Origin of the sequence: Streptomyces actinomycinicus (genome assembly GCF_016741775.1) — a bacterium.
Lineage (GTDB): Bacteria > Actinomycetota > Actinomycetes > Streptomycetales > Streptomycetaceae > Streptomyces > Streptomyces actinomycinicus.
In genome coordinates, this window is the sequence record NZ_JAERRK010000029.1 from 1 (window position 1) to 57,671 (window position 57,671).

General features: G+C 72.2%; 47 protein-coding genes (1 of these 47 running past the window's edge). 24 read left to right on the forward strand and 23 right to left on the reverse strand.

The features are described 5' to 3' along the window. Positions 1-159 precede the first annotated feature (159 nt). Positions 160-1,530: an NAD(P)/FAD-dependent oxidoreductase gene (locus tag JK359_RS35250; protein ID WP_201843714.1), complete on the reverse strand. Its 1,371-nt coding sequence runs from the start codon at positions 1,528-1,530 to the stop codon at positions 160-162. 205 nt (positions 1,531-1,735) lie between these two features. Continuing rightward, positions 1,736-2,632, reverse strand: coding sequence for a TIGR01777 family oxidoreductase (locus JK359_RS35255; RefSeq protein WP_201843715.1), 897 nt, complete (start codon positions 2,630-2,632; stop codon positions 1,736-1,738). A 74-nt stretch (positions 2,633-2,706) separates the two neighbouring features. Here JK359_RS35255 and JK359_RS35260 point away from each other — a divergent pair, with 74 nt between their 5' ends. Next, positions 2,707-3,195, forward strand: a complete 489-nt coding sequence (locus JK359_RS35260) for a GNAT family N-acetyltransferase (protein ID WP_201843716.1) — start codon at positions 2,707-2,709, stop codon at positions 3,193-3,195. Positions 3,196-3,267: 72 nt separating this feature from the next. Here the strand turns inward: JK359_RS35260 and JK359_RS35265 are convergent, their stop codons facing one another. Continuing rightward, positions 3,268-4,452: a MarP family serine protease gene (locus tag JK359_RS35265; protein ID WP_201843717.1), complete on the reverse strand. Its 1,185-nt coding sequence runs from the start codon at positions 4,450-4,452 to the stop codon at positions 3,268-3,270. Positions 4,453-4,647: 195 nt separating this feature from the next. Here JK359_RS35265 and JK359_RS35270 point away from each other — a divergent pair, with 195 nt between their 5' ends. Beyond that, on the forward strand, positions 4,648-5,550 hold the full coding sequence (locus JK359_RS35270; protein WP_201843718.1) for a peptidoglycan recognition protein family protein: 903 nt from the start codon (positions 4,648-4,650) through the stop codon (positions 5,548-5,550). A gap of 65 nt (positions 5,551-5,615) precedes the next feature. Here JK359_RS35270 and JK359_RS35275 read toward each other — a convergent pair whose 3' ends face one another. The 4 genes from JK359_RS35275 to JK359_RS35290 all read right to left on the reverse strand — a co-directional run bounded on the left by JK359_RS35275 (position 5,616) and on the right by JK359_RS35290 (position 10,854). Continuing rightward, positions 5,616-6,134, reverse strand: coding sequence for a DUF4240 domain-containing protein (locus JK359_RS35275; RefSeq protein WP_201843785.1), 519 nt, complete (start codon positions 6,132-6,134; stop codon positions 5,616-5,618). A gap of 56 nt (positions 6,135-6,190) precedes the next feature. Continuing rightward, positions 6,191-7,177, reverse strand: coding sequence for a helix-turn-helix transcriptional regulator (locus JK359_RS35280; RefSeq protein WP_201843719.1), 987 nt, complete (start codon positions 7,175-7,177; stop codon positions 6,191-6,193). 77 nt (positions 7,178-7,254) lie between these two features. Beyond that, positions 7,255-9,957 (reverse strand): pyruvate dehydrogenase (acetyl-transferring), homodimeric type, encoded by a 2,703-nt coding sequence (gene aceE, locus JK359_RS35285; protein ID WP_201843720.1) that lies wholly within the window; start codon positions 9,955-9,957, stop codon positions 7,255-7,257. Between the two features lie 273 nt (positions 9,958-10,230). Next, the gene (locus JK359_RS35290; RefSeq protein ID WP_201843721.1) at positions 10,231-10,854 is read right to left on the reverse strand and encodes a GntR family transcriptional regulator; all 624 of its coding nucleotides are present in this window, start codon (positions 10,852-10,854) and stop codon (positions 10,231-10,233) included. Between the two features lie 316 nt (positions 10,855-11,170). Between JK359_RS35290 and JK359_RS35295 the strand changes: the two genes are divergently transcribed. From JK359_RS35295 to JK359_RS35315, 5 genes are all read left to right on the forward strand, one after another. After that, complete coding sequence (locus tag JK359_RS35295) at positions 11,171-11,560, forward strand: WXG100 family type VII secretion target (protein ID WP_201843786.1); 390 nt, start codon at positions 11,171-11,173, stop codon at positions 11,558-11,560. A gap of 75 nt (positions 11,561-11,635) precedes the next feature. Beyond that, positions 11,636-13,624 (forward strand): WXG100 family type VII secretion target, encoded by a 1,989-nt coding sequence (locus JK359_RS35300; protein WP_201843722.1) that lies wholly within the window; start codon positions 11,636-11,638, stop codon positions 13,622-13,624. Between the two features lie 11 nt (positions 13,625-13,635). Further along, a complete protein-coding gene (locus tag JK359_RS35305) occupies positions 13,636-14,211 on the forward strand; it encodes a hypothetical protein (RefSeq protein WP_201843723.1) in 576 nt (191 codons plus the stop codon). Positions 14,212-14,254: 43 nt separating this feature from the next. Next, positions 14,255-14,554, forward strand: coding sequence for an RNase A-like domain-containing protein (locus JK359_RS35310; RefSeq protein WP_201843724.1), 300 nt, complete (start codon positions 14,255-14,257; stop codon positions 14,552-14,554). 16 nt (positions 14,555-14,570) lie between these two features. Continuing rightward, a complete protein-coding gene (locus JK359_RS35315; protein WP_201843725.1) occupies positions 14,571-15,221 on the forward strand; it encodes a contact-dependent growth inhibition system immunity protein in 651 nt (216 codons plus the stop codon). Positions 15,222-15,406: 185 nt separating this feature from the next. On the opposite strand, the gene sucB is transcribed toward JK359_RS35315, so the two are convergent. The 3 genes from sucB to JK359_RS35330 form a co-directional block, all read right to left on the reverse strand. Further along, positions 15,407-17,236 carry a 2-oxoglutarate dehydrogenase, E2 component, dihydrolipoamide succinyltransferase gene (gene sucB / locus JK359_RS35320; protein ID WP_201843726.1) on the reverse strand — a complete coding sequence of 610 codons (1,830 nt, stop codon included), beginning with the start codon at positions 17,234-17,236 and terminating at the stop codon, positions 15,407-15,409. A 61-nt stretch (positions 17,237-17,297) separates the two neighbouring features. Next, a complete protein-coding gene (lpdA, locus tag JK359_RS35325) occupies positions 17,298-18,686 on the reverse strand; it encodes a dihydrolipoyl dehydrogenase (protein ID WP_201843727.1) in 1,389 nt (462 codons plus the stop codon). Positions 18,687-19,053: 367 nt separating this feature from the next. Then, positions 19,054-20,598 carry a leucyl aminopeptidase gene (locus JK359_RS35330; RefSeq protein WP_201843728.1) on the reverse strand — a complete coding sequence of 515 codons (1,545 nt, stop codon included), beginning with the start codon at positions 20,596-20,598 and terminating at the stop codon, positions 19,054-19,056. 343 nt (positions 20,599-20,941) lie between these two features. On the opposite strand from JK359_RS35330, the gene JK359_RS35335 reads away from it, so the two are divergent. From JK359_RS35335 to JK359_RS35345, 3 genes are all read left to right on the forward strand, one after another. Continuing rightward, a complete protein-coding gene (locus tag JK359_RS35335; protein WP_201843729.1) occupies positions 20,942-22,981 on the forward strand; it encodes a hypothetical protein in 2,040 nt (679 codons plus the stop codon). A gap of 183 nt (positions 22,982-23,164) precedes the next feature. Next, entirely contained in the window at positions 23,165-24,685 is a 1,521-nt protein-coding gene (gene pelF, locus JK359_RS35340; RefSeq protein ID WP_201843730.1) for a GT4 family glycosyltransferase PelF, read from the forward strand. After that, positions 24,682-26,283: a hypothetical protein gene (locus JK359_RS35345; protein WP_201843731.1), complete on the forward strand. Its 1,602-nt coding sequence runs from the start codon at positions 24,682-24,684 to the stop codon at positions 26,281-26,283. Before pelF ends, JK359_RS35345 begins: the two co-directional genes overlap by 4 nt. Before the next feature lie 148 nt (positions 26,284-26,431). On the opposite strand, the gene JK359_RS35350 is transcribed toward JK359_RS35345, so the two are convergent. After that, positions 26,432-27,217 (reverse strand): adenosylcobinamide-GDP ribazoletransferase, encoded by a 786-nt coding sequence (locus JK359_RS35350; RefSeq protein WP_201843732.1) that lies wholly within the window; start codon positions 27,215-27,217, stop codon positions 26,432-26,434. Between the two features lie 73 nt (positions 27,218-27,290). On the opposite strand from JK359_RS35350, the gene JK359_RS35355 reads away from it, so the two are divergent. Continuing rightward, positions 27,291-28,055: a hypothetical protein gene (locus JK359_RS35355; RefSeq protein ID WP_201843733.1), complete on the forward strand. Its 765-nt coding sequence runs from the start codon at positions 27,291-27,293 to the stop codon at positions 28,053-28,055. Here JK359_RS35355 and JK359_RS35360 read toward each other — a convergent pair. The 3 genes from JK359_RS35360 to cobT all read right to left on the reverse strand — a co-directional run bounded on the left by JK359_RS35360 (position 27,995) and on the right by cobT (position 32,047). Continuing rightward, positions 27,995-28,729, reverse strand: coding sequence for a hypothetical protein (locus tag JK359_RS35360; protein ID WP_201843734.1), 735 nt, complete (start codon positions 28,727-28,729; stop codon positions 27,995-27,997). The two genes, JK359_RS35355 and JK359_RS35360, sit on opposite strands and share 61 nt — an antisense overlap. Positions 28,730-28,754: 25 nt before the next feature. Further along, positions 28,755-30,560, reverse strand: coding sequence for a phosphatidylglycerol lysyltransferase domain-containing protein (locus JK359_RS35365; protein WP_236678947.1), 1,806 nt, complete (start codon positions 30,558-30,560; stop codon positions 28,755-28,757). 350 nt (positions 30,561-30,910) lie between these two features. Beyond that, entirely contained in the window at positions 30,911-32,047 is a 1,137-nt protein-coding gene (gene cobT, locus JK359_RS35370) for a nicotinate-nucleotide--dimethylbenzimidazole phosphoribosyltransferase (protein ID WP_236678948.1), read from the reverse strand. Positions 32,048-32,180: 133 nt separating this feature from the next. On the opposite strand from cobT, the gene JK359_RS35375 reads away from it, so the two are divergent. Next, on the forward strand, positions 32,181-33,161 hold the full coding sequence (locus JK359_RS35375; RefSeq protein ID WP_201843735.1) for a class I SAM-dependent methyltransferase: 981 nt from the start codon (positions 32,181-32,183) through the stop codon (positions 33,159-33,161). A 341-nt stretch (positions 33,162-33,502) separates the two neighbouring features. Here JK359_RS35375 and JK359_RS35380 read toward each other — a convergent pair whose 3' ends face one another. After that, positions 33,503-34,705, reverse strand: coding sequence for a bifunctional adenosylcobinamide kinase/adenosylcobinamide-phosphate guanylyltransferase (locus tag JK359_RS35380; RefSeq protein WP_201843736.1), 1,203 nt, complete (start codon positions 34,703-34,705; stop codon positions 33,503-33,505). Positions 34,706-34,873: 168 nt separating this feature from the next. Here JK359_RS35380 and JK359_RS35385 point away from each other — a divergent pair, with 168 nt between their 5' ends. After that, positions 34,874-35,083: a hypothetical protein gene (locus JK359_RS35385; RefSeq protein ID WP_201843737.1), complete on the forward strand. Its 210-nt coding sequence runs from the start codon at positions 34,874-34,876 to the stop codon at positions 35,081-35,083. A gap of 38 nt (positions 35,084-35,121) precedes the next feature. Here JK359_RS35385 and JK359_RS35390 read toward each other — a convergent pair whose 3' ends face one another. The 3 genes from JK359_RS35390 to JK359_RS35400 all read right to left on the reverse strand — a co-directional run bounded on the left by JK359_RS35390 (position 35,122) and on the right by JK359_RS35400 (position 37,673). Further along, complete coding sequence (locus tag JK359_RS35390; protein ID WP_201843738.1) at positions 35,122-36,195, reverse strand: S1C family serine protease; 1,074 nt, start codon at positions 36,193-36,195, stop codon at positions 35,122-35,124. Positions 36,196-36,252: 57 nt separating this feature from the next. Next, positions 36,253-36,966: a class I SAM-dependent methyltransferase gene (locus JK359_RS35395; RefSeq protein ID WP_236678949.1), complete on the reverse strand. Its 714-nt coding sequence runs from the start codon at positions 36,964-36,966 to the stop codon at positions 36,253-36,255. 107 nt (positions 36,967-37,073) lie between these two features. Further along, positions 37,074-37,673, reverse strand: coding sequence for a DUF3043 domain-containing protein (locus tag JK359_RS35400; protein WP_201843739.1), 600 nt, complete (start codon positions 37,671-37,673; stop codon positions 37,074-37,076). Between the two features lie 306 nt (positions 37,674-37,979). Between JK359_RS35400 and JK359_RS35405 the strand changes: the two genes are divergently transcribed. Both JK359_RS35405 and pspAA read left to right on the forward strand, forming a co-directional pair. Beyond that, positions 37,980-38,759: a PspA/IM30 family protein gene (locus JK359_RS35405; RefSeq protein WP_078611732.1), complete on the forward strand. Its 780-nt coding sequence runs from the start codon at positions 37,980-37,982 to the stop codon at positions 38,757-38,759. Positions 38,760-38,793: 34 nt separating this feature from the next. Next, positions 38,794-39,072 (forward strand): PspA-associated protein PspAA, encoded by a 279-nt coding sequence (gene pspAA / locus JK359_RS35410; protein WP_201843740.1) that lies wholly within the window; start codon positions 38,794-38,796, stop codon positions 39,070-39,072. Between the two features lie 61 nt (positions 39,073-39,133). On the opposite strand, the gene JK359_RS35415 is transcribed toward pspAA, so the two are convergent. After that, positions 39,134-40,504, reverse strand: coding sequence for a hypothetical protein (locus JK359_RS35415; RefSeq protein WP_236678950.1), 1,371 nt, complete (start codon positions 40,502-40,504; stop codon positions 39,134-39,136). Between the two features lie 494 nt (positions 40,505-40,998). On the opposite strand from JK359_RS35415, the gene JK359_RS35420 reads away from it, so the two are divergent. From JK359_RS35420 to JK359_RS35430, 3 genes are all read left to right on the forward strand, one after another. Continuing rightward, positions 40,999-42,243 carry a sensor histidine kinase gene (locus JK359_RS35420; RefSeq protein WP_201843741.1) on the forward strand — a complete coding sequence of 415 codons (1,245 nt, stop codon included), beginning with the start codon at positions 40,999-41,001 and terminating at the stop codon, positions 42,241-42,243. After that, positions 42,240-42,920 carry a response regulator gene (locus tag JK359_RS35425; protein ID WP_201843742.1) on the forward strand — a complete coding sequence of 227 codons (681 nt, stop codon included), beginning with the start codon at positions 42,240-42,242 and terminating at the stop codon, positions 42,918-42,920. Before JK359_RS35420 ends, JK359_RS35425 begins: the two co-directional genes overlap by 4 nt. A gap of 188 nt (positions 42,921-43,108) precedes the next feature. Further along, positions 43,109-46,210, forward strand: coding sequence for an efflux RND transporter permease subunit (locus tag JK359_RS35430; RefSeq protein WP_201843743.1), 3,102 nt, complete (start codon positions 43,109-43,111; stop codon positions 46,208-46,210). A gap of 251 nt (positions 46,211-46,461) precedes the next feature. Here JK359_RS35430 and nadA read toward each other — a convergent pair whose 3' ends face one another. Then, positions 46,462-47,646, reverse strand: a complete 1,185-nt coding sequence (nadA, locus tag JK359_RS35435; RefSeq protein ID WP_201843744.1) for a quinolinate synthase NadA — start codon at positions 47,644-47,646, stop codon at positions 46,462-46,464. Between the two features lie 263 nt (positions 47,647-47,909). On the opposite strand from nadA, the gene erpA reads away from it, so the two are divergent. Further along, entirely contained in the window at positions 47,910-48,266 is a 357-nt protein-coding gene (gene erpA, locus JK359_RS35440) for an iron-sulfur cluster insertion protein ErpA (protein ID WP_201843745.1), read from the forward strand. A gap of 142 nt (positions 48,267-48,408) precedes the next feature. On the opposite strand, the gene JK359_RS35445 is transcribed toward erpA, so the two are convergent. Together JK359_RS35445 and JK359_RS35450 are read right to left on the reverse strand one after the other, a co-directional pair. Next, positions 48,409-50,232 carry a hypothetical protein gene (locus tag JK359_RS35445; RefSeq protein WP_307788425.1) on the reverse strand — a complete coding sequence of 608 codons (1,824 nt, stop codon included), beginning with the start codon at positions 50,230-50,232 and terminating at the stop codon, positions 48,409-48,411. Positions 50,233-50,321: 89 nt separating this feature from the next. Next, positions 50,322-50,531 carry a hypothetical protein gene (locus JK359_RS35450; protein ID WP_201843746.1) on the reverse strand — a complete coding sequence of 70 codons (210 nt, stop codon included), beginning with the start codon at positions 50,529-50,531 and terminating at the stop codon, positions 50,322-50,324. 132 nt (positions 50,532-50,663) lie between these two features. Between JK359_RS35450 and JK359_RS35455 the strand changes: the two genes are divergently transcribed. Next, complete coding sequence (locus JK359_RS35455) at positions 50,664-51,638, forward strand: carbohydrate kinase family protein (protein WP_201843747.1); 975 nt, start codon at positions 50,664-50,666, stop codon at positions 51,636-51,638. 151 nt (positions 51,639-51,789) lie between these two features. Here the strand turns inward: JK359_RS35455 and JK359_RS35460 are convergent, their stop codons facing one another. Then, positions 51,790-53,166, reverse strand: coding sequence for a cysteine desulfurase/sulfurtransferase TusA family protein (locus JK359_RS35460; protein ID WP_201843748.1), 1,377 nt, complete (start codon positions 53,164-53,166; stop codon positions 51,790-51,792). Between the two features lie 308 nt (positions 53,167-53,474). Here JK359_RS35460 and ctaC point away from each other — a divergent pair, with 308 nt between their 5' ends. The 4 genes from ctaC to JK359_RS35480 form a co-directional block, all read left to right on the forward strand. After that, positions 53,475-54,437: an aa3-type cytochrome oxidase subunit II gene (gene ctaC, locus JK359_RS35465; RefSeq protein ID WP_201843749.1), complete on the forward strand. Its 963-nt coding sequence runs from the start codon at positions 53,475-53,477 to the stop codon at positions 54,435-54,437. Next, positions 54,434-56,167 carry an aa3-type cytochrome oxidase subunit I gene (gene ctaD / locus JK359_RS35470; RefSeq protein WP_201843750.1) on the forward strand — a complete coding sequence of 578 codons (1,734 nt, stop codon included), beginning with the start codon at positions 54,434-54,436 and terminating at the stop codon, positions 56,165-56,167. The genes ctaC and ctaD overlap by 4 nt, the downstream gene beginning before the upstream one ends. Beyond that, positions 56,164-56,562 (forward strand): cytochrome c oxidase subunit 4, encoded by a 399-nt coding sequence (locus JK359_RS35475; RefSeq protein ID WP_201843751.1) that lies wholly within the window; start codon positions 56,164-56,166, stop codon positions 56,560-56,562. The genes ctaD and JK359_RS35475 overlap by 4 nt, the downstream gene beginning before the upstream one ends. A gap of 157 nt (positions 56,563-56,719) precedes the next feature. Next, positions 56,720-57,671, forward strand: partial view of a L,D-transpeptidase gene (locus tag JK359_RS35480; protein WP_201843752.1) — the 5' portion only. Its footprint extends 311 nt past the window's final position; 952 of the gene's 1,263 nt are visible here — the first part of the coding sequence; it begins with the start codon at positions 56,720-56,722; its stop codon lies off the right edge, out of view.

The window sequence follows — 57,671 nt, forward strand, 5'->3', positions numbered from 1 at the left end:
GGCCGGAGGCCGGAGTTCCCGCCGCGGCGGTGCTCAGCCGTGACGGCGGTGCTCGGCGGTGCCGTACCGGCGGGTGCGGCACCGGGGGCCGGGGTGTCCGGGGTGAGTTCGGGACCGCCGGATCACGCCGTCGTGGTTGTTCGTCGAGTGGGGGTCGGGTTATGCCGCCCTCGGGAGGGTTGCCGGGGGTTCGGCGCGGTGCATCGAGCCCGCGCCCAGGTCGGTGAGGATCGCTGCCGCCGCGCGGTGGGCGGAGTGCAGGGCGCCCTGGACCGTGCTGGTGTCCCGGTGGTCGCCGCAGACGTACAGGCCCGCCAGCAGCCGTACCGGCCGGCGCAGATCGTGCGGCGGCCGCATCGCCGGCACCGCCTCCGGCGTGTGGTGCACGGCCAGCGTCTCCCAGCGGCGCGTCGACGTGCCGTAGAGCCGTGAGAGGTGGATGCGGACGGCCGTGTCCAGGCCCTCCGGCGGCGGCCCCAGCACCGTGGACGAGATCAGCACCCGCCCGGCCGGCGCCCGGCTCGGGTCCACGTTGCTCAGCACCGCCGTGTGCGCCACCGGCCCGCCCCGGTCGGCGTCCAGCAGCAGCGACGCGCCCGTCGAGAGGGCCGCCCCCGGTTCGTCCGTGGTGTGGTGGACGACCGTCAGCGGATGGAAGTCCGGCACCCGCAGTCCCGGCAGCAGCTCCGCCGCGGCCCGCGCGTCCGTCGCCAGCAGCACCGCCCGGCACCGGATCTCCCCGTGCTCGGCGGTGGCCACCGCGGTCGTGGACACCGAGGTGACCCGTACCCCGGTGCGCACGGTTCCCGTCGGCAGCGTCCGGGCCAGCAGCTCCGGCAGCACCTCCGCACCGCCCTCCGGCACGCACAGCCGCCCGCCGGCGAAGGCGCGCAGCGCCAGGTCGGCGCAGCGGCTGGACGTGGTCAGCTCCGGGTCGCACAGCAGCGCGGCGAGCAGCGGGCGCAGAAAGCCGTCGATGGTGCGCGCCGGCACCCCGCGCAGCGCGAGCGCCTGGGCGGCCGGCATCTCCGGCCGGGCCAGGATGCGTTCGACGGGGGTCGCGGCGATCCGGCCGAGCGCGGCGCCGAGGCGGGCCTGGTCGACCGCGCCGCCCACGGGCGCCCCGGTCCGGCCGGGCGTGGCCGCCGTACCCCGGGAAGTGCCGGCGAAGGCACGCACCGCATGGAGCGCGCCCCGTGCGCCCCGCGCGCTCCCTCCGCCCGCCGGTGCGCCCGCGCGCTGGGTGCGCCCGTCACGGTGCAGCAGCACGCCGGGCGCGAACCGGCGCACGGCCAGGGCGTCCAGGCCCGGCGTCAGCCGGAGTTCGGGATACGACGTGGACAGCAACTGTCCGATGCGGTCGAGCCGGAAGCCGTCGACCTTCTCGGTCGACATGCGGCCGCCGACGCACGGGGCGGCCTCCAGGACCGCGGTGGTGACTCCTGCGCTGGTCAGCCGATGAGCCGCCGAGAGGCCGGAGATTCCGGCTCCGACGATGACGACGTCCACCTGGTACACGGGCTCAAGCACGAGGCCCCTCCTGTGGTTGCGCGGCCGGTGGAGACGTCATGCCCCCAACTGGCTCCAGGGATACCCGAGTTCGCGTCGAGGTTAGGGCCGTGATCGGTCAATAGGAGTCGCGCATCGACAGGGCACGGTCGCATAGAGGTCGCATACGGTCACTTTCGTTCGCCGGCGTTGTCAGCCGACTCACGCCGCCCTCGCTCCGCCCTGCTCACTCCGCCGCGCGGATCGCCTCGTCGATGCCCGGAAACGCGAACCGGAACCCCGAGTCCAGCAGCCGCTTGGGCACCACCCGCTGGCTGCCCAGCACATCCCCGGCCATCTCCCCGAGCACCGTGCGCAGCACCGGAGCGGGCACCGGGAACACCGTCGGCCGGTTCAGCACCCGCCCCATCGCCGCCGTGATCTCACGGTTCGTCAGCGGCTCCGGCGCCGTCAGATTGAACGGTCCGGACAGGGTGTCATCCTCGATGAGATGCCGGATCGCGGCCACCTCGTCGTGCAGCGCGATGTACGACCAGTACTGCCGCCCGTCGCCCAGCCGCCCCCCGAGGCCCGCCCGGAACAGCGGGAACAGCCGCCCCCAGGCCCCGCCGCCCCGGGCCACCACGAGCCCCGTGCGCAGGAACACCGTCCGCACCCCGGCCTCCACCGCGGGAGCCGCCGCCTCCTCCCACTCCACGCACAGCGCGGGCAGGAAACCGTCACCGGGGGGCGCGTCCTCGTCCACCACCCGGTCGCCGGTCTCGCCGTAGAAACCGATCGCGCTGCCGCTCACGAACACCCGCGGCGGCTCGGGCAGCGCGGCCACCGCCTCGGCGAGCGCGGCCGTGCCCAGCACCCGGCTGTCCCGGATCAGCCGCTTGTACTCCGGGGTCCAGCGCCGGTCGCCCACCCCGGCCCCGGCCAGGTCGACCACCACGTCACAGCCCGTCAGCCCGGCCGCGTCGACGTACTGCCGCTCGGGGTCCCAGCAGACCTCGTCCGCCCCCCGGGCCGCACGCCGCACCAGCCGCACCACCTCGTGTCCGTCCGCGGCCAGCGACCGCACCAGAGCGCTGCCGATGAGGCCGGACGCGCCGGCCACCGCGATGCGTGAACGTTCCATGCCTCCAGCATGACCGTTCAGCCGGTCGTAAACCCGGTGGGATGCCGTCCGGCGCCCGCCGTAGGGTGACCGGCATGCCGGAACCGCACATACGCCCAGCCCGCGCCGAAGACGCCGGAGAACTCGCCGTCCTCGACCGGGCCATCTGGTCCACCCTGCACGCGGTGACCCCCCGGCCGCAGCCGCCGTACCAGCCGTTCTTCGACGAACGGCACCCGCCGCAGGAGTACCTCGTCGCCGAGGGCGAGGGGCGCGTGCTCGGCTACGTCCGGCTCGCCCGATCGACGCCGCTCGCCTCCAACGCGCACGTCCTCGCCGTCCAGGGTTTCGCCGTCGCCGAGGAGGCGCGCGGGCGGGGCGTCGGGCGCGCGCTGATCCGGGCCGCCGTCACCGAGGCACGCGGCCGCGGTGCGCGGCGCCTCACCCTGCGCGTGCTCGGGCACAACACCCCCGCCCGCAGGCTGTACGAGTCCGAGGGCTTCGCCGTCGAGGGCGTGCTGCCGGGCGAGTTCCACCTCGACGGCCGGTACGTCGACGACGTCTGCATGGGCCGCAGCCTGTAGGGACGGCACGGCGCCGCCCCGCCGTCCTCCGGCCCCGCGCGTCGGCCGGCCTCGCCTCGCCGCACCCGGGCCCTAGGCGTCGACCAGCTGGCCCGTGTCCACCGGCTGCGTCGCCGTGGCACCGCGCCGGGCGTCCCCCGCCACCTCGGCCGCCGTCAGCACGTACCCCGTCTCGGCGTCCGAGGTGGAGCGGGCGAAGACCATCCCGAACACCCGGCCGTCCGTGGTCAGCAGCGGTCCGCCCGAGTTGCCCGGCCGGACCGTGGAGCGGACCGAGTAGATCTCCCGGGTGACCGTGCGGTCGTTGTAGATGTTCTGGCCGGTCGCCCGCACCCGGCTCCCGACCGTTGCCGCCTGCAGGTTCAGGGACCCGTCCTGGGGGTAGCCGGCCACCACCGCAGACTCCCCCCGCGCGGCACCGGAGTCGAACCGCAGCGCCGGCGCGGCCAGCCGCGGCACGTACAGCACCGCCACGTCCCGGTCGGGGTCGAAGAGCACCACCCGGGCCTCGTACGACCGCCCGACCCCGCCGACCCGCACGCTCGGGTGGTCGATGCCCGCCACCACGTGCGCGTTGGTCATCACGTGCCGCGACGTGTAGACGAACCCGCTGCCCTCCCGGCCCTCGCCACCCGAGGCGCCCTCGATCTTCACCGTGCTCGTCCGCGCGGCATCGGTCGCCTCGGGCGTCACGCTGTCGCCCGAGGGCCGGGCCACCCGGGCCGTCGACTCGTTCTCGAAGGGGTTGAAGACCTGCGGGAAACCCGCCTCGGTCAGCGCCGACGTCGCCCGCGAGAACCACGCGGGCGTGGTCTCGGGCATCGCCTCCTGCACCGCGCCCAGCAGCGCCGAGTTCCGTATCTCCGTCGTCAGCGTCTGCGAGGGTGACGCGCCCAGGACGCTCGCCGCCACCCAGGCCACGATCAGCACCGCGACCGAGTTCGCCGCCGCGCCGCCCATCCCGTCCGCCACCCGCAGCGGCCCCCGGTCCAGCTCCCCGCGCAGCCGCAGCGCCAGCCGGCCCGCCAGCTCGTGGCCCACCGCCGCCGGGATCAGCACCGTCAGCACAGCGAGCACCGTCGCCGCCGCCGTACCCCGCTCGACCTGGCCCGTCACCCACGGCAGCAGCCACACGCCGACCACGGCGCCGCCCACGAACCCGGCCAGGGAGACGCATCCGGCCACCAGCCCGCGGCGGTAACCGGACACCGCGTAGACCACGATCACCAGAACAAGCACCAGGTCGAGCAGGTCCACGGAGCCGCCTTTCTCTCGGACCCCTCAGTACGGACGGGACGGGCCCGCTGATCACCACGCGCACGTGGGCGCCACCGGGCCGCGGAACCGGCCACTGGGTCTGTACCCCCAGAAACGTCCCGGACCAGGACGATGGTTCCACCACCTGGCACAGCTCACATCGCGGGCACGGAACCGCACCCCGACAGTGGGACCATGCGTGTCGCCCGAAGGACCCCGCGAGGCCGGGAACGGCGTGCCCGGCGGACGCCTCGCGCCCTCCTCGTGGTGCTCGGCTGCCTGCCCGGGACGCTGGCCGTCCTCGCGCTGGCCCTGTGCACCCGTGGCATCGAGGACGCGGTCGCGCGCCGGTCCGACCGCGTCGGCGCGGCCCGGCCCGTGGCCGCCCACCGCGCCGCCCGGCCGCCCGTGGTGCCGCGCTCCGCCTGGCTGGACCGCGCCACCGCGCGCACCCAGCCACCGCCGCGCTACGACGACGAGGTGGTCGCCGTCTTCCTCCACCACACCGACTCGCCCAACGGCTACCGGTGCGCCGACGCGCCCCGCATCATCCGCCACCTGTACGCCGGCCAGACCGGAGACCGCAGCTGGGACGACATCGGATACAACTTCCTCGTCGACCGCTGCGGCACCATCTACGAGGGCCGCGCCGGCGGCATCGACCGGGCCGTCACCGGCGCCCACACCAAGGGCTTCAACCACCGCACCGCCGGCATAGCCGCCCTCGGCACCTTCACCTCCGGTGTCCCCGTCCCCCGGGCCATGACCGATGCGATCGCCGCCCTGGCCGCCTGGAAACTCGGCCTCGCCGACGTCGACCCGCGCGGTCGCGCCCGGCTCGTCTCCACCAGTGGCCTCAGCCGCTACAAGGCGGGCGCCACCGCCACGCTGCCCGTCCTCGCCGGCCACAACGAAGGCTTCTCGACCACCTGCCCCGGCGCCGCCCTCACCGCCCGCCTCCCCGAGATCCGCGAGCGGGCCGCCCTGCTGCAGGGCCGCGAGCCGGCTCCAGAGCCGCGGAAACGGGCCGAGGCCCCCCGTAAGCCGACGACGGCGGTGCACGGGACGCCGGCCGCGGTCCACCGGAAGACCGCATAGGCCGATAGGCGTACGGCCGCACCCGTACGGGCCCTGCGTCCCGCCCCGGCCCCGGTGACCCGGCGTCACGCCTTGAACCGCTCCCACAGACGGGGGTACCGCTGCGCCAGCTCCCGCTCGTTCTCCAGGTCCAGCGGCGTGCCCTCCGGCTCCGCCGGCGCGGGCGCGATGCCGAGGTCGGGGGCGACGGTCCCGGTCAGCTGCTCGTACGCCTCGTCCGCCGCGTACCCCAGCTCCTCGCCGTCGCCGTCGATCTCCTCGTCGAACTCGCCCAGCAGTTCGGCCAACGCGTCCGGCTCGTGCACGGCACCCTCGAACACCTCACGGCCCTGGCCGATCAGCCAGCACCGGAAGAAGTCGAACGCGTCGTCGCTGCACCCGTCCAGGAGCACCCAGGCGGCGCCCCACAGGTCCCAGCGGTACGCCCGGTTGTAGCGGGCCTCGAAGTGACGGGCGAAGTCCAGGACCAGCTCGGGGTCCAGCTGGAGCAGCCGCTCGAGGAGCAGGTCGGCCTGCTCCTCGGGATCGCCCCCGGCGGCCGCGCGGGTGGCGTCGATCAGCTCCCAGAACTCCGTCTCGTCCATCACGGCACCAGCATCGGGCCTCGGCCGGTGGGCCGCACGCGGAGTACCGCGGATCGTTACCCGGCGTCCGGGCGGCGGTACAGGGCCGCGATCCGGGCCGCGTCCGCCGCGAACCGCTGCCGCAGACCGGCCGGCGACAGCACCTCGGCCTCCGCTCCGAGCGCCGTCAGCTGGGTGTGGGCGACCTCCTCCGACTCCACCGGCAGGGTCACCGTCACCCACCCCTCGCCGTCCGGGGCGCCCATGTCCGCCAGTGCCTCCCGCGCGGAGAGCGGGTCCACCGCGTGCGGCAGCCCGCGCACGCCCTCCGGGGACAGCCGTACGACCACCTCGGCGCGCAGGATCGACCGGGCGAACCGTTCGGCCTGGCCGGCCCAGTGCCCGGGCAGGTCGAAGCCCGGATCGCGCTCGAACCGCTCGTCCAGGGCGTCGACGGTGTCGAACCGGTCGATCCGGTACGTCCGGAAGGCGTCGCTTCCGGCCACCCGCGCGCACAGGTACCAGACCCCTGCCTTCAGCACGAGGCCGTACGGTTCCAGCTGCCGCTCGACGGCGCCGTCCCCGCGCCGGTAGACCACGCCGATCCGCCGGTCGTCCCAGACCGCCTCGGCGAGCGCGGGCAGCAGGGCGGGCGTCTGCGGTTCCCGGAACCAGGCGGGAGCGTCCAGGTGGAACCGCTGGGCCGCGCTGTCCGGGGCGTCCCGCAGCGAGGGCAGCAGCGCCGCCGACACCTTCAGCCGGGCCGCCGACGCCGCGTCCTCCAGGCCCATCTGCCGGAGCGCTCCCGGGACCCCGCTCAGGAACAGCGCCTCGGCCTCGCTCCTGGCCAGCCCGGTGAGCCGCGTCCGGTACCCCCCGATCAGCCGGTACCCGCCGGCCCGCCCGCGGTCGGCGTACACCGGCACTCCCGCCTCCGACAGCGCCTGGGCGTCCCGGGTCACGGTCCGCTCGGACACCTCCAGCTCCCGGGCCAGCTCGGCGGCGGTCATGGCCGACCGGGACTGCAGGAGGAGAACCATCTTGATGAGCCGAGCCGCGCGCATGCCCTCATGATGCCGGGGCCGACGACGGGAAAGGGGTACGGCAGCGGCCGTACCCCTTTCCCATGACCCGGGTGTGACTACAGCCCGTACTTCTCGCGGGCTTCCTTCACCGCCGTCGCCTTGACCTCGCCGCGCTTGGCGAGCTGGGCCAGGGCCGCGACGACGATCGACTGGGCGTCGACGCCGAAGTGGCGGCGGGCGGCCTCACGGGTGTCGGAGAGACCGAAGCCGTCGGCACCCAGCGAGGACCAGTCCTGCTCGACCCACTGCGCGATCTGGTCCGGGACCTGGCGCATGTAGTCGGAGACCGCGAGGACCGGGCCCTCGGCACCCTGCAGGGCCTGGCGGACGTACGGCACGCGCTCCTCGCCGCGCAGCAGCGCCGCGTCGGCCTCCAGCGCGTCCCGGCGCAGCTCGGTCCAGGAGGTGGCCGACCAGACGTCGGACGCCACGCCCCACTCCTCGGCCAGCAGCTTCTGCGCCTCGAGCGTCCAGTGGATCGCCGTGCCGGAGCCCAGCAGCTGGATGCGCGGGGCGTTGGCGGCCACGGTGACCCCCGCCGACTCCGCCGTGTTGAAGCGGTACAGGCCCTTGACGATGCCCTCGTCGATGCCGAGGCCGGCGGGCTTGGCCGGCTGCGGCAGCGGCTCGTTGTAGACCGTCAGGTAGTAGAAGACGTTCTGGTCCTCGCCCGGCTTGGCCTCGCCGTACATCCGGCGCAGACCCTCACGGACGATCACCGCGATCTCGTAGGCGAACGCGGGGTCGTACGTCAGCGCGGCCGGGTTGGTCGCGGCGATGACCGGGGAGTGGCCGTCGGCGTGCTGCAGGCCCTCGCCGGTGAGGGTCGTACGGCCGGCCGTGGCGCCGACTAGGAAGCCGCGGCCGAGCTGGTCGCCGAGCTGCCACATCTGGTCGGCCGTGCGCTGCCAGCCGAACATCGAGTAGAAGATGTAGAACGGGATCATCGCCTCGCCGTGCGTCGCGTACGCGGTGGACGCGGCGATGAAGTCGGCCATCGAACCGGCCTCGGTGATCCCCTCGTTGAGGATCTGGCCGTTCTCGGCCTCCTTGTAGTACATCAGCTGGTCGCGGTCGACCGGCTCGTACGTCTGGCCCTTAGGGGAATAGATGCCCAGCGAGGGGAACAGGCTCTCCATGCCGAAGGTGCGCGCCTCGTCGGGGACGATCGGCACCCAGCGCTTGCCGGTCTCCTTCTCGCGGACCAGGTCCTTGACCAGGCGGACGAAGGCCATGGTGGTGGCCACGTTCTGCGAGCCGGAGCCCTTGTCGAAGGAGGCGAAGGCCTTCTCGGCGGGGGCCGGCAGCGGGGCCAGCGCGTGCGTGCGGCGGGCCGGGGCGGGGCCGCCGAGGGCCGCGCGGCGCTCCTGGAGGTAACGGACCTCGGGGGAGTCGGCGCCCGGGTGGCCGTAGGGCACCACGCCGTCGACGAAGTCGCTGTCCTTGATCGGCAGGCCGAGCAGGTCCCGCATCGTCTTGAACTCGTCCACCGTCAGCTTCTTCATCTGGTGGTTGGCGTTCTTCGACGCGAAGCCCTCGCCCAGGGTGTGGCCCTTGACCGTCTGGGCCAGGATCACGGTCGGCGCGCCCTTGTGCTCGACGGCGGCCTTGTACGCGGCGTAGACCTTGCGGGCCTCGTGACCACCGCGGGAGAGGTGGAAGCACTCGAGGATCTTGTCGTCGCTCAGCAGCTTCGCCATCTCGGCGAGCGCCGGGTCCTTGCCGAAGAAGTCCTCGCGGATGTAGGCGGCGCCGCGGGTCTGGTACGTCTGGATCTGCGCGTCCGGTACCTCGCGCAGCCGGCGTACGAGCGCGCCGGTGGTGTCGAGCTGGAACAGCTCGTCCCAGGCCGTGCCCCACAGCGTCTTGATGACGTTCCAGCCGGCGCCGCGGAACTGGGCCTCCAGCTCCTGCACGATCTTGAAGTTGGCGCGGACCGGGCCGTCGAGGCGCTGCAGGTTGCAGTTGATGACGAAGGTGAGGTTGTCCAGCTCCTCACGCGCGGCGAGCGCGATGGCCGCCGTCGACTCCGGCTCGTCCATCTCGCCGTCGCCGAGGAAGGCCCAGACGTGGGACGCGGAGACGTCCTTGATGGAGCGGTTGGTGAGGTACCGGTTGAAGCGCGCCTGGTAGATCGCCGACAGCGGGCCGAGGCCCATGGAGACGGTCGGGAACTCCCACAGCCAGGGCAGGCGGCGCGGGTGCGGGTACGACGGCAGGCCGTTGCCGCCGGACTCCTGGCGGAAGTTGTCGAGGTGCGCCTCGTTCAGGCGGCCGTCGAGGAAGGCCCGGGCGTAGATACCGGGGGAGGCGTGGCCCTGGATGTACAGCTGGTCGCCGGAGCCGTCGGCCTCCTTGCCCTTGAAGAAGTGGTTGAAGCCGGTCTCGTACAGCCAGGCCGCGGAGGCGAAGGTGGCGATGTGGCCGCCGACGCCGTACTTCGAGCCGCGGGTCACCATGGCGGCCGCGTTCCAGCGGTTCCACGCCGTGATCCGGGCCTCCATCTCCGGGTCACCGGGCAGGCCCGGCTCCGCGGAGGTGGGGATGGTGTTGACGTAGTCCGTCTCGAGGAGCTTCGGCAGCGCGATGCCGCCCGCCTCGGCGCGCTCCAGCGTGCGCCGCATCAGGTATGCGGCGCGGTGCGGCCCGGCCTCGCGGGCGACGGCGTCCAGGGAGGCCTGCCATTCGGCGGTCTCCTCCGGGTCGCGGTCGGGGAGCTGGTCGAGCGCGCTCGGCTGGATGGCGTGGGGGTCGGTCATGTCGCCGCCTTCCTCAGTCGAAGGGGGTTCCCTCATCGGTAAGGGTTCGGGGGGTGCCCTTGGTCTTTGGCAGGACAGGGCAGGCGGACTCTGGTGGAAGTCCGTCGGTGACTGTAACCCCCTGATCGATGATCGATCAAAGGGTTGAGGCCCAAAACTTCTCGATTGCAAGAAAGTAGGCACCCGGTGCCTACGGTCATGGCACCGGGTGACGTTGAAAGGCCTTGTTTTCGCAGGTGGGGCGGCGTATGAGCGGGGGTGCGCTCGGCTGCGTCAGGCGCGCGGAGCGCACCCGAGGACGTGCGCCTTCACCAGCTCGGCGATCCGGGGATCCCGCCGCTTGAAGGCCTGCACCAGCTCCTCGTGCTCCTCCGCGTACGACTGCTGGACCGTGCCCAGCCAGCGGATCGACAGCGCCGTGAAGACCTCGATGCCGAGCCCCTCCCACGTGTGCAGCAGCACCGAGTTGCGGGCCGCGCGGACCAGCTCGCGGTGGAAGCCGACCGTGTGGCGCACCTGGGCGGTGCCGTCGGCCCTGCGGTCGGCCTCGTACAGTGCCAGCACGTGCGGCTCCAGCGCCGAGCAGTCCTCGGCGAGCCGCTCGGCCGCCAGCTCGGCGGCGATGGCCTCCAGGCCGGCCCGGACGGGGTAGCTCTCCTCCAGGTCCGCCGCGGTCAGGTTGCGAACCCGGACGCCCTTGTTCGGCGCGGACTCGATCAGCCGCAGCGACTCCAGCTCCCGCAGTGCCTCCCGGACCGGGGTCTGGCTGACCTCCAGCTCGGTGGCGATCCGTCGCTCCACGATCCGCTCACCCGGCTGCCAGCGCCCGCTGACGATCCCCTCCACGATGTGCTCGCGGATCTGTTCGCGCAGCGAGTGGACGACGGGCGCGGTCATGGGGGCTCCTCGGCAGTGCGGACCCGGCGGGTCGGCGGGACCCTTAGACAATACGGCCGCGGTCCCGGACGGAAGGAGTGCGGTCGCTCTCACCACAGGTGATGCCTGTTACAGAGCAGTGCCCGCCCGGCCCCGAAACCATTCCACCCGGCCGGCCCGGCCCCTCCCGGGGCAGGAGGCCAACGCCGCGGCTCGCCGGGGGCCTTGGGGCCGTCGCCCGATCGGTTAACCATGAACCTCCCGAACCGGCCGTCGATTAGGTTGGACGCCGAGGCGCGGCGGACAGCCGGGACGGAGCGGAACGGGGGGGGGCGTGATGGGCCGGGAAAACGACCTGGCGGCCAGCGACGAGGATCTGACCGGACTGGCCGACGACCTCGGCACCATGCAGGAGCACCTGATCAGCCAGGTCGGACGCATGGACCGGCTCGTCGACGAGATCGAGCAGGGCTGGCACGGGCCCGCGGCCGTCGAGTACCGCAAGCTCCACCGCTCGGTCGCCGAGGATGCCGTCCGTATGCGCGAGGTCATGCAGAAGCTCGAAGAGGCCGTACGGCTGAGCCGGGACGGGTTCACCGCGACGGAGCTCGACGTACTGGCGCGCCTGCGCGCCGTCCACGTCGACGTGGACGCCGAGGTGGATCAGCTGTCCACGCCTGCCGAGGTCCCGACGACGCGCCCGCGCAGCGGGCTCGACCAGCTGTGACACCAAGCTCAGTCAGCGAACGACGCGATTCAGGGCGCCGGGGCCGGTGCCGGCGCCCGGAACGGGGAATGCGGTATGCAGGGCGGCAGCGCTGAAGAGGACTACATAGCGGTCTCCTTCGGCACGTTGGAACATCTGACCGTCGAGCTCGACGACATCCTCAAGCAGCTCGACGGTCAATTGGAAAACCTCTACACACGCCTGGTGCCTGTCGTCACCTCCTGGCAGGGCGAGGCCCGGGAGGTGTTCCTCAAGGAGCTCGACAAGTGGGATAAGTCGGCGAGGGACCTGCAGGCTGCCCAGATGGGGCGGCGCCTGATGGCCGGGCGGCGGCCCACCGACGAGGAGCGAAAGAAGGAACGGGCCGAGGCCAGGCCCCGTTCACCCAGGACGAGCGGCGGCGGCTTCGACGTCCAGCCGCCTCATCTCTTCTACACGTCGCTCGTGGTGCGCGACGGACAGTTCGACTACGACAAGGGCGCCACGGCGCTGGTCGAGGCGCTGAACGAGTACAGCCAGTCGGCGGGGGCCGGACGGGGTGCGGACGCCTTCGCGGCGGCGTACAAGTCGGTCACCGAGAAGTTCCTGGAACTCTGGGCGAAGAGCGTGGTCAGTGTGGGCGGGGTCGCCGTCGGCCTGACACACACGGCGAACAAGTACGTACAGGCCGACTGGCAGGCACGCCGGATGTACGGCCCGCCACCCGTCGAGAAGGCGCCACCTGTCGTCATCGAGAAGCCACCCAGGTATGGCCCGGTCAACGACATCAAGTGGTCCGGTACCGGCGAGGACGCGGACTCCTCGGAGATCGCCGGCATCCTCGGGGAGATCCCCGACTTCCTCGCCGACGTGATCCGGCCGGCCGTCGAGCACGGTCTCAGGCTCGGCAAGATGCACGAGATCACGCCGGGATGCCGGGACGCGGAGTTCAAGGGCATGGCCACAGCCTGGGGCGCGGCCGAGAAGGCCGCCAAGGGCGCGTCCAGTGACTTCAACAGTGCCATCAAGTTCATCGCCAACAACAAAGGCAACGACGAGTGGCAGGGCGCGATGAAGGCGTTCTGCCAGACGATCTGGGGCACCACCGAGTGGGGCCGGACCCTGGATCCCCAGGGCAACCGGGTCTCCATCGGCCGCGAATGGAAGACGGACCGGAACGTCGTGCCCGCGAAGCGCCGGCCCATTATCGACGTCCTCCACGAGACCGCGGCCAAGGTCCGGAAACAGCTGGACGAGCTGGCCGGGGTGGCTGTCACGACCAGAGAGACCACCACCCGGCTCGGCAAGGAGGCGGCCGAGGCAACGGTCAAGGACCTGACCACGGGCCTCGACCTGTTCGAGATGACGCGGCTTGCGGCGACCATGGCCTTCGGCGAGATCGTCATGACGTTCCGCTCGCACATGGACAAGGCGGCCGCGGACGCGGCGGTCGAGAAGTATCACCAGGCGTTCAGCGACGCAGCCGCCGAACTGAAGGGGCTGGAGCACGAGCTGGGCGAGGCGCTTCTCAGCGTGCCCACGTTCGTGGCGGAGGAGGCCCGCGCGGAGGGGTACGGAGCACGCTCCCTCAACGACTTCAAGAAGGAACACAGCTGGCAGCGGCCGGAGAGTCCGTTTCCGTACAAGTACAGCCTCGATCTGGCGACCGAGGAGGAACTGTACGGGGGACACAGCATCGACAAGCATGTCGGGCTGACCGACCTGCAGCTGACGCAGCGGTTGAGGGACCAGTCGACCGGGACCGGTGTGCCGCAGATTCCTGCTGCTTCGTCCTTCACCGACCTCGAATCGGCGCAGAATTATACGCAGTACAATATTCGATGCAATTCGGCAGAGATTGACAGGTGGCTCAAACGCCCTCCGAAACTGGGTGCTACAGAGGAGTTCTCGGTGGGGACGGTCGACACCGGGAATCATGCGATTCCGGTCGTGACCGGGCGTACGGCACAGGTGGTGGACGATCACCCGACGTCGCCCAAGGACGCCCACGGGGTCCTCACGGTGCTCAAGTACGAGCCGAGCCTGGACCCGCCCTTCGTCGTTTATACGTCCATGCCCGAGTGATGAGTGAGTAGGTGATGATGGCCGAGCTTGATGAGCGGTCGTGGGCCGAGGCGATCGGAATGTACGCGCGCCGGTACACCATCGCGAAGGTGACGCGCAGAGAGCACGAGGACTGGGCGCTGGATGTTCACACCCTGATGCGGGGTGCCTCGCCGGACGCACGCGGCTGGCGCGTGAACGACCCCCTCGCGGACGAGTTGGAAAGGCTGGACGATCCGTTCTACCCCTTTGTGGAGCTGCCCGCCGACCCCGAGAAGGCGGATGCTCTCAAGTCCCGTGTGTATGAGATTCCGCGCTCTTCCGTCAAAAAGTTTCTTGTAGCCCTTTCCACGCTGTGGCTCGATGTCGAGAGAACTCCGGACTTCGAGGAACGCAGGGTGGATCTGGAGGGGAAGGCCGATGTCATCCTCTCGCGTTTCCCTGAAGGCTCCCACTTCTATGCCAACACCGGGCGGGACAGCGCAAACAAGGACTACTACAAGCGGATTTCCGGCTGCAACCCAATCTCCCGGCATGTCTGGGATCTCGGCGTGTTCCTTGTCTCCGAGACGGAGGTCGGAATGGTCTGGTCCTTCCACGCGTGGTGATCCGACCGACTCGATCCGCAGCCCATCGCCCTGAAGGAGCCCCGTGCGCACCCGCACCGCCACCTACCCCGACCGGGAAACCGCCCAGTGGGCGACCCAGCACGTGGTCACCCGCAACGAACAGGTCATCCACCGCTGGCTGGCCCAGTCAACCCGGCGGCGGCTGACGATCGAGGCGGCCTGGCCGTCCCGGCAGGACCCCGTCGGCAGGGTGCTGCTGCAAGCCATGATGCTGGCCGGGCGTGGAGCCGTCGACGTACGGGCCGCCCGCGTCGTGCTACGCCGAGAGCCGTCCGCCACGCTCGGGTTCGCCGTGCACGCCAGCTTCCCCGTCTACCTGTGAAGGCAAGGATCCGAACGTGGCGCTGACCCCCCTCGAACACGACCGCGCATACGGCGAGCTGGACCAGGTCCTGCGCGCCTACGTCGGCCAGCCCGCCGACGACACCGAGGAGAGGCCGAGCGCGGCACTCACCGCTTATCTGCGGCACACCTGGCACACCCGCCCCTGGGCGCTCGCCGCCGCCGAGAGCCAGCTGCGGGAGTACGCGCGTACCCCGCCGGGGCGGCTGAGGGTCCGGCTCGGCGAGTTCTACGCCCTGCCGGACGTGGGACTGGCCGACGCGGAGATCCTGGACTGGCTGACGGTGCTCGCCGACCACATCCGGCGCAGCGTCGAGGAAGGGCGGGTCCCGACCCCCGCGACGCCGCGGACGCACTGGGAGTGGCATGCCGGGTTCCCCGAACTCGGGCAGTTCCTCGGCGGCTGGTTCTCGCAGGACATGCCCGACGAGTTCGACGGGCACGACGCGGCGGTGGACGACTACGGCGCGACGACCGACCGGCAGCTCGTCGCGCGACTGGTGGGGGAGATCCGGGAACTGCTGGCCCTGGGGCTCGAGGAGAGCGAGTACGCCGTCGGTGCCGCCGAACTGGGCATGGAGGTCGAGGCCCCGGACCGGCTCGCCGTGAGCGGCTGGCTCGCACTGGTGGCGGCGCGCCTCGCCTAGCGGCGCGCCTCGCCTAGCGGTGCGCCTCGCCTAGCGGTGCGCCTCGCCTAGCGGTGCGCCTCGCCCAGCGGTGCGCCTCGCCTAGCGGTGCGCCTCGCCCAGCGGTGCCCGGCTCGCAACGGGCGGAGCCCCCGGCCGGAGAGTGACTCCGGACGGGGGCTCCGTCGTACAGCCTGATCAGGAGATCAGAGGCCGAGCTCGACCTCGAACTCGCCCGCCTCCAGGATCGCCTTGACCGCCGTCAGGTAACGGGCCGCGTCGGCGCCGTCGACCAGGCGGTGGTCGTAGGAGAGGGTCAGGTAGGTCATGTCGCGGACGCCGATGACCGTGCCCTCCTCGGTCTCGATGACGGCCGGGCGCTTGACCGTGGCACCGATGCCGAGGATCGCGACCTGGCCCGGCGGCACGATGATCGTGTCGAACAGCGCGCCGCGCGAACCGGTGTTGGAGATGGTGAAGGTCGCGCCCGCCAGCTCGTCCGGGGTGATCTTGTTGCCGCGGACCTTGCCGGCCAGGTCGGCCGTGGCCTTGGCGATACCCGCGATGTTGAGGTCGCCGGCGTTCTTGATGACCGGGGTCATCAGGCCCTTCTCGGAGTCCACCGCGATACCGACGTTCTCGGTGTCGAAGTAGGTGATGGTCCCCTCGGCCTCGTTGATCTTGGCGTTGATGACCGGGTGGGCCTTCAGCGCCTGCGCGGCGGCCTTGACGAAGAACGGCATCGGGGAGAGCTTGACGCCCTCGCGGGCCGCGAAGGAGTCCTTCGCCTTGGCACGCAGCTTCATCAGGCGGGTGACGTCGACCTCGACGACCGACGACAGCTGGGCCTGCTCGTGCAGCGCCTTGACCATGTTGTCGCCGATGACCTTGCGGATGCGAGGCATCTTGACGGTCTGGCCGCGCAGCGGGGAGACCTCCAGCGCCGGGGCCTTCTTGGCCGGAGCGGCGGCCGCGGCCGGAGCCGGGGCAGCGGCGGCGGACTTCGCGGCCTCGGCGGCGGCGATGACGTCCTGCTTGCGGATACGGCCGCCGACGCCGGTGCCCTTGACGGTGGCCAGGTCGACGCCGTTCTCGGCGGCGAGCTTGCGCACCAGCGGGGTCACGTACGCGCCCTCGTCGGTCGCCTGGGTGGCGGTCGGGGAGGTCGGCGCGGTGGCCGGGGTGACCGGGGCCGGGGCGGGCGCCGGAGCCGGTGCTGCGGCGACGGGCGCCGAGGCCGGGGCGGGTGCCGGGGCCGGGGCGGGTGCCGGGGCGGGGGCGGGTGCCGGGGCGGCCGGAGCCGCGGGGGCGGCCGGGGCCGGGGCGGGCGCCGGAGCCGGTGCGGCGGCGGGAGCCGGGGCGGCCGGGGCCGGAGCGGCGGCCGGAGCCGCGCCCGCGGCGCCGATGACGGCGAGCTTGGCGCCGACCTCGGCGGTCTCGTCCTCGTTCACCACGATCTCGAGCAGCACGCCGGAGGTGGGCGCCGGGATCTCGGTGTCGACCTTGTCCGTGGAGACCTCGAGCAGCGGCTCGTCGGCCTCGACGGAGTCGCCCACCGACTTGAGCCAGCGGGTGACGGTGCCCTCGGTGACGGACTCACCGAGCGCGGGCAGGACCACGTCCGTGCCCTCGGCGCCACCGGCCGGGGCAGCCTCGGCGGCGGGGGCCGGAGCCGGGGCGGCCGGGGCCTCGGCGACCGGTGCGGGAGCCGGCTCGGCGGCCGGAGCCGGAGCGGCCTCGGCGGCGGGGGCCGGAGCGGCCTCGGCGGCGGGGGCCGGGGCGGCAGCGGGCGCACCCGTGCCGTCGTCGATCACGGCCAGCTCGGCGCCGACCTCGACGGTCTCGTCCTCGGCGACCTTGATGGAAGCCAGCACGCCGGCGGCCGGCGAGGGGATCTCGGTGTCGACCTTGTCCGTCGAGACCTCGAGCAGCGGCTCGTCGGCCTCGACGCGCTCGCCCTCGGCCTTCAGCCAGCGGGTGACAGTGCCCTCGGTGACGCTCTCACCGAGCGCCGGAAGGGTTACGGAAACCGCCATGGTTTCGGTTGCTCCTAACGAATTGCGGAAGTCTGTGTCGTCGCGCCCGTTGACCGAAGGCTCAGTCGTGGGAGTGCAGCGGCTTGCCGGCCAGCGCCAGGTGGGCCTCGCCGAGCGCCTCGTTCTGCGTCGGGTGGGCGTGGATGAGCTGGGCGACCTCGGCCGGCAGCGCCTCCCAGTTGTAGATCAGCTGGGCCTCGCCGACCTGCTCGCCCATGCGGTCGCCGACCATGTGGACGCCGACGACGGCACCGTCCTTGACCTGGACGAGCTTGATCTCGCCCGCGGTCTTCAGGATCTTGCTCTTTCCGTTGCCCGCCAGGTTGTACTTCAGAGCGACGACCTTGTCCGCGCCGTAGATCTCCTTGGCCTTGGCCTCGGTGATACCGACGGAGGCGACCTCCGGGTGGCAGTACGTCACCCGCGGGACACCGTCGTAGTCGATCGGGACGGTCTTCAGACCGGCCAGACGCTCCGCCACCAGGATGCCCTCGGCGAAGCCGACGTGCGCGAGCTGGAGCGTCGGGACGAGGTCACCGACGGCGGAGATGGTCGGAACGTTGGTGCGCATGTACTCGTCGACGAGGACGTAGCCGCGGTCCATGGCGACCCCGGCCTCCTCGTAGCCCAGGCCCTGCGAGACCGGGCCGCGGCCGACGGCGACGAGGAGGACCTCGGCCTCGAACTCCTTGCCGTCCGCCAGGGTGACCTTCACACCGTCCTGGGTGTACTCGGCCTTCTGGAAGAAGGTGCCCAGGTTGAACTTGATGCCGCGCTTGCGGAAAGCGCGCTCGAGGAGCTTCGAGCTGTTCTCGTCCTCGACCGGGACGAGGTGCTTCAGGCCCTCGATGACCGTGACGTCGGAGCCGAAGGACTTCCACGCCGAGGCGAACTCGACGCCGATGACACCGCCGCCCAGGATGATCGCGGACTTCGGCACGCGGTCCAGGACGAGGGCGTGGTCGGAGGAGATGATGCGGTTGCCGTCGATCTCCAGGCCGGGCAGCGACTTCGGCACGGAGCCGGTCGCCAGCAGGATGTGGCGGCCCTGGATGCGCTGGCCGTTCACGTCCACGGAGGTGGGGGAGGACAGACGCCCCGTGCCCTCGATGTACGTCACCTTCCGGGACGCGATGAGCCCCTGCAGACCCTTGTACAGGCCCGAGATCACGTCGTCCTTGTACTTGTGGACGGCCGGGACGTCGATGCCCTCGAAGGTGGCCTTGACGCCGAACTGCTCGCTCTCGCGGGCCTGGTCCGCGATCTCACCCGCGTGCAGCAGGGCCTTGGTGGGGATGCAACCCCGGTGCAGGCAGGTGCCGCCGACCTTGTCCTTCTCGATCAGGGCGACGTCAAGGCCCAGCTGCGCCCCGCGCAGGGCCGCAGCGTAGCCACCGCTGCCACCGCCGAGGATCACTAGGTCGAAAACGGTGCTGGCGTCGTTCGCCACGTCACGTCCTCCATGCATGTGCGCCTTGCGCCGATCTCCAGTGACCGGCGGGCGGCTGGTGTCCGGCCGCTTGATGCTTCGGCCCTTCGGTGGGGCCCTGTCCTGCCGGGCTCCATCTTTGCACTTGTTCGAGGCGGACGAGACGCGGGGCCTGAGTGTGAGACAGCCCACTGAAGCGCCCGGAGGGGCGCGGGGGCCGCGTCCGGTACGCGGCTGCGCCGCGCGGCCGTGAGCGGCCCAGCCGCGGTCCACCTGCGCGGAGGGCCGCCGGCGGAAGCCGGCTCAGGGGCGCGGGGAGCTGCGCGAACAGCCCCCCACGCCCCTGCAGCCGCCGTGCCACGGCAGGGGCCGGGCCCTGAGGCGGACGTCAGCCCAGGTCACCCGCGGCGGTCAGCTCCGCCAGCCGTACCAGCGTGCGCACCGCCGACCCCGTGCCACCCTTCGGCGTGTACCCGAACGGGCCGCCCTCGTTGAACGCCGGACCCGCGATGTCGAGGTGTGCCCAGGTGATCCCCTCGCCCACGAACTCGCGCAGGAACAGACCGGCGACCAGGCCGCCGCCCCACCGCTCGCCCATGTTCGCGATGTCGGCCACGGACGAGTCCATGCCCTTGCGCAGGTGTTCCGGCAGCGGCATCGGCCACGCCGGCTCGCCGACCTCCTCGGCCGCCTCGTAGACCGCGGAGCGGAACGCGTCGTCGTTGGCCATGACACCGAACGTCCGGCTGCCCAGCGCCAGCATCATCGCGCCGGTCAGCGTGGCGACGTCCACGATCGCGTCCGGGTTCTCCTGCGAGGCCGCCCACAGCGCGTCGGCGAGGACCAGCCGGCCCTCGGCGTCGGTGTTGAGCACCTCGACGGTCTTGCCGCTGTACATGCGCAGCACGTCACCCGGGCGGACCGCGGAGCCGGAGGGCATGTTCTCGGCCAGCGCCAGCCAGCCGGTGACGTTGACCTCGAGACCCAGGCGCGCGGCGGCGACGACGGCGGCGAACACGGCGGCCGCACCGCTCATGTCGCACTTCATCGTCTCGTTGTGACCGGCCGGCTTCAGCGAGATGCCGCCCGAGTCGTAGGTGATGCCCTTGCCGACGAAGGCCAGGTGCTTCTCGGCCGCCGGGTGCGTGTACGTCAGCTTGACCAGGCGCGGGGTCGCGGCCGAGCCGCCGCCGACGCCGAGGATGCCGCCGTAGCCGCCCTTGACCAGAGCCTTGTCGTCGAGCACCTGCACCTTGATGCCGTGCTCCTTGCCCGCGGTCTGCGCGATGCCGGCGAAGGCGGCGGGGGTGAGGTCGTTCGGCGGCATGTTGATCAGGTCACGGGCGCGGTTCAGCTCCTCGGAGACCGCGAGCGCGCGGGCGACCGCACCCTTGTGGGCGGCATCGCGCGGCTTGCCGCCGAGCACCGCGGCCTCGGCCAGCGGTGCCTTGCCGTTCTTGGCCTTGGCGCCCTGCGCCTGCCGGCCGTTCTCCTTGTAGGCGTCGAAGGAGTACGCGCCGAGCAGCACGCCCTCGCTGATCGCGCCGACGGCGCCGGGGCTGTCGATCGGCAGCGCGAACGCGGCCTTCCGGGAGCCGGCGAGCGCACGGGCGGCCAGACCGGCCGCCTTGCGCAGCGCCTCGGCGTCGTAGCCGGCGTCCTCGTCCTTGCCGCCGGGCTCCGCGCCCAGGCCGACCGCCACCACGAGCGGGGCCTTGAAGCCCGCCGGCGCGGGCAGCTTCGTCAGCTCGCCCTCGGCACCCGAGGCGCCGAGGGTCTCCAGGACGCCGGCCAGCTTGCCGTCGTACGCGTTGTCCACGGCCTCGGCGCCGGGTGCGACGACGGGGCCCTTGGCGCCCTTGGCGACACCGATCACGATCGCGTCGGCCCGCAGGCCGGGCGCCGCGGCGGTGCTGAGAGTCAGAGCAGTCACGGTGGTGAAATCTCGCTTCCGATGTGAAGTTGCAGTGGCCGAAATGGGGTGGGTCGACCGGGCCCGAGAGCCGACCCTAGGTCCAGGCCTGGGGACAGGTGGCAACCGGGGCCTTCACCCTGTCGGCGAACACCCGGGACGAGCCTACGCGCGTGCGTCCGTTCGCTCATTCCTTCGGGTGTTCACCTGCGCGTGGCGTCGTCTCCACTTCTCCCTCCTCCACTCCAGTGACCTGAGCCACACTCGTCGGGTTCCGGTGAGGTGTCGACCCGCCGGTTCGCATGATTTCCACAGATCCCCCGCGGATTCTCCGCGGGGGGTCCTCTGGGGGGAGGAACCTTTCATGTCCCACCGCGCACACCACCGCTGGAGAGCGGCCGGTGTCACCGCCACCGCCGCCGGGATGATCACACTGGGGCTCGCCGTGCCGGGCGCCTCGGCGGCGACCGAACCACGGATCGACCTCCGGGTGCTGGTCGTCGACGACGGCGTGGGCCCCGTCGGCGCGATCACCGCCCAGCTGAAGAGCGAGGGCATCCCGTACACCACCGTCGACCTGGACGACTCGGGGCGGCCCACGATCACCCCGGCCTTCCTGAGCGACACCGTCGGCGGCCGGCCGCGGGCGAAGTTCCAGGGCGTCGTCCTGCCGAACGAGGCCCCGTTCGGCGCGGGTTCGGCCGAGCAGACGGCCCTGGAGGCGTACGAGAAGACCTACGGCATCCCGCAGCTCGACGCCTACACCTGGGCCCATCCCGAGGTCGGGCTCGACTACACCGACGCCGGCGGCTACGCCGGTCCGCTCGACGGGCGCGAGGCGAGCGTCACCGCGGCCGGCAAGGCGGGCCCCTTCGGCTATCTGCGGGGCGCCTTCTCCTTCGAGGACAACTCGTCCTCCGTGGACGAGAGTTACGGCTTCGTCGCACAGCCGCGCACCGGGTTCACCAGCTACGTCGACACCCCCGTGCCCGGCGGCACCGGCACCGGCAGCCTGCTCGGCGAGTACACCCACGACGGCCGCCGCGAGCTGGTGGTGACCTTCGCCTACAACCAGTACCAGCAGCAGTTCCGGGTGCTGGCCCGCGGCATGGTCGAGTGGCTGACCCAGGGCGTGCACCTCGGCCAGGCCCGCAACTACTTCGCCGTGCACGTCGACGACGTCTTCGCGCCGGACGCCCGCTGGGACACCGAGCGCAACTGCACACCCGGCGACATCGACTGCGCGGGCGGCGGCGAGGACACGGGGACGCCGATCCGCATGACGGCGGCCGACGCCCAGTACGCGGCCTCCTGGCAGCAGAGCCACGGCCTCACCCTGGACATGGTGTTCAACGCGGGCGCCGGCGAGGAGTGGAAGGAGGAGAACGGCGGCACGGACGCGCTGACCGACCAGCTGCTGAAGGACAAGGCCGCGTACCGCTGGGTCAACCACACCTACACCCACCTGTTCCTCGGCTGCGTCCAGGACACCACGACGGTGCCGTGGAGCTGCGCGAAGAACGCCGACGGCTCGACGCGGTGGGTGAGCCGCTCCGACATCTCCGGGGAGATCTCGGACAACTACGACTGGGCGCTCCTGCACGGCCTCCCCGTCGACCGCGGCGAGCTGGTCACCGGCGAGCACTCCGGTCTGAAGACGCTGCCGCAGCAGCCCCAGGACAACCCGAACCTCGGCCCGGCGCTGGCCGCCAACGGCGTGAAGTGGACCGCCTCGGACAACTCCCGCGAGTCCGAGCAGCGGACCGTGGGCAGCAGCACGCTCACCGTGCCGCGCTACCCGATGAACGTCTACTACAACGCCGGCACCAAGACCGAGATGGCCGACGAGTACAACTGGATCTACACCGCCAAGGCGGACGGCGGCAGCGGCATCTGCGAGGACAACCCGGCCTCCACCTGCCTGCCCGAGCCGCTGGACACGGCCACCGGTTACACCGGCCACATCGTCCCGGCCGAGGCGCACACCGACCTCGGGCACGTGCTGAGCAACGACCCGCGCCCGCACTACGCCCACCAGTCCAACCTGGCCGAGGACCGCATCCTCTACCCGGTCCTGGACCGCGTGCTGGCCGACTACCGGGCCCTGTTCGCGGACAACGCCCCGATCGTCAACCTGCGGCAGAGCGCCATCGGCGCCGAGCTGCAGAACCGGGCGAAGTGGCAGACCGCGCTCGACAACGGCAGGGTCACCGCCTACCGGATCGGCAAGACCGTGACCGTCACCGCACCGTCCGGCACCCAGATCCCGGTGACCGCGCCGGAGGGGACCCGGCAGCAGCAGGTGCTGGGCACGACGGCCTTCGGCACGGCCTACGCCGGCGAGCGCTCCGCGTGGGCGACCCCGGGCCTGCTCCAGACGGCCCTCACGCTGAAACTGCCGTAGCCCGACTCCTTCCCGGGGCGTTCCTTCCGGGGGCGCCCCCGGAAGGAACGCCCCACGAGGGCGCGGAGCCGTCTCGATCCGCGGCTCCGCCACGCGGGCGCGGCCGGCCACGACGGCGCCGGAGCCGACGGCCGGCCGCAGTTCCCCGCACGCGATCCGCACCACAGGGGGGAGCCCGCAGCGATGCGCACGGGCCGTCACGTCACCATGCTCACCGAAGGCACCTACCCGCACGTCCACGGCGGCGTCAGCACCTGGTGCGACCAGCTCGTCAAGGGCATGCCGGAGGTCGCCTTCCAGCTCGTCTCGCTCACCGGCACCGGCCGCGAACCCGTGACCTGGGAGCTGCCGCCGAACGTCCACCGGCACACCACCGTGCCCACCTGGGGCCCGCGCCCCGGCCGCGCCCGCGCCCCGTACGGCAGGGACCGGCGCCGCTTCACCGACACCTACGAGCGGTTCCTGCTGTCCTTCCTGGACCCGCGGGCCCGCCGCGCCTTCGGAGAGGCGCTGTACGAGCTGGCCGTCATCGCCCGGGAGGGGCGGCTGTCGGCGGCGCTGCGCACCGAGTCCGCGCTGCGCTCGCTGCAGTGGATCTGGACGATGCCGCACCTCGCGACGGCGGCGGCCGAGCCCACCGTGCACGACGCGCTGACCGCCACCGACCTGCTGGAACACGCCCTGCGCCCGCTGGGCGTGCGCATCCCCGAGGACTCGGTGGCGCACGCGGTCAGCAGCGGTCTCGCGACCCTGCCCGCGCTCGCCGCGCACCGCCTGGACGGCGTGCCGTTCCTGCTCACCGAGCACGGAATCTACCTGCGCGAACGCTACTTGGGACACCGCGGGCAACAACACCGCTGGCCGGTGAAGGCGTTCCTGCTGGGCTTCTACCGTGCACTGAATTCACACGGTTACCAGGAGGCCGACCTGATCACACCGTGCAACCAGTACAACCGCCGCTGGGAGGAGCGCGGCGGCGCCGACGCCGACCGCATCCGCACGGTCTACAACGGCGTCGACCCGCACGCCTTCCCGCACGCCGGCCCCGAACCCGACGTCCCCACCCTCACCTGGTGCGGCCGCGTCGACCCCATCAAGGACCTGGAGACCCTGCTGCGCGCCTACGCCCTGGTCCGCGCGGAACTCCCCGAGACCCGGCTACGGCTCTTCGGCCCGGTCCCGCCGGGCGGCGAGGAGTACCGCACCCGCCTGGAGAAGCTCGCCGCCGAACTCGGCGTCACCGACGGCCTCGGCTTCGAGGGCCGCATCAGCGAGGTGTGGCGTGCCTACGCCGCCGGCCACCTCGTCATGCTCTCCTCCATCTCCGAGGGCTTCCCGTTCTCTGTCATCGAGGCCATGTCCTGCGGCCGTACGACGGTCTCCACGGACGTCGGCGGGGTCCGCGAGGCCGTCGGCGACACCGGTCTGGTCGTGCCGCCCCGCGAACCGGAGGAAATGGCCGCCGCCGCGCTCACCCTCCTGCGTGACGACGAACGGCGCCTGCGCCTCGGCGAGTCCGCCCGGCAGCGGGTCATCGACCGGTTCACCCTGCGCCGCTCGGTCGACAACTTCCGCACCATCTACCAGGAACTCGCCGGACTCCCCGAGCGGTACGAGCCGACGGTCGAGACGGTCGCCGACTGGACCGCGGAACTGCACGACCCCTGGTACGCGGCCGTCGCGACGGACGGGGCCGGCCGGTGACCGACGACACCCGGCAGCTCCCCGGCTTCCCGCGGCAGCGCAGCGGGCCCGCCTGGGCCCGGCCGGACCCGATCGACGAACTGGCCCGGGAACTGGAGGAGCCGGTCGCGGCGGCCGTGCACCCGGACGAGATAGCCGCCCTGCTGGAGTCCGACGGCCTCTCCGACGACCGGATACGCGAACGCTACGGCGTCGAGAACTCCTTCGCCCTCGCCGAGCAGCTCTACGCCCGCACCCCGCGCCGCCACCCGGAGCCGGACGGCCCGCCGCCCGACCCCTGGCGGACCGGCCTCCTCGGCTGCCTCCTGCGAGGACTCGTCTTCGCCCTGCCCGGCTTCGCCCACGTCCTCGGCGCCCCGCTGCTCGCCGGCCCGCACGACGCCGGCCTCCCCGCCGGCACCCGCGCGCTGCTGGCGGGAGCCCTGTGCGGCTGGGCCTGGAACCAGGGGCTCGCCCACCGCGCCTACACCTGGCTGGGCCTGGGCGACCGTCCGGCGGCCCTGCGCTGCCTGCTCGTCGGCACCCCGGCCGGCATGGTCCTCGGCACCCTCACCGCGTTCGCCGTCGCGGGCCCCGGCCACCCGGCGGCCGTGACCTTCGCCGCCGGCCAGTCCGTCTACCTGGGCGCCTCCGGCACCCTGCTGGTACTCGGCCGCGAACGGGCGCTGCTGGTGGCCCTGCTCCCGTTGACGGCGGCCGCGCCGGCGTCCCTCACCCATTCCCTCCCCACCCCCGCCGCCCTGACCCTCCTCACCCTGTCCCTCACCACGGTCACCACCCTCGCCTTCCTGGAGGTCTCACCGGCCCTCGACACCCTGAAGCGGCGAGCACCCGCGCCTGGCACGCCGACCGCCCGAGGACCCGGACCGTCGGAGGAAGCGCCGGCCTTCATCGCCCCGAAGGGGTGCCGGGGACTGCGCGACCGGCCACGACGAAGCCGCGGACGGGCGACGGCGACGGTCCCCCGGCCACGAACGCACGGTGCCCGCAAAGCGCACGGTGTCCATGCGGGGGCGCAGGGGCCGCGGCTCGTCGCCTCGCTGCCCTACGCCGTGTTCGGGCTGGCCACCGGCACCCTCGTGCTGCACGCCGCCCTCGCCGACACCCTGGCCGAAGCCCAGCGCAGCGCCCCCGCTGCGGTGGCCCTCACCCTCAGCATGGGCCCCGCCGAGTGGCTGCTGTACCGCTTCCGCAGCGCCGGCCTCGCCACGCTGCGGTCCAGCCGCACGCCCCGGGCCTTCCGCCGGGTCACCGTCCGTAGCCTGGCCGGCTGCCTCGCCGGCTACCTGGCGGCACTGCTCGTCCTGGCCCTGGCCACCACCGCCCTCTGGCCGGGCGCCCCCGCCCCGGCCGGCCTCCGCCTGGCCGGGCTGCTCACGCTCGGCGTGGTCCTGTGGACGGGACTGCTGCTGCAGTCCGCCGGTGCCGTGCTCGGCGCCACCGCCGTGTGCTGCGCCGCCGCTCTCGCCCAGACCCTCGCGCTGCTCACCCGTGCCGGCCCCCCGCACGCCGTCGCCCTCGCCGTGTCCGCCGCGGCGGCACTCGCCCAGTCCGCGCTGGTCTGCGGCCTCCTCGGCAGGGTCACCGCCCACCGGTGAACAACAGCGTGCACAACCATCCGCCGCCGCGGCGTCGCGGGACGCCGCCGTACGGACCGGGCGTCGGCTAGGGCCTTTCTTTCGGATCAGGCCGGCTCCGGGCGACGGTGCCTTCCGGCCGACCCCGGCAAGCTCCGAAAGAGAGGCCCTAGCGGCCGAGGCCGAGCACCATGAGCGCGGTCGTCGCGGCCGTCTCGGCGAGCGCCCCGAACACGTCACCGGTGACCCCGCCGAAGCGCCGGGTGCAGCGGCGCAGCAGCAGCTCGGCGACGGCGACGGCGGCGAGCACCGCGCCGGCGGTGCGCGCGCCGTCGTACCCGCCGAGGACCGCGCCCGCCGCCCCGGCCGCCGCCACCGCACCGGCCGCCAGACCGAGCGCCGCAGGCCGGGGGACCACCCCGGCCACCGCCGCCCCCAGCCCCTCCGGGCGAGCGGCCGGTACCCCGGCACGGGCGGCCAGCGTCAGGGCCAGCCGGGCCGCGACCGCCGAGACCACGGCCGCCACGGCCCCCCGCGCCCAGGAGCCGGCGTAGAGCTGCGCCAGCACGGCCACCTGGGCCAGCAGCACCAGGACCAGGGTGAGCACCCCGAACGGCCCGATGTCCGACTGCTTCATGATGCGCAGCGCGTCCTCGGCGGGCTTGCCGCTGCCCAGTCCGTCGGCGGTGTCGGCGAGCCCGTCGAGGTGCAGCCCGCGGGTGAGCGCCGCGGGTACGGCGACCGAGGCGACCGCCGCGAGCAGCGGACCGGCGCCGAGCACGAGCAGCAGCAGACCGAGGCCGGCCGCGCAGCCGCCGACGACCAGCCCGGCCGCCGGGGCGCACAGCATGCCGCCGCGGGCGGCCGGCCGGTCCCAGCGGTGCACCCGGACGGGCAGCACGGTGAGCGTGCCGAAGGCGAAGCGGAGACCGTCGAACGCGGAGGACGTGAGCACCGGCGCAGGTTACCCGGCGGTCGAGAGGCCTCCCGCGGCCACCCGTACCGGCATACCCGGGTAATGTGCGCACATGGGGCACTGGTGGGTGCGGAACATCATCGAGCCGGGCAAACTCCCGCTGCTGCTCGCTCTCGCCGCCTTCGTGGGGACCTTCGTCGTCACCCGGGTCATCACCCGGCTCATCCGGGCCGGCAAGGGCCCGTTCGGCAACGTCAAGGCCGGCGGTCTGCACATCCACCACGTCGTCCCGGGCGTCGTCCTCACCGTCGTCGGCGGCTTCGGTGCCGTCGCCAGTGAGCGGCACGGCGTCGGCGCGGCCGTCTCGGCCGTCCTGTTCGGCATGGGGGCGGGCCTGGTCCTGGACGAGTTCGCGCTGATCCTGCACCTGCACGACGTCTACTGGAGCGAGGAGGGCCGCAAGAGCGTCGAGGTCGTGGTGCTCACCGCCGCCCTCGTCGGACTGCTGCTCGCCGGGTTCGCCCCGTTCGGTGTCAACGACCTGTCCCAGCAGGAGCTGGCCGACCGCGGCACCGTCATCTCCAACGTCGCCGCCAACTTCCTCTTCTCCCTCGTCGCCCTGAGCAAGGGAAAGGCCCGTATCGCCGTCTTCGGGGTGATCGTGCCGCTGGTCGCCGTGGTCGGCGCGCTCCGTCTCGCCCGGCCCGGCTCGGCGTGGGCCCGCCGCTTCTACGGCCGCCGCCCCCACGCCCGCGCCAAGGCCGCCCTGCGCGCCTACCACCACGACCGGCGCTGGGCCGGCCCGCGCCGCGCCGTTCAGGACTGGATCGGCGGCAAACCCGACCCGCGCCCGGCACGCCTGCCCCACCACAGGTGACGGCGGCAGCGGCGCAGCCGGCCCGCGTACCGGGGGCGCAGCGCCGCCAGCAGACACAGCAGCCCCACGGCCATCAGCGCGGCCAGGTGCTCCTTGCCCGCCAGGTTCTCCTTCACCAGCACCTCGACGACCATCGCCGAGGTCACCGCGCCCGCCGTCACATAGGCGCCGTACCGCCAGGCCACGAACACCGCCAGCCCCACGACGGCCGCCGACGGGCCGGTGTCCACCACCTGTCCGTCGGTCCACGGCAGCCCGAACGGCGTGTGCCCGCCGAGGGTGATACCGAGGCGCGCGTACAGGGTGCCGGCGAGGGTGGCGACGTACGCGATGGCCAGCGTCCGCCACCAGCCCAGGCACAGCTCGGCGATCCCGAACACCAGCAGGATCTGCACCAGCGCCCCCCACACCGGGAGGTCCAGCGCGGGCACGAACAGCGACAGGGGCGTGCGCGCCAGGGCCGGCCACAGCGGGTCCTCGGCCCGTACGGCCCCCAGGTCCTGCACGAGCTGGTAGCCCCACGGCTGGTTCTGCACGTACTGCAGGAACGCCGTCAGGCCCACCGCCCCGACCGTCATGGGGGCCGCCGCCGGCCCCCGCCTGCGCAGGGGTTCGCGCACGGCGGCGTACAACGGCCCCCATTCGGCACGGGCCCAGCGGGCGAGCGTTCCCATCAAGCGTTCCTTCGTCCCCGTACGGTCATCGGTGCGTGTCCAGGTGCCTGCGGTGCAGCCACTTCGGCAGTCCCGGCGCCTCCAGGAAGCCCTCCGCGCGGGCCGAGGCGAGGCCGATGCGCGGCAGGTCCGCGCTCTTCTCGAAGAGCAGGAACCGCGGCTCCCAGATGGGCCGGTACTTGGCGTTGGCGCGGTACAGCGACTCGATCTGCCACCAGCGGGAGAAGAAGCTGAGCAGCGACCGCCACAGCCTCAGCACCGGACCGGCACCGAGACGCGCCCCACGTTCGAAGACCGACCTGAACATCGCGAAGTTGAGCGAGACCTGCGTGATCCCGATCTCGCCGGCCCGCCGCAGCAGCTCGATGACCATGAACTCCACGAGCCCGTTGGCGGAACCGTCGGCGTCCCGGCCCCGGCGCATGAGGTCCAGGGAGAGCCCCTGCGGACCCCACGGCACGAAGGAGAGCAGCGCCCGCAGCCGCCCGTCCGCGTCCGTGCACTCCAGCATCACGCACTGCCCGTCCGCCGGGTCCCCGAGCCGGCCGAGCGCCATGCTGAAGCCGCGCTCCGTCGCGCCGTCCCGCCAGTCGTCGGCGCGCTCGACGAGCTGTGCCATCGCGTCCGCCGGGATGTCCGCGTGCCGCCGGATGCGCACCTCGTACCCGGCCCGCTTCACCCGGTTGTACGCCTGCCGGACGGTCCGCATCGCCCGTCCCTCCAGCGTGAACTCGGAGACCTCCACGACCGCCTCGTCGCCGAGTTCGAGCGCGTCCAGGCCGTGCCGTGCGTAGACCGTCCCGGCCTCCTCGCCCGCCCCCATCACCGCCGGGATCCAGCCGTGCACCCGCGCCTGCGCGAGCCACGGTTCGATCGCCCCCGGCCAGGCCTCCGGGTCACCGAGCGGATCCCCGGAGGCGAGACTCACCCCGCCGACCACCCGGTAGGCGACGGCGGCCTTCCCGGTCGGCGACCACACCACGCTCTTCTCCCGGCGCAGCGCGAAGTAGCCGAGCGAGTCGCGGTCGCCGTGCCGCTCCAGCAGCACCCGCAGCCGCTTCTCGTCGTCCTCCGTGAGCGGGTCCACGGCCCGCCGGGAGCGGAAGGCGGCGTAGAAGACGGCGAGGACGAGGGCTGTGCTGAGCACGTTGACGGCCACGTTGGCCCAGTTGGGCGGGTCGATCCCGGGGAAGCGGGACTCGTCGGCCGCCACGGAGACCAGCCGCAGGGCGCCGTAGTACCAGCGCTCCAGGAAGGTCGAACGGGCCGCGTCCGGCGCCTGGTTGGTGACCGTCACCAGCAGCCCGGCGAGCAGGCTCGCGGCCAGACCGCCGCCGACGGCCACGGTGGCCGCGAGCCGCGGGTTGGACCGGTCGCCCTTGGCGTAGAACTCCCGGCGGCCGACGAGCAGCGCGCCCACGAAGGCGGCCGTCAGCGCCAGGGAGACCCAGTTCTGCGCGTACCGCCGGATCTCCGGGAACGCCATGGCGAACGCGAACAGGGCCAGGAAGAGGCCGCTCATCACCAGGTTGAGGATCCACGCGGCCCGTTTCCTGCGCCGCATGGTGATCGCCAGGAACGCGGTGAACAGGCCGGAGGCGAAGCCGGCCGTCAGCAGGTACGGCGTGAAGAAGTCGTCCTGGTTGTGCCGGCGCACGTCCTGGCCGAGCGAGACCCACACCGCGCTGAGGAAGTTGATGAAGGCGACGGCCCGCAGGTACCAGACGGCGACGGCGGCGGCCTTCCGGGAAGTCCCGGTGGACCGCCGCGCGCGCTCATCTGCCGACTCGCCCCCGACTCGCTGCTCCACGGCAATCCGGGCATCTCCCATGAACCAGGATCATAAGTCGACAACCCCACCGAACAGCACATCCACGACCCCACCCCACATCCCCACCCACACTCGGATATACCACACCCACGACCTAGCCCCGGCACGTCACACCCACGGCCCCGCTCGTGCACGTCGCACCCACGGCCCCGCTCGTGCGCGTCGCCACCCACGGCCCCGCTCCGGCTCGTCCGCGGTCCCGCCCCGTATCCCCGGCCGTGCTGCGGCCGCATCTCTCGGCCGGTCGCTCTCTTCCGGCGGCCGCGTCTCTCCGCCGGTCACCCTTGTCCGCCGCGGCGGCGCTCAGCCACGGCGGTGTGGGCCGGCGGTGCCGGGCCTGGCGCGGCCGGCTACTCCGTCCCCTCGGTCTCCGGTTCCTCCTCGGTCCCCGGCTCGCCCGCGGTCTCCGGCTCCGGCTCCCCTTCCGGCTTCTCCGGCTTCTCCGGCTTCTCCGGCAGCTCCGCGGCCAGCGCCGCGGCGCTCCGCACGAGGGGCAGTGCCAGCATCGCGCCGACGCCCTCGCCGACCTTCACCCCCTGCTCCAGCAGCGGCTCGAGAGCCATCCGGTCCAGCGCCTTCGCCTGCCCCGGCTCCCCGCTGTCGTGCCCGGCCAGCCACCAGTCCGGCGCCCGGAACGCGACCCGCTGCGCGACCAGCGCACAGGCCGCGGCCACGACCCCGTCCAGGATCACCGGCAGCTTCCGCACCGCGCACTGCAGCAGGAACCCGGTCATCGCCGCGAGATCCGCCCCGCCGACGGTCGCCAGCAACTGCAACTGGTCCCCGAGCACCGGCCGCGCCCGCCGCAGCGCGTCCCGGATCGCCGCACACTTCCGCATCCAGGCCAGGTCGTCGATCGCGAGCCCGCCCCGGCCGGTCACCACGGACGCGTCGGTCCCGCACAGCGCGGCCACCAGCACCGCCGCCGCCGTCGTCCCGCCCACGCTGAGGTCACCCAGCACCACCAGGTCGGTGCCCGAGTCGGCCTCCTCGTCGGCGATGGCGACCCCCGCACGCAGAGCCGCCTCGGCCTCCTCCGGGGTGAGCGCGTCCTCGATGTCGATACGGCCGCTGCCCCGCCGCACCCGGTGGCGTACGACGTCCTCCGGGAAGGCGTCCGGAGCGCAGTCCAGGGCCATGTCCACGACCCGTACCGGCACCTGCTGCCGGCGCGCGAGCACGGCCACCGGGCTCGCACCCTCCAGCACCCCCCGCACCAGCTGCTCCGCACCGCCCGCGGGCCGCGCCGAGACGCCGAGTCCGGCGATGCCGTGGTCACCGGCGAAGAGCACCAGCCGCGGCCGTTCGACCGGCCGTACCGGTACGGCGCCCTGCGCGGCGGCCAGCCATTCGCCCAGCTCGTCGAGGCGGCCCAGGGCGCCGGGCGGCACGATCTGGCGCTCCCGCCGGGCCTCGGCGTCACGGCGCACGCCCCCGTCCGGGCGCTCGATCAGATCGGTGAAGTCGTCCAGATTAAGGCTGCTCATTCGCCGAACAGTACCGCCAGAGAACGAACGCCTCCGCGCCACATCGCCACCACACCACGACCACGTCTTTGCTCCTCGGTTCGCTATCCCATACGTTCCGGTTTGCCGCGGAATGTCGCACAGGGAGCCGCCCATGCCGACCACGCCCCTCACCCCGCAGATCACCACCCCCTTCGACCCCTTCCAGGAGCCGCGCCGCGAGGACTGCCCCTGGTGCGGTTCCCGCAACCTGCGCGCCCGGCTGCGCGCGCCGGACCCGCTGCGGCACCGGTCCGGCACGTTCGCCGTCGACGCGTGCCGCGACTGCGCCCACGTCTTCCAGAACCCCCGGCTCAGCGCCGAGGGGCTCGCCTTCTTCCACCGCGACTTCTACGAGAGACACCTGGAGCAGTTCACCGCCGGCGTCCTTCCCGCCCAGGAGATCCGCCGCCGGCACCGGGACACCGCCTGGCGGCTGTCGGCGCTGCGCGAGCCGGAGAGCTGGCTGGACGTCGGCACCGGCCACGCCCTCTTCCCGGAGGCGGCGCGGGAGTTCTTCCCGTACACCAGCTTCGACGGGCTCGACCCGACGGCCCGCGTGGAGCAGGCGCTGCTGGAGGGCCGCGTGGAGGAGGCACACCGCGGCTATCTGACGACGCCCGGCACGGCGGACCGGCTGCGCGCCCGTTACGACGTCGTCAGCATGTTCCACCACCTGGAGCACGCGCCCGACCCGCGCGCCGAACTCCGTGCCGCGCTGGCCGTGCTGCGGCGCGGGGGGCACCTGGTCGTGGAAGTCGCCGATCCGCGCTGCTGGTTCGCGGCGCTCCTCGGCAAGTGGTGGCTCCCGTACGGCCAGCCGCGCCATCTGCACCTGGTTCCGCCGGCCAACCTGTGCGTGGAGCTGGAGCGTCTGGGCTGCACGATCCTGGTGACGGACCGCAGGTCTCCGCACGTCCCGTACGACCTGTCAGCGGCCGTCGCCCTGTCCCTGGTCCATGCCGGGCCGGCGGTCCAGCTGGCGGTGACGCCGGTGCTGGCGCTGGCCTCGGCCGTGGACCGGGTGTGTGCTCCGTTGTTCCGGCGGAGTCGGTTCTCCAATGCGTATCGGGTGGTGGCCAGGAAGGAGCGGTGAGAGCGGACGACGGCCGTGTGCCGGGTGCGGGTGCGTGGTGGCCGGTCGCGCAGTTCCCCGCGCCCCCTGCGGGGCCCGTCTGTCGTTCGTTGGCTGCGGGTGCGTGGTGGCCGGTCGCGCAGTTCCCCGCGCCCCCTGCGGGGCCCGTCTGTCGTTCGTTGGCTGCGGGTGCGTTGTGGTTGGTCGCGCAGTTCCCCGCGCCCCTTGCGGGGTCCGTCTGTCGTTCGTTGGCTGCGGGTGCGTTGTGGTTGGTCGCGCAGTTCCCCGCGCCCCTTGCGGGGCCCGTCTGTCGTTCGTTGGCTGCGGGTGTGTTGTCGGGGAGGCGCGGCGCTCGGCGGGTGTCAGCCTCGCAGCGGCAGTGCCTGGCCGGCCACCACCAGGAGTACCTGTTCGCATTCGGCCGCGAAGCCCGCGTTCAGGCGGCCCAGTTCGTCCCGGTACCGTCGGCCGGAGGCCGTCGCCGGAACGATTCCCGAGCCGACCTCGTTGGACACCGCCACGACGGTCCGCCGGGCCGCGCGCACCGCATCCGTCAGCTCGCGCACCCGCTCCCGCAGGGCCTTCTCGCCGCCGCCCGCCCATTCCGCGTCGTCCCACGCCCCGACCGAGTCCATCACGTCCGTCAGCCACAGCGACAGACAGTCGATCAGCAGCGGCGGGCCCTCCTCGCCCAGCAGCGGCACCAGATCCGTCGTCTCCGTCGTACGCCATGACCCCGGCCGCCGCTCCCGGTGCGCCGCCACCCGCGCCGCCCACTCGCCGTCCCCGTTGCGCGTGCCGCCGGTCGCCACGTACAGCACCTCCGGGAAGGACTCCAGCCGCCGCTCCGCCTCCACCGACTTGCCCGAGCGCGCCCCGCCCAGCACCAGCGTCCGGCGCGGCACGTCCGGCACATCCTCGTACACCCCGGTCACCAGCGTCGTACCGTCCGGCACCGCCCGCGCCCCGGCCGCCGCGAGCCGGCGCCGCAACTCGGGTCCCGGCGGCACGTCGTGGTCCAGGTGGACGGCGACGACGTCCGTCGTGGGGCCCGCCGAGCCCACCGCACGGAGCCGGGCGAGCGCGTCCGGGCGGCCCACCACGTCCGCGAGGACCAGGTCGTAGGAGTCCGCCGTCGCCTCCTCCAGACCGGCCGGCGCCCCGCCCGGCGGCAGATACAGCAGCCGCTGCCCGTCCGGCCCGGTCACCGCGTACCCGGTGCCGCCCGCGTCCATCGCCACGGCCCGCACCCGATGCCCCGTCAGCAGCGCCAACTCCCGTCCGTCCGGTACCCGGCCGGGGTGCGGCAGCCCCGCCGGCACCTCCACCGCCGGGCCGTCGTGCGGATGCGACAGCAGCACCTGCCGTACCCCGCCCAGTGAACGCCCGGCCCGGGCCGCGGCGAACGCCGCCCCCGGCGTCAGGTCCAGCAGCAGCGAGCCGTCCACGAGCACCGCGGTCGCGGCCCGGGCGTCCGGCCCGAGCGCGGTCGCACAGGCGGCACAGGGACAGTCGGGGCGGGGCAGCCCCAGCGGGGCACCGGTACCGAGCAGAGTTGCTTCCACGCACCGATTCTCACCCGCCACCGCAGCTCTCGCCCCACCGGCGGCCCCTGAGGGGCGTCGACGGGGCCCCGCCGCCCCCGTGGACGCGCAGATGATCCAGGTCCTCTAACGGCCGACCCGGTGGAGCGAATACGCTGCCCGGCAGGTGTTGGATCAAAGGAGGCCCACATGACGGCATGGAAGTGGCGGTTCGAGAAGGCCGACGGGACGGAGGTCCAGCCTGCGGTGCTGCCCGAGGAGTTCACCACGCAGGGGGACGCCGAGTCCTGGATCGGCGAGAACTGGAAGGAACTGCGGGAGGGCGGGGCCGACCAGGTGCGGCTGTTCGAGGAGACCGACGAGATCTACGGCCCGATGAGCCTGCACGCCGACGCGTGATCCCGACCCGGGCGGGGGCGTGAGGAGGGGTTCCCTCCTCACTGCTCGCCCAGCGTCACCTCGGTCTTCCTCTCGTCGCCCTCGCGCTCGAACGTCACCGAGGTCCGCTGTCCCGGCTTCTGGGCCGCCAGTGCCTCGGAGAGCGAGGTGATGGTGGTGATGGGCTCGTCGCCGACGGCGGTGATGATGTCGCCGGCCTGCAGGCCCGCCTTGTCCGCCGCGCCGCCGGGAACGACGCTGACCACCGCCACGCCGGCCGGCCGGTACTGGTCGTCCACGACCGTCCGGGCGGTGATGCCGAGGGCCGCCCGCCCGGAGTCGACGACCTTGCCCTCCCTGATGATCTGGTCGGCGACCGTCCGCACCATGGACGCGGGGATCGCGAAGCCGATGCCGGGCGCCGCGCTGCCGCCGAAGCTCGGGTCGGCCGCGGCGAGCGTCGGGATGCCGATCACCTGACCGTCCAGGTCGACCAGGGCGCCGCCGCTGTTGCCGGGGTTGATGTCGGCCGAGGTCTGCACCATGTTCGCGATCGTCGCGCCCGTGCCGCCGCCCTCGTCGCCCTCGCTGACGGTCCGTCCGGTAGCCGAGACGATGCCCTGGGTCACGCTGGACGACAGCCCGAGCGGCGACCCCATGGCCAGCACGATCTTGCCGACCTCCACCTTGTCGGAGTCCCCGAACACGGCCGGCCTCAGACCGGCCGGGATCCGGTTCAGCCTGATCACGGCGAGATCCTGCTCGGGGTAGGAGTAGACCAGGCTCGCGGTGAGCGGCTCCTCACTGTTGGCCGTGGTCACCTGGAAGGTCTTCTCCGTCCCGACCACGTGCGCGTTGGTGACGATGTGCCCCTTGTCGTCGTACACCACCCCCGAGCCGAGGTCGTGCCGCCCCTGGATCTGCACGACCGACGGAAGGACCTCCTTGATGACCCTGCGGAACCGTTGCTCCAGGTCCTCCGCGGACATGGGTGCCGCCGCCCGCGTGGCCGCCGCGGTGTCCTCACCGGCCCCGGCGGCGGGACCGGTGCAACCGCCTGCCAGAGCCGCGCAGCACACCAGCGCGACACACACGACGGCCGTCCGCAGGGCACGGGTACGGGAAGCGTCCATGCCCCGAGTCTCGCCGTGCGGTGATCACGCGGCGCGTGCTGTTGCCCCGAACGGGCCTCAGCCCCGCACGCCGCACAGATGCAGCAGCGCCGCCACCCCGCGGTAGGGATCCGTGCGGCCGGCCCGCTCCTCGGCCGCCAGCAGCGTCTCCAGGTCGTCCGGGACCGCCGCGTCGTCAGCCGCCGTGTCCGTGAAGACCTGGACGCCGTACCAGGCGTGCAGGGGGGCCGCGATGCCGTCGAGCGTGGCGGCGAGCGCCGGCAGCCGGTCGGCGCGGACGTCGGGACCGACACGGACGGGTGTCCCGCCGCTCGGGCCGGTCCGGGCGTGGGGAAGGCAGGCGCTGGTGTCGAGGGCGGCCAGGGCGCCCGCCCAGTCACCGGACAGTCCCGGGCGCATGGCGAGCGCGTCGCCGTTGCGGACCAGCAGGGAGAGGAGGCCACCAGGGGCCAGCATCCGCGCCAGGCCCGCCACCAGCGGGTCGGGCTCCTCCACGTACATCAGGACGCCGTGGCACAGCACCACGTCGAAGCTGCCCGGCAGGAAGTGCACGCCGGTGTCACGCCCGTCGCTCTGCACCAGCCGCACCCGGTCCCGGATGCCTTCCGGCTCCCGGGCCAGCGCCTCCCGGGCGGCGGTGAGCATGGCCGTGTCCTGCTCGACCCCGGTCACCTGGTGGCCGAGCCGGGCCAGCCGCAGCGCCTGCGTGCCCCGGCCCATCCCCACGTCGAGCACCCGCAGCCGCTGCCCGACCGGGAACCGCCCGGCCATCTGCTCGTCCAGCTGCCGGGCGACCAGCTCCTGCCGTACGACATCGCGGAGCCCGCCCGGCGCGGTCAGCCGGTCATCGGCCGCATTCCCGGTGAAGGAGTCTGCGCTCAGGGCCGCTCTCCGCGCTTGACCTGCGGCTTCGGCAGCCGGAGCCGGCGCATCTGCAGGGAGCGCATCAGGGCGTAGGCGACCGCGCCACGCGTCTTCTCGCCCGGGAACCGCTCGGCGAGCCGCTTCTTCAGCCGGAAGCCGCTGACCGCCGAGTCCAGCACGATCAGCACGATCACGACCAGCCACAGCAGCAGCGCCACGCTCTGGACGCTCGACACCCGCACCACGCTCAGCACGAGGATCACCACGGCGAGCGGCAGGAAGAACTCCGCCACGTTGTACCGCGAGTCCACCCAGTCCCGGGCGAACCGGCGGACCGGACCCCGGTCGCGGGCCGGCAGGTACCGCTCGACACCGCCGGCCAGCGCCTGGCGCTGCCGCTCCAGCGCCTGCCGCCGCTCCTCGCGCTGGCGCTTGGCGGCCTCCTTGCGGGTCGTCGGCGTGTTGGCGACGCTGCGGCGCTGGGACTGGGCCTCACTGCGCTTGGGCGTGGGCCGGCCCTTGGGGGCCTGCGGGTCACGGGTCTGCTTGGAGAAGTTCACCGGCGCCTTGTCGGCGGTCGGGGCCTTCTCTTCCTTGGCACGGCTACGGAACACAAAACCCAAGGGTACGGGCTGCACCCGCCCGGACCCCAGTCCGGTGGGGAACGATCCGGCAACACCGGGCGTCTCCAGTGGAACAGGGAGGGTGTTTCCCGGCGGGGCCCGGCCGGGGGCCGCGGGGCCTGGTGGGATCACCTACTCCTTACGCCGGAGCGACAGGACCCGCAGTCGTCCTCGGGGATGAGCGCATCGCCCCGCGAACGGTGCGGTAATGGAGGCAGGGCCCGTACTGTGGGTCCTGTCGCAGGATGTGAGCTGGAGTCCGTCAGAAGGGGGCGCGCGAAGCCCATGAGCGGTGTCATGAAGCGTATGGGGATGATCTTCCGCGCGAAGGCGAACAAGGCCCTTGACCGGGCCGAGGACCCGCGCGAAACCCTCGATTACTCCTACCAGAAGCAGCTGGAGCTGCTGCAGAAGGTGCGGCGCGGTGTCGCCGACGTGGCGACCAGCCGCAAGCGCCTGGAACTCCAGCTCAACCAGCTGCAGCAGCAGTCCTCCAAGCTCGAGGACCAGGGCCGCAAGGCGCTCGCGCTCGGCCGGGAGGACCTGGCCCGCGAGGCGCTGTCCCGGCGCGCCGCCCTCCAGCAGCAGGTGACGGACCTCGAGACGCAGCACGCGACCCTGCAGGGCGAGGAGGAGAAGCTCACCCTCGCGGCCCAGCGCCTCCAGGCCAAGGTGGACGCCTTCCGGACGAAGAAGGAGACCATCAAGGCCACCTACACCGCCGCCCAGGCCCAGACCCGCATCGGCGAGGCCTTCTCCGGCATCTCCGAGGAGATGGGCGACGTCGGCCTGGCCATCCAGCGCGCCGAGGACAAGACCGCCCAGCTCCAGGCCCGGGCCGGCGCCATCGACGAGCTGCTCGCCTCCGGCGCCCTCGACGACCAGTCCGGCATGCACAAGGACGACATCCAGGCCGAGCTGGACCGGCTGTCCGGTGGTACGGATGTAGAGCTGGAACTGCAGCGCATGAAGGCCGAGCTGGCCGGAGGCTCCCCGCAGCAGGCCATCGAGGGCGGCACCGGCCAGGGGCAGTCCCAGCAGCAGCCGCAGGACACCCCGCGCTTCGACAAGCAGTAGGGCGGCGCCGGGACCCCGAGCCGAGGAGGCCGACGTGATCGTACGGATCATGGGGGAGGGCCAGGTGAGGCTGGACGACGTCCACCTCACCGAGCTGAACAAGCTGGACGACGAGCTGCTCATGGAGATGGAGAGCGGCGACGAGGAGGGCTTCCGCCGCACGCTCGGCGCCCTCCTCGAATCCGTCCGCCGGCTCGGCACCCCGCTGCCGGACGAGGCCCTGGAACCCTCGGAACTGATCCTCCCGGCCCCGGACGCGTCGCTGACCGAGGTCAGGGAGCTGCTCGGCGACGACGGGCTGATCCCGGGCTGATCCCGGGATGATCCCGAGCCGGGTCCGGGCCGGTCCCGCCGGGCCGGCCTGCGGCGCCGGGTCAGCGCAGGGTGAACCAGGTGGAGCGGGACTTCTGCCACTCCGGGTGGGTGAGGTCCTTCGCCTCGACGCCGTCGCCGTACAGATCGGCGGAACCGTCGTCGGTGATCAGCTGCACCCGGGCGCCGGCGGCGGTCGGATCGGGCACGGACACCACGGACTCCCAGCCACCCGCATCCGCCGTCGGCAGGTCCAGCACCTTCACCGGCCGGTGTCCGGCGACGCCGTCCCAGGAGTAGAGGGCGTACGGGTCGCTGTTGTCGTCGGCGGCCCAGGACCCGGCCACGATCAGGAACTGCCCCTGGTCGTTGCGGCGCAGATCGCGTACGGCGAGACCGCCGAGGTCCAGCTCGATCGGCGTGCCGAAGACCGCCTTGGTGCCACGCGCCACCTGGTCCATGTTCGTGACCGGCACGATCAGTGCCTTCCCGCCGTTCTGCGGCGGCACCAGCGGGGCGCGGAAGCCGACGTAGGCGGTGGTGGTGGAGCCGGGGGCGAACTCGAGCCCCTCGACGTTGAAGCCGTCGATCTGCTTCGGGACCTGCCCGGCGGCCGTCCCGGCGGCGAAGCCGTAGCGGTCGCCGTTGGCCTCGTCCCAGGCCACCAGGTCGTCGCGGAGCCGGTGCCCGGCGGTGCCGAAGGACAGCTGGGTGGCGGCGCCCGCACCGGAGAGGGTCGTGGTGAACACGGTGTTGCGGTCCGGCTTGTACTCGCCGTCCTTGTTGTTGCCCAGTGAGCCCGTCCAGTAGACCGTGTTGCCGACGCGAGCCGCCCCCTCGATGTCGACCTCCTTGTCCGCGCCCAGCGCGGCGTCGAGGTCCCAGCCGCGTACCGGCGCGCCGGAGGCGGAGCCGTCGTACAGGCGCAGGGTGTTGTCCTCGTCGTTGGCGACGAGGACGTACCCGCCGCCGGCGTCCACCGCCGCCGAGGCGTCCGAGGCGCCGGTCAGGTAGCGGGCGTCGGGGCTGTGCTGGACGGCCGGGGAGGCCGCGTAGTGCAGGGTCGTGGTGGCCGTCCTGCCGCCCAGGCCGGTGACCTTCAGGGTGAGGTCGGTGTAGCCGCGGGCCTGCGCGGTGACGGCGACGGTGCGGGCGGTGCCGGTGCCGGTGACGTGGACGTCGGTGGTGCCGGCCACCGTGGTGCGGCTGCTCCTGGTCGCGGTGACCGTCAGCGCGGAGGCGTCGGCGCCGCTCTGGGCGACGGTCACGGCGACGGTGGGGTCGCCGGTGCCGCCGACGGCGCCGGACAGGTAGGCGGCCGACAGCTTGATCGTCGGGGTGCCGTAGGTGACGGCCCGCGCGGTGCCGGGCAGGGCCGAGGCCGACAGGAGGGTGAGAGCGGCGACGCACCAGAGCGGTGAGCGGGGGCGCATGGAGTGCCTTTCGTCGACGGTTGCATGCCGAGGAGGAGGCTGAGCAGTTCCGGCCAACTCCGCGCGACACCTGACGGGCCGTCGGCCGACGAGTCGCCCAACAGCTCGGTGGGACGCCGTTCCGGCACGTGCGGGTGCGTGGTCGCCGGCCGCGCCGTCCCCCTGCTTCTTGGGTGCGCCGTTTTCGGCTTGCGGGTGCGTGGTGGTTCGTCGCGCAGCTCCCCCCGCGCCCCTTGGGTGCGCCGTCTTCGGCTTGCGGGTGCGTGGTGGCCGGTCGCGCAGTCCCCCTGCTTCTTGGGTGCGCCGTTTTCGGCTTGCGGGTGCGTGGTGGTTCGTCGCGCAGTTCCCCGCGCCCCTTGGGTGCGCCGTTGTCGGCTTGCGGGTGCGTGGTGGCTCGTCGCGTAGTTCCCCGCACCCCCCTGGGGGGCTTCGGTCGTCTTTCCTCGTGCTCCTTCGGGGTCCGGGCTGCCCGGGGGAACCGTACTGTTCTGGTCGTGAGCACTCTCGAACGCGCCCGGTGCAGCCTCAAGGCCCATCCCCTCGCCCTGGACGCGGCCCTCGCGGCGGGCGTGCTCGCCTGCATGGTCGCCGGCTCCTTCGTCGCGCCGAAAGGCGCACACGGCGTCACCTGGGGAGTCCGCACCCCCGACGCCCTGAGCCTCCTCCTCATGCTGCTCGGTGCCGCGGCCCTCGTCTTCCGCCGCCGCTACCCCAGGGCCGTCCTCGCCGTCACCGGCACGGTCTCGCTCGTCGAGTGCGTCACCGGCGACCCGCGCACCCCCGTCGTGATGGCCGCCGTGATCGCCCTGTACACCGTCGCCTCCACCACCGACCGCCCCACCACCTGGCGCCTCGGTCTGCTGACCACGACCGCGCTCACCGCCGCCGCCATGCTCGGCGGCCCCCTGCCCTGGTACGCGCAGGAGAACCTCGCCGTCCTCGCCTGGACCGGTATCGGCGCCACCGCCGGAGACGCCGTGCGCAGCCGGCGCGCGGTCCTGCAGGCCGTCCGGGACCGTGCCGAACGGGCCGAACGCACCCGCGAGGAGGAGGCCCGCCGCCGGGTCGCCGAGGAGCGGCTGCGGATCGCCCGCGACCTGCACGACGTCGTCGCCCACCACATCGCCCTGGTGAACGTGCAGGCCGGCGTCGCCGCCCATGTCATGGACAAGCGGCCCGACCAGGCCAAGGAGGCCCTCGCGCACGTCCGCACGGCCAGCCGCAGCGCGCTCGACGAACTCCGGGCGACGGTCGGACTGCTCCGCCAGAGCGGCGACCCCGAGGCCCCCACCGAACCCGCCCCCGGCCTGAGCCGGCTCGAGGAGCTGGCCGACACCTTCCGCAGTGCGGGCCTGCCCGTGGCCGTGGCCCGCACCGACGAGGGCACCGAACTGCCCGCCGCCGTCGACCTGGCCGCCTACCGGATCGTCCAGGAGGCCCTGACGAACGTCCGCAAGCACGCGGGACCGGGCGCGAGGGCCGAGGTCAGCGTCGTACGGGTGGGAGCGGACATCGAGGTCACCGTCCTGGACGACGGCCCGGGCGAGGCCACGGCCCCGGAGAGCGGCGGCGGGCACGGACTGCTCGGCATGCGTGAGCGGGTCGCCGCCCTCGGCGGCACGCTCACCACCGGGCCCCGCCACGGCGCCGGCTTCCGTGTCCATGCGATCCTGCCGGTCGACAGCCGCACCGAGACCCGCACCCACACCCGTACGACGGCACCCGGGGAGCCCGTATGACGATCCGTGTCCTGCTCGCCGACGACCAGGCCCTGCTGCGCAGCGCGTTCCGGGTGCTGGTCGACTCCGAGCCGGACATGGAAGTGGTGGGGGAGGCCGCCGACGGTGCGCAGGCGGTCCGGCTGGCCAAGGAGCACGGGCCCGACGTCGTCCTCATGGACATCCGGATGCCCGGCACCGACGGCCTCGCCGCCACCCGGCTGATCAGCGCCGACCCGGCCCTCGCCCAGGTCCGCGTGGTCATCCTGACCACCTTCGAGGTGGACGACTACGTCGTGCAGGCTCTGCGCGCCGGCGCCTCCGGCTTCCTCGGCAAGGGCAGCGAGCCGGAGGAACTGCTGAGCGCCATCCGGGTCGCGGCGGGCGGCGAGGCGCTGCTGTCCCCGGCCGCCACCAAGGGCCTGATCGCCCGCTTCCTGGCCCGGGGAGACGACGGCGACGGCCCCGACCCGGCCCGGTCGGAGCGGCTCGGCACGCTCACCGGCCGGGAGCGGGAGGTCCTCGTCCAGGTCGCCGGCGGTCACTCCAACGACGAGATCGCCGAGCGTCTGGAGGTCAGCCCGCTGACGGTGAAGACGCACGTCAACCGGGCCATGGCCAAGCTGGGCGCCCGGGACCGGGCCCAGCTGGTCGTGATCGCGTACGAGTCCGGGCTGGTCCGTCCGAGGATGGACTGATCTCCACCCGCGTGTACTGCGCGGGGAGTAGGGACCGGATAAGGAACGGGACCTGGGGCCTACGGATCGGCGTCCGGTGATGGCTCAAGGTGGTGCGGTGGGCGCTCACCTGCGCGTCCGCGACGCCGACTCTTCCCCGCACGGAAGCGGAAGCACTTCTGCCGCTCACAGAAGAGAGACCCTGATCCATGTCCTGGCTGTCGAGATTCAGCCTCGCGCAACGGGCCCTCATCGGGCTCATGTCGATCGTCGCGCTCGTCTTCGGGCTGATCGCGATACCCCAGATCAAGCAGCAACTCCTGCCCACCATCAACCTGCCCATGGTGTCGGTCATCGCGCCGTACCAGGGTGCCGCGCCGGACGTCGTGGAGAAGCAGGTCGTCGAGCCCATCGAGGACAGCCTCCAGGGCGTCGACGGCCTCACCGGCGTCACCTCCACGGCGAGCGAGGGCAACGCCGTGATCATGGCGTCCTTCGACTACGACGACGACACCAAGCGGCTCGTCACCGACGTCCAGCAGGCCGTCAACCGGGCCCGCGCCCAGCTGCCGGACGACGTCGAACCGCAGGTCGTCTCCGGTTCCACCGACGACATGCCGACCGTGGTGCTCGCGGTCACCTCCGGCAAGGACCAGCAGGCCCTCGCCGACCAGCTGGACAGGACCGTCGTACCCACCCTGAAGGACATCGACGGCGTCGGCCGCGTCCAGGTGGCCGGCGTCCGCGACCTCCAGGTCGCCGTCACCCCGGACGACGCGAAGCTCGCCCGGGCCGGCCTCACCTCCGCGGCTCTCGGCCAGGCCCTGCAGGCGGGCGGCGCGACCGTCCCGGCGGGTTCCTTCGACGAGGACGGCGCCAACCGCACCGTCCAGGTCGGCGGCGGCTTCACTTCCCTGAAGCAGATCAGGGACCTCATGGTCACCGGGGAGGGCGTCGAGAAGCCCGTACGCCTCGGTGACGTGGCCACCGTCAAGGAGCGGCCGGCCCCGGCCGACTCCCTCACCCGCACCGACGGCCGGCCCAGCCTCGCCGTCAACGTGACCATGGACCACGACGGCAGCGCGGTCTCCATCTCGAACGCCGTCAAGGACAAGCTGCCCGGTCTGCGGGAGGACCTCGGCGCCGACGCGAAGCTCACGGTCGTCAGCGACCAGGGCCCCGCGGTGTCCAAGTCCATCAAGGGCCTGACCACGGAGGGCGGGCTCGGCCTGCTCTTCGCCGTCCTGGTGATCCTGGTCTTCCTCGCCTCGGTCCGCTCGACCCTGGTCACGGCGGTGTCCATCCCGCTGTCCGTCGTCCTCGCGCTCATCGTGCTGTGGACCCGCGGTCTCTCCCTGAACATGCTCACGCTCGGCGCGCTGACCATCGCCATCGGCCGGGTCGTCGACGACTCGATCGTGGTCCTGGAGAACATCAAGCGGCACCTCGGCTACGGCGAGGAGCGCAGGGACGCGATCCTCACGGCGGTGCGCGAGGTGGCCGGCGCGGTCACCTCCTCCACCCTCACCACGGTCGCCGTGTTCCTGCCGATCGGCCTGGTCGGCGGCATGGTGGGTGCCCTGTTCGGCTCGTTCAGCATCACGGTGACGGCGGCCCTGCTCGCCTCCCTGCTGGTGTCGCTGACGGTCGTACCGGTCTTGTCCTACTGGTTCCTGCGCGCGCCCAGGAACACCCCCGAGGACGCGGCGGAGGCCCGCCGCAAGGCCGAGGAGAAGGAGGCGAACAGCCGCCTCCAGCGGATCTACGTCCCCGTCCTGCGCTTCGCCACCCGCCGCCGGCTCACCAGCGTGCTGATCGCGGTGGTCGTCCTGGTGCTCACGTTCGGCATGTCCGGACTGCTGAAGACCAACTTCTTCGACCAGGGCGAGCAGGAAGTCCTCACCGTCAAGCAGGAGCTGAAGCCCGGTACGAGCCTCGCGGCCACCGACGCGCAGGCGAAGCGGGTGGAGAAGCTGCTCGACTCCACCGACGGCGTCAAGGACTACCAGGTCACCGTCGGGTCCTCCGGCTTCATGGCGGCCTTCGGCGGCGGCACCGACACCAACCAGGCGTCGTACCAGGTCATGCTGAAGGACTCGGCGTCCTACGAGGACGTGCAGGACCGGATCGAGGACGGGCTGAAGAAGCTCCGCGGCATCGGCACGACCACCGTGTCCGCCGGTGACGGCTTCGGCAACCAGGACCTCAGCGTCGTGGTGAAGGCCTCCGACCCGCAGGTGCTGCGGACGGCGGCCGAGCAGGTCCGCTCGACCGTGGCCGGCCTCGACCACGTCACGGACGTCACCAGCGACCTGGCGCAGAGCGTCCCGCGGATCTCGGTGAAGGCCAACTCCAAGGCGGCCGCGGCCGGGTTCGACGACCAGAAGCTGGGCGCGGCGGTGGCCCAGGCAGTACGCGGTACGACGACCGCCAAGGCGGTCCTCGACGACACCGAGCGCGACGTCGTCGTGAAGTCGGCCAGGCCCGCGACCACCCTGGCCGAGCTGAGGAACCTGCGCCTCGGCCCGGTGAAGCTCGGTGCCGTCGCCAAGGTCGAGCTGGTGGACGGCCCGGTGTCGATGACCCGTATCGACGGTCAGCGCGCGGCCACGATCACGGCCAAGCCGACCGGTGACAACACGGGCGCGATCAGCACCAAGCTCCAGTCGAAGATCAAGGGACTGAAGCTGCCCGCGGGTGCCACGGCCGAGATCGGCGGTGTCTCCTCCGACCAGGACGACGCGTTCAAGAACCTGGGCCTGGCCATGCTGGCGGCCATCGCGATCGTCTTCATGCTGCTGGTCGCGACGTTCCGGTCGCTCGCCCAGCCGCTGATCCTGCTGGTCTCGGTCCCGTTCGCGGCGACGGGCGCGATCGGCCTGCTGGTCGCCACCGGCACCCCGATGGGCGTACCCGCCATGATCGGCATGCTGATGCTGATCGGCATCGTGGTGACCAACGCGATCGTGCTGATCGACCTGATCAACCAGTACCGCGGTCAGGGCTACGGCGTCGTGGAAGCCGTCGTCGAGGGCGGCCGGCACCGCCTGCGTCCCATCCTGATGACGGCGCTGGCGACCATCTTCGCCCTGCTGCCCATGGCACTGGGCGTCACCGGCGAGGGCGGCTTCATCGCCCAGCCGCTGGCCGTGGTCGTCATCGGCGGCCTGATCACCTCCACCCTCCTGACCCTCCTCCTCGTCCCGACGCTCTACGCCATGCTGGAACTCCGCAAGGAGCGCCGGGCGAAGAAGCGGGCCGCCAAGAAGCAGGCGAAGACGGAGAAGGCGCCGCAGCCGGCCGGCGTCTGACCGCGGGGAAACCCGACGGCACGAGGACCGCGGGGAAACCCGACGGCACGAGGACCGCGGGGAAACCCGACGGCACGAGGACCGCGGGGAAACCTGACCGCGTGAGGACCGCGGGGAAACCCGACGGCATGAGGAATCGCAGGGAAACCTGAACGGCATGAGGAAGGGCCGGGCCCCGTACGGGACCCGGCCCTTTCGCGCGGGCTGCGGCAGACGTGCCGCGTGAGCCGCGGCAAGCCCGTCCGCGCGGGCTACGGCAGCGCCAGCATGCGCTCCAGCGCCAGCTTCGCGAAGGCCTCCGTCTCCTTGTCGACCTCGATGCGGTTGACCAGGTTGCCCTCGGCCAGGGACTCCAGGGCCCAGACCAGGTGGGGCAGGTCGATGCGGTTCATGGTCGAGCAGAAGCAGACCGTCTTGTCGAGGAAGACGATCTCCTTGCCCTCGGGCGCGAAACGATTCGCCAGGCGGCGGACCAGGTTCAGCTCCGTGCCGATGGCCCACTTGGAGCCGGCCGGGGCGGCCTCCAGGGCCTTGATGATGTACTCGGTCGAGCCGACGTAGTCCGCGGCGGCCACGACCTCGTGCTTGCACTCCGGGTGGACCAGGACGTTCACCCCGGGGATGCGCTCACGGACGTCGTTGACCGAGTCCAGGCTGAAGCGCCCGTGGACCGAGCAGTGCCCGCGCCACAGGATCATCTTCGCGGCGCGCAGCTCGTCCGCGGTCAGGCCGCCGTTCGGCTTGTGCGGGTTGTAGACCACGCAGTCGTCCAGGGACATGCCCATGTCGCGGACGGCGGTGTTGCGGCCCAGGTGCTGGTCGGGCAGGAAGAGCACCTTCTCGCCCTGCTCGAAGGCCCAGTCCAGGGCGCGCTTGGCGTTGGACGAGGTGCAGATCGTGCCGCCGTGCTTGCCGGTGAACGCCTTGATGTCGGCGGAGGAGTTCATGTACGAGACGGGAACCACCTGCTCGGCGACGCCCGCCTCGGTCAGCACGTCCCAGCACTCCGCGACCTGCTCGGCCGTCGCCATGTCGGCCATGGAGCAGCCGGCGGCCAGGTCCGGCAGGACGACCTTCTGGTCGTCCGAGGTGAGGATGTCCGCCGACTCCGCCATGAAGTGCACACCGCAGAAGACGATGTACTCGGCCTCCGGGCGCGCGGCCGCGTCCCGGGCCAGCTTGAAGGAGTCGCCCGTGACGTCGGCGAACTGGATGACCTCGTCGCGCTGGTAGTGGTGGCCGAGCACGAAGACCTTGTCGCCGAGCTTCTCCTTGGCCGCGCGGGCGCGCTCGACCAGGTCGGGGTCGGACGGCGAGGGCAGGTCACCGGGACACTCGACGCCCCGCTCGCTCTTCGGGTCGGCCTCGCGGCCGAGCAGCAACAGGGCGAGCGGAGTCGGCTGTACGTCGAGGTCCGGGGTCTGGGCGGTGGTCACGACACACACCCTTTCTACTTTTCGTCTAACTGACGCTATCTATCATAACTGCTTCACGTCACTTTGACGATGGCCATAGCGTCTATGTGACGTGAATCCCGCCGACGTCCCTCGGTGGGGCGCTGTCCGCGCCCGCGGGCGTGTGCGAGCATGAGAAAGGAACCACAACGCGACCACGCGAATGCCCGGCCCGGAATGAATCCGCGGAAACGCCGGTTGCACTCGTCGGCAAGCAGTCTCCGTACAACCCGGGAGAGATGTAGATGTCCGTATCGGACGAGACCACCACCGTCACCGACGGCATCATCCTGACCGACGCCGCCGCGGCCAAGGTCAAGGCCCTGCTCGACCAGGAAGGCCGCGACGACCTGGCGCTGCGCGTCGCCGTCCAGCCCGGCGGTTGCTCCGGCCTGCGCTACCAGCTCTTCTTCGACGAGCGCGCGCTCGACGGGGACGTGGAGAAGGACTTCGACGGGGTCAAGGTCGTCACGGACCGCATGAGCGCTCCGTACCTGGGCGGCGCCACCATCGACTTCGTGGACACGATCGAGAAGCAGGGCTTCACGATCGACAACCCGAACGCGACCGGCTCCTGCGCCTGCGGCGACTCGTTCAGCTGAGCCGACGGCAGAGCCCGACGGTGTGAAATGAAGGCGGCGGCCCCCTGCACGGGGGGCCGCCGCCTTCGCCGTCCGGAGGAGCCGGCCGTGCCCGGGAGCCGAAAGCGTGACGGGCCTGGGGAGCCGGAAGGGCGCCGTGCGGTCAGCGCGGCTGCGCCGACGAGTCCGGCTTCAGCGAACCCGGCTTCGCCCGCCGGATCTCCTTGCCGCCGGTCCCGACCACCGTCCGCCCGTCCAGCGGCGCGTCCAGCCGTACGGTCTTCACGTACTCCTGGGCGATGAGCACGCACACCTTGCCCGGCCACGGCGTCTCCGTGACCCGCACGGTCACCCGGCCGTCACTCTCCTGCGCCGACGTCCGGTAGTCCGCGCAGACCCCGCCGTAGAAGCTCACCAGCAGCGTCCTGTCGTCAGCGGCCGTGTACGCGTTCACCTTCACGCTGCGGCTCTTACGGGGCGCCCCGGACGTCTCCGGTGCTGAGGGCGAGGAGGACGACGAGGGTGGCGAGGGCGACGAGGGCAGGGACGAGGCCGGGGGCAGGGAAGGGGAGGGGGACGAAGGCGAGGACGCCGACGCCAGGTACTCGGGGTCGACCGCCGGATACGTCACCGTGAAGCTGTCGTCCGCCAGTGACCCGCGCGCCTGGAACAGCCACGACGGCACCAGCGTCTGCCGCCCGCCGACGGACTGCGCGGCCAGCCCGAACACGGCCTTCTCCACGGTGACCGTGTTCCCGTCCCGCCCGGGCGCCCCGGTGGACGCCCCGCACGGCTGCTCCAGCCGGTCCTTCAGCGGCACCGGGCTGGCACAGCCGCCGATCCCCATCCGGTGGTCCCGCTTCGTCGCCCCGTTCATCAGCTCCAGCGCCTTCCCGGCGCCCACCACGGGATACGTGTCGCCCTTCACCGGCGTCGCCAGCAGCCCGTGGCCGCCGACGAGCACGCCCTTGCGGTCCACGGTCAGCCCGGTCGTCCAGCCGTACGTGGGCAGCCCGCCGATCACCGGGTCGGCGTTGACCACCCGCTGGGCGCCCATGACCTGGCTCGCATCGATCTTCGCGTCGTCCAGTCCCGCCGCCTTCAGCACGGGAGCCGCCGCTTTCTCGGCCGCCGCCACGCTCACCGGTTCGCCGGCCGGAGCGCCCGGGTCCTGAGCGCAGACGGTCACCTTGCGGCAGTTGTCGGTGCCGGGGGCGAACCGGCTGAAGGTCCAGCTGCCCGGCGCGTCCCGGTTCACCTGGAGGCTCGGCCCCGTGCCGTCCTGCCCGCCGACCCGCCAGGTCCGCCCCTCGGCCACGGGTGTCCCGGTCACCCCGAGCGCCTGCGCCAGCCGTGCCGCCTGCTCCCGGCCGACCTCGGCCCCCGGCTCGTACACCGGCGCCGAACCGGGCCCGTCCGGCAGCTCGCCCTGTGCCACGTACCGGGCGCCGTACGGGTCCGGTTCGCCGGGTGCGATACCGCCGGTGCCGTCGGCCGCCCAGCCGTCCAGGGTGAGCGGCGGGGGAGTGGCACCGCCGGATGCGGCCGGGCCGCCGTCCGTACGGCCACCGGTGCCGTTGGTGGCGGCGAGGTACGCCCCACCGCCGCCCACCAGCAGCACGGCCGCGGCGGCGACGAGCGCGACGGTGCCGGACGACCGCCGGCGCCCGCCCGGACCGCCAGGGCCGCCCGGGCCGCCAGGGCCGTCCAGGCCGTCCTCGCTGTCCGGGCCGTTCGGGTGGGCCGGGCCGTCCGGGGACTCGGCCCGATCGGAGGCCTCCGGCGCCTCAGGGGCCTCAGCGGCCTCGGCGGCCTCCGGAGCCTCGGAGGACTCGGCGGTACGGTCCCCTGCGATCCCCGAAGCCCCGGTGGCCGCGGAAGCCCCGGTGGCCTCCGGGGGCTCGGGCGTACGGGCCTCGGCCGCATGTTCCTCGGATGCCTTCGGAACCTCCGCGTTCCCGGAGTCCTCAGGCCGCTCGGTGTTCACCGCATCGCTCCTCGCTGGGTCGTGTCCCGCATCCCTCGCGCGGGGGACGGCGATGGGACGCGGGAGAGGAGCGCACGGTTCCCGGCGGGTCAGTCGCCGTAGTCGGACATCGCGTCCAGCAGCCGGGCGGACCGTGCCGGGACCTTCACCCCGTGGATGAGGGAGGGCGGTACGGGCCGGGGCTCGGCGTGCTCCGGAACGGCCCAGTGCGGGACCATCCGGGCGCAGTCGCTGCGCAGTGCGGCAAGATCGCCGTCGTAGTCGGCCCGGACCTTGGAAGAGACCTTGAGGTTCGCCATGACCGAACCGTAGGCATGCCAGGGGCTGCGAAGAAAGATCTACTATCGGGTAGTTTTGCCCGCTTCAGCGGCGGGCGTCCGACCGGGTAGCGTGGACTGTCAACTCAGCCTCCCCGCAGGAGAATCTCCGTCGTGCGCATCGCAGTCACCGGCTCCATCGCCACCGACCACCTCATGACCTTCCCCGGCCGCTTCGCCGACCAGTTCGTAGCGGACCAACTGCACACGGTTTCGCTCTCCTTCCTGGTCGACAATCTCGACGTGCGCCGGGGCGGCGTCGGCGCGAACATCGCCTTCGGCATGGGCCAGCTCGGCACCGGACCCATCCTGGTCGGTGCCGCGGGCTTCGACTTCGACGAGTACCGGGCCTGGCTCGACCGGCACGGCGTGGACACCGAGTCGGTCCGCATCTCCGAGACCCTGCACACCGCCCGGTTCGTGTGCACGACCGACGCCGTGCACAACCAGATCGGCTCCTTCTACACCGGCGCCATGAGCGAGGCCCGCCTCATCGAGCTGAAGACCGTCGCGGACCGCGTGGGCGGCCTCGACCTGGTCCTCATCGGCGCCGACGACCCCGAGGCGATGCTCCGCCACACCGAGGAGTGCCGTACCCGGAACATCCCGTTCGCCGCCGACTTCTCCCAGCAGATCGCCCGCATGGAGGGCGACGAGATCCGCATCCTGCTCGACGGTGCGACCTACCTCTTCTCGAACGAGTACGAGAAGGGTCTCATCGAGACCAAGACCGGCTGGAACGACGCCGAGATCCTGTCCCGGGTCGGCCATCGCGTCACCACGCTCGGCGCGCGGGGCGTGCGGATCGAGCGGCAGGGTGAGGACCCGATCGAGGTCGGCTGCCCGGACGAGGAGCGCAAGGCCGACCCCACGGGCGTCGGCGACGCCTTCCGCGCGGGCTTCCTGTCGGGGCTGGCCTGGGGTGTCTCGCTGGAGCGTGCCGCGCAGGTGGGCTGCATGCTGGCGACGCTGGTCATCGAGACCGTCGGGACGCAGGAGTACCAGCTGCGGCGCGGGCACTTCATGGAGCGGTTCACCAAGGCGTACGGGCAGTCGGCCGCGGAAGAAGTGCAGGCCCACCTGGGCTGAGGCCCGTTCCCGGGCGCGGGCGCGGCCGGCCCTGACGCGCCCGCGCGGCGGAGCCGCACATCGACGCGGCTCCGCACCCCTGACCGGGCTCCGCGCCCCTGACCGGGCCCCGCGCCCCTGACCGGGGGCCGCGCCCCGGACCCCTGGGGGGTCACGTCAGGCGGCGTACCACGTACGCCGTGCCTCGTTCCGCCGGTTCCTCTCCGACGTACTGCTGGCCCCGCATCTCGCACCATGCCGGGATGTCCAGTCGGGCCGCCTCGTCGTCGGAGAGGACGCGGACGGTGCCGCCGACCGGGACGTCGGCGAACACCTTGGCCAGCTCGATGACCGGGATCGGGCACCGCTTGCCGAGGGAGTCGACGACCAGTTCCTCGGCGCGGACGGCCGTCGTGGGGGCCGGTGCGCCCAGCTTCTCGCGCACGCCGCTCACCACGCCCGGCAGCACCTCCAGGAACCGCTCCACGTCCGCCTCGGCGGTGCCCGGCGGCAGGGAGACCCGTACGTTCCCCTCGCTCAGCACCCCCATCGCCTTCAGCACGTGGCTGGGCGTCAGCGTGCTGCTCGTGCAGGAGGAGCCGGAGGAGACCGAGAAGCCCGCGCGGTCCAGTTCGTGCAGCAGCGCCTCGCCGTCGACGTAGAGGCAGGAGAACGTGACGATCCCGGGCAGCCGCTGTGCGGCGTCCCCGACCACCTCCACGTCCGGCACCAGCTGCGGCACCCGTGTCCGGATCCGCTCCGTCAGCTCCCGCAGCCGTACCGCCTCCTGGGCCGCCTCGGCCCGCACCGCGCGCAGCGAGGCCACGGCGGCCACGATCGCCGGGATGTTCTCGAACCCGGGCGCCCGGCCCGACTCCCGCTCGTCCACCGGCCCCTGAGCGGCGAACCGCACGCCCTTGCGCACGACGAGCAGTCCGACCCCGGACGGCCCGCCCCACTTGTGCGCGCTGGCCGCCAGCAGCGACCAGGCGCCCGCCACCGGCCCCCACCCCAGCGACTGCGCCGCGTCCACCAGCAACGGCACCCCGGCCGCCCGGCACACCTCCGCCACCTCGGCCACCGGCTGGGCGGTGCCGACCTCGTGGTTGGCCGACTGCAGGCACGCGAGTGCGGTGTCGGGGCGCAGCGCGGCCGCGTACGCCGACGGGGTGACGGCTCCCGCCCGGTTGACGGCCACTCGGGTGACCGTCCCGCCCGCGGCCTCGTGCAGCTCCGCCGAATGGAGCACGGAGGAGTGTTCGACAGCGGACACGATCAGGTGGCGCCCGACCCGGCGCCGGCCGGCCGACGCCCCCGCGATCCCGGCGTGCAGCGCCCGGGTCCCCGACGGGGTGAACACCACCTCGTCGGCCCGGCAGCCGACGGCCTCGGCAGCGGCCTCCCGGGCGGCGTCCAGCAGCATGCGCGCCCTGCGGCCCTCCCGGTAGAGCCGGGCGGGATCGGCCCATCCCTCGTCCAGGGAGGCCAAGAGGGCCTGGCGGGCGACGGGGTGGAGGGGAGCGGCGGACGCGGCGTCGAAGTAGGACACAGGTCAACGTTAAGACGTGGCGCGGGACGCGCAGGCGGCGCGGGGAGCCGCACGACCAGCCGCGACGCCGTCCGCACCCGCTCGCCAAACCGTCACAACCCGAGCTATTAGGCGCTCAATCCGCGGCCTTTCCCACCCCAACAGAGTGACAGGCGACGCGTATGCCCCCCTCCCCGCGAACCCTCGAAGAGCGTCGGCTAGGGTTTGGTCCGCATAAACATCCAAACCCCTGCCCGACGCAGGGCGGCGACCGACCAGCGAGAAGGCCGCAGCCGACCGCGCGGGCGAGACTCTCGGGAAGGCGCTACGTGAGTCCCAACGGCTCCGACCGCTCGCCGCGGCGCCCGATGCGGCGGAAGCTGCTGCAGGCACTGACCGCGGGCCTGGTCCTGGCGACCGCAACCGGTTGCACATACAAGGACTTCCCCCGCCTTGGCATGCCCACCCCGACCACGGAAGAGGCTCCGCGGATCCTCTCCCTGTGGCAGGGCTCCTGGGCTGCCGCGCTCGCCGTCGGCGTGCTGGTGTGGGGCCTGATCCTGTGGAGTGCTTTCTTCCACCGGCGCAGCCGCACCAAGGTCGAGGTTCCTCCGCAGACCCGGTACAACATGCCGATCGAGGCCCTGTACACGGTGGTCCCGATCATCATCATCTCGGTGCTCTTCTACTTCACGGCCCGGGACGAGTCGAAGCTGCTCAGCCTCACTGACAAGAAGCCGGACGTCACGGTCAACGTGGTCGGCTTCCAGTGGAGCTGGGGCTTCAACTACATCGAGAACGTCCCCGGTTCCAACGGCGATGCCAAGACCGACAAGAACCTGGACGCGATCCCGAACCGGTTCAAGGCCGAGTTCCCGGCGAACGCCGGCGGCGTCTACGACGTCGGTACGCCCGGCACGCGGAACCCGCAGACCGACAACCCCGGTCCGACGCTCTGGCTGCCCAAGGGCAAGACGGTCCGCTTCGTCCTCACCTCGCGTGACGTCATCCACTCCTTCTGGGTGGTGCCGTTCCTCATGAAGCAGGACGTCATCCCGGGCCGCACCAACGCCTTCCAGGTGACCCCCAACAAGGAGGGCACCTTCATGGGCAAGTGCGCCGAACTCTGCGGCGTCGACCACTCGCGGATGCTGTTCAACGTGAAGGTCGTCTCCCCGGAGCGCTACGAGCAGCACCTCAAGGAGCTTGCGCAGAAGGGGCAGACCGGTTACATCCCGGCCGGCATCGCGCAGACGAGCCACGAGAAGAACCAGAGGACGAACATCCTGTGAGCATCCTCAACGAACCCCAGGGTGCCGCGGCAGCTGAAGACTCGTACGAGAACGAGCTGCCGGTCCGGCGCAAGCAGCCCGGCAATGTCGTGGTGAAGTGGCTGACGACCACCGACCACAAGACGATCGGCACGCTCTATCTGGTCACCTCGTTCGCGTTCTTCCTGATCGGTGGCGTCATGGCGCTGCTGATGCGCGCCGAGCTGGCCCGGCCGGGTCTGCAGATCATGTCGAACGAGCAGTTCAACCAGGCGTTCACGATGCACGGCACGATCATGCTGCTGATGTTCGCGACGCCGCTGTTCGCCGGTTTCACGAACTGGATCATGCCGCTGCAGATCGGTGCGCCGGACGTGGCGTTCCCGCGGCTGAACATGTTCGCCTACTGGCTCTACCTGTTCGGCTCGACCATCGCGGTGGGCGGTTTCCTCACCCCGCAGGGTGCGGCCGACTTCGGCTGGTTCGCCTACTCCCCGCTGTCGGACGCGGTCCGCTCGCCGGGTATCGGCGCCGACCTGTGGATCATGGGTCTGGCCTTCTCCGGCTTCGGCACGATCCTCGGTGCGGTCAACTTCATCACCACGATCATCTGCATGCGTGCCCCGGGCATGACCATGTTCCGCATGCCGATCTTCGTGTGGAACGTGCTGCTGACGGCCGTGCTGGTCCTGCTGGCCTTCCCGGTGCTGGCCGCCGCGCTGTTCGCCCTGGAGGCGGACCGCAAGTTCGGTGCCCATGTCTTCGACGCCGCCAACGGCGGCGCACTACTGTGGCAACACCTCTTCTGGTTCTTCGGCCATCCAGAGGTGTACATCATCGCGCTGCCGTTCTTCGGCATCATCTCCGAGGTCATCCCGGTCTTCTCCCGCAAGCCGATGTTCGGCTACATGGGCCTGATCGCGGCCACGATCGCGATCGCCGGTCTGTCCGTGACGGTGTGGGCGCACCACATGTACGTCACCGGCGGTGTGCTGCTGCCGTTCTTCTCCTTCATGACGTTCCTGATCGCGGTCCCGACCGGCGTGAAGTTCTTCAACTGGATCGGCACGATGTGGAAGGGCTCGCTGTCCTTCGAGACGCCGATGCTCTGGGCGGTCGGCTTCCTGATCACCTTCACCTTCGGCGGTCTGACCGGTGTCATCCTGGCCTCGCCGCCGATGGACTTCCACGTCTCCGACTCGTACTTCGTGGTGGCGCACTTCCACTACGTGGTGTTCGGCACGGTCGTCTTCGCGATGTTCTCCGGCTTCCACTTCTGGTGGCCGAAGATGACGGGCAAGATGCTCGACGAGCGTCTCGGCAAGATCACCTTCTGGACGCTGTTCGTCGGCTTCCACGGGACCTTCCTGGTGCAGCACTGGCTGGGTGCCGAGGGCATGCCGCGTCGTTACGCCGACTACCTGGCGGCCGACGGCTTCACCGCCCTGAACACGATCTCGACGATCAGCTCGTTCCTGCTCGGCCTGTCGATCCTGCCGTTCCTCTACAACGTCTGGAAGACGGCCAAGTACGGCAAGCCGGTCGGCGTGGACGACCCCTGGGGCTACGGCCGTTCGCTCGAGTGGGCGACGTCCTGCCCGCCGCCGCGGCACAACTTCCTCACCCTGCCGCGGATCCGCAGTGAATCCCCGGCGTTCGACCTGCACCACCCCGAGATCGCCGCGCTGGAGCAGCTTGAGCACGCCGGTCACGGCGCCGCCATCGCGGGCAGCAAGGAGGCCGGCAAGTGAAGATCCAGGGTCGGATGTTCATCTGGCTGAGCGTCTTCATTCTGATCATGGCCATCGTGTATGGCGTGTGGTCGAAGGAGCCGGCCGGAACCACCGCGCTCTTCCTGGCCTTCGGCCTGAGCGTCATGATCGGCTTCTACCTGGGCTTCACCGCCCGGCGGGTCGACGCGGGCGCCCAGGACGACAAGGAGGCCGACGTCGCGGACGACGCGGGCGAGCTGGGCTTCTTCAGCCCGCACAGCTGGCAGCCGCTCATGCTGGGCTTCGGCGGCGCGGTCGCCTTCCTCAGCATCGCGGTCGGCTGGTGGCTGATCTACTTCGCCGCCCCGATCATCATGATCGGCCTGTTCGGCTGGGTGTTCGAGTACTACCACGGTGAGAACCGCACCCAGTAGCACGCACCGAGCACACCGGGAGCCCGGACCCTCCGCCAGGAGGGTCCGGGCTCCCGCCGTTGCGCGGGTTTCCGGGCGTCCGTCGTCTGCCGCAGTGCCGTCACCCATAGGAAGTAGGTGACGAGCCGGTACGGTCAACGTCTCATAACGTGATCATATGAATCACACTCCGCGGACCCGCTCCGTCGTCAGCTGCACGCTGCTGGTGGCCGCCCTGGGCGCGGGCGTCACCGCTTGCGGTTCGGACGGCAACCCCCTGTCGGCCAAGCCGTACGACGCAGCGGACCAGATCTCCTTCAACGGCCCCACCGACGCGGGGAAGCGGGCCGATCCGGACAAGCCCCTGGAGATCACCGCCGAGAGCGGTGACGGGCGCATCACGGACGTCACCGCCCAGGACTCCACAGGGCGCTACGTGGCGGGCGAACTGGCCGCCGACGGCAGCCGCTGGCACAGCACCTCCCCGCTGGCCGCCAACGCCCACTACACGGTCAGGGTGAGCACCGAGGACGAGGACGGCGCGCCCGGCCGCAAGGTCCTCACGTTCGACACCAGCAAGCCCACCAGCAAGAAGACCCTGAACGTCACGTTCGGGCCGGAGAAGGGCACGTTCGGCGTCGGACAGCCCATCACGGCCCAGCTGGACCAGCCGATCAAGGACAAGGCGCAGCGTGCCGTCGTGGAGCGCGGGCTACGGGTGGACTCCGTGCCGGCCGTGCCGGGCTCCTGGTACTGGGTGAGCGACAAGGAACTCCACTACCGCCCCAAGGAGTACTGGCCCGCCCACGCCACCGTCCAGGCGCACAGCAACCTGAACGGCGTCCGGGTCGGCGACCGGTTGTGGGGCGGGAAGTCCAATGCGGTGAAGATCACCACGGGGGACCGGGTGGAGGTGATCACGGACGCGGCCGCGCACCAGCTCACCTACTACAAGAACGGGCAGCAGGTCGAGCAGATCCCGGTCACCACCGGCAAGGCCGGCTACGAGACCCGCAACGGCGTCAAGGTCGTACTGGAGAAGCAGTACTTCGTACGGATGCGCGGCACCACCGTCGGCATCGCCGAGGGCAGCTCGGACTCCTACGACCTGCCGGTCTACTACGCCACCC

What these genes read in the sequence shown, in the direction of transcription:
- JK359_RS35255 (WP_201843715.1), bottom strand. Translation starts at nt 2,632, where the DNA reads ATGGAACGTTCACGCATCGCGGTGGCCGGCGCGTCCGGCCTCATCGGC.
- JK359_RS35260 (WP_201843716.1), top strand. Translation starts at nt 2,707, where the DNA reads ATGCCGGAACCGCACATACGCCCAGCCCGCGCCGAAGACGCCGGAGAA.
- JK359_RS35270 (WP_201843718.1), top strand. Translation starts at nt 4,648, where the DNA reads ATGCGTGTCGCCCGAAGGACCCCGCGAGGCCGGGAACGGCGTGCCCGG.
- JK359_RS35275 (WP_201843785.1), bottom strand. Translation starts at nt 6,134, where the DNA reads ATGGACGAGACGGAGTTCTGGGAGCTGATCGACGCCACCCGCGCGGCC.
- JK359_RS35280 (WP_201843719.1), bottom strand. Translation starts at nt 7,177, where the DNA reads ATGCGCGCGGCTCGGCTCATCAAGATGGTTCTCCTCCTGCAGTCCCGG.
- aceE (WP_201843720.1), bottom strand. Translation starts at nt 9,957, where the DNA reads ATGACCGACCCCCACGCCATCCAGCCGAGCGCGCTCGACCAGCTCCCC.
- JK359_RS35290 (WP_201843721.1), bottom strand. Translation starts at nt 10,854, where the DNA reads ATGACCGCGCCCGTCGTCCACTCGCTGCGCGAACAGATCCGCGAGCAC.
- JK359_RS35295 (WP_201843786.1), top strand. Translation starts at nt 11,171, where the DNA reads ATGGGCCGGGAAAACGACCTGGCGGCCAGCGACGAGGATCTGACCGGA.
- JK359_RS35300 (WP_201843722.1), top strand. Translation starts at nt 11,636, where the DNA reads ATGCAGGGCGGCAGCGCTGAAGAGGACTACATAGCGGTCTCCTTCGGC.
- sucB (WP_201843726.1), bottom strand. Translation starts at nt 17,236, where the DNA reads ATGGCGGTTTCCGTAACCCTTCCGGCGCTCGGTGAGAGCGTCACCGAG.
- JK359_RS35335 (WP_201843729.1), top strand. Translation starts at nt 20,942, where the DNA reads ATGTCCCACCGCGCACACCACCGCTGGAGAGCGGCCGGTGTCACCGCC.
- pelF (WP_201843730.1), top strand. Translation starts at nt 23,165, where the DNA reads ATGCGCACGGGCCGTCACGTCACCATGCTCACCGAAGGCACCTACCCG.
- JK359_RS35355 (WP_201843733.1), top strand. Translation starts at nt 27,291, where the DNA reads ATGGGGCACTGGTGGGTGCGGAACATCATCGAGCCGGGCAAACTCCCG.
- JK359_RS35360 (WP_201843734.1), bottom strand. Translation starts at nt 28,729, where the DNA reads ATGGGAACGCTCGCCCGCTGGGCCCGTGCCGAATGGGGGCCGTTGTAC.
- JK359_RS35365 (WP_236678947.1), bottom strand. Translation starts at nt 30,560, where the DNA reads ATGGGAGATGCCCGGATTGCCGTGGAGCAGCGAGTCGGGGGCGAGTCG.
- cobT (WP_236678948.1), bottom strand. Translation starts at nt 32,047, where the DNA reads ATGAGCAGCCTTAATCTGGACGACTTCACCGATCTGATCGAGCGCCCG.
- JK359_RS35375 (WP_201843735.1), top strand. Translation starts at nt 32,181, where the DNA reads ATGCCGACCACGCCCCTCACCCCGCAGATCACCACCCCCTTCGACCCC.
- JK359_RS35385 (WP_201843737.1), top strand. Translation starts at nt 34,874, where the DNA reads ATGACGGCATGGAAGTGGCGGTTCGAGAAGGCCGACGGGACGGAGGTC.
- JK359_RS35390 (WP_201843738.1), bottom strand. Translation starts at nt 36,195, where the DNA reads ATGGACGCTTCCCGTACCCGTGCCCTGCGGACGGCCGTCGTGTGTGTC.
- JK359_RS35395 (WP_236678949.1), bottom strand. Translation starts at nt 36,966, where the DNA reads ATGGCCGGGCGGTTCCCGGTCGGGCAGCGGCTGCGGGTGCTCGACGTG.
- JK359_RS35405 (WP_078611732.1), top strand. Translation starts at nt 37,980, where the DNA reads ATGAAGCGTATGGGGATGATCTTCCGCGCGAAGGCGAACAAGGCCCTT.
- JK359_RS35415 (WP_236678950.1), bottom strand. Translation starts at nt 40,504, where the DNA reads ATGCGCCCCCGCTCACCGCTCTGGTGCGTCGCCGCTCTCACCCTCCTG.
- JK359_RS35425 (WP_201843742.1), top strand. Translation starts at nt 42,240, where the DNA reads ATGACGATCCGTGTCCTGCTCGCCGACGACCAGGCCCTGCTGCGCAGC.
- JK359_RS35430 (WP_201843743.1), top strand. Translation starts at nt 43,109, where the DNA reads ATGTCCTGGCTGTCGAGATTCAGCCTCGCGCAACGGGCCCTCATCGGG.
- erpA (WP_201843745.1), top strand. Translation starts at nt 47,910, where the DNA reads ATGTCCGTATCGGACGAGACCACCACCGTCACCGACGGCATCATCCTG.
- JK359_RS35450 (WP_201843746.1), bottom strand. Translation starts at nt 50,531, where the DNA reads ATGGCGAACCTCAAGGTCTCTTCCAAGGTCCGGGCCGACTACGACGGC.